This is a genomic window from Lactobacillus sp. ESL0263 (genome assembly GCF_003692845.1).
GTDB lineage: Bacteria > Bacillota > Bacilli > Lactobacillales > Lactobacillaceae > Lactobacillus > Lactobacillus apis.
The window spans coordinates 229,212-286,882 of sequence record NZ_REHL01000004.1; the positions used below are offsets into that span (position 1 = coordinate 229,212).

48 protein-coding genes, 1 other RNA gene and 1 pseudogene (2 of these 50 cut by a window edge) are annotated in these 57,671 nt (G+C 35.6%); 37 read left to right on the forward strand and 13 right to left on the reverse strand.

The window, feature by feature from the left end; genetic code table 11:
- Both F5ESL0263_RS03075 and F5ESL0263_RS03080 read left to right on the forward strand, forming a co-directional pair.
- Window positions 1-146, forward strand: the end of a protein-coding gene (locus F5ESL0263_RS03075) for a DHA2 family efflux MFS transporter permease subunit (RefSeq protein WP_122034778.1). 1,252 nt of this gene lie to the left of the window's left edge; 146 of the gene's 1,398 nt are visible here — the last part of the coding sequence; its start codon lies beyond the left edge, outside the window; its stop codon occupies window positions 144-146.
- Window positions 147-149: 3 nt separating this feature from the next.
- A complete protein-coding gene (locus F5ESL0263_RS03080) occupies window positions 150-575 on the forward strand; it encodes a MarR family winged helix-turn-helix transcriptional regulator (RefSeq protein WP_122034780.1) in 426 nt (141 codons plus the stop codon).
- A gap of 53 nt (window positions 576-628) precedes the next feature.
- Here the strand turns inward: F5ESL0263_RS03080 and F5ESL0263_RS03085 are convergent, their stop codons facing one another.
- Complete coding sequence (locus F5ESL0263_RS03085; RefSeq protein ID WP_122034782.1) at window positions 629-1,774, reverse strand: IMP dehydrogenase; 1,146 nt, start codon at window positions 1,772-1,774, stop codon at window positions 629-631.
- A 681-nt stretch (window positions 1,775-2,455) separates the two neighbouring features.
- On the opposite strand from F5ESL0263_RS03085, the gene F5ESL0263_RS03090 reads away from it, so the two are divergent.
- The gene (locus tag F5ESL0263_RS03090) at window positions 2,456-2,824 is read left to right on the forward strand and encodes a cupredoxin domain-containing protein (RefSeq protein WP_122034784.1); all 369 of its coding nucleotides are present in this window, start codon (window positions 2,456-2,458) and stop codon (window positions 2,822-2,824) included.
- Window positions 2,825-2,844: 20 nt separating this feature from the next.
- Complete coding sequence (locus F5ESL0263_RS03095) at window positions 2,845-4,749, forward strand: copper-translocating P-type ATPase (protein ID WP_122034786.1); 1,905 nt, start codon at window positions 2,845-2,847, stop codon at window positions 4,747-4,749.
- 169 nt (window positions 4,750-4,918) lie between these two features.
- On the opposite strand, the gene F5ESL0263_RS03100 is transcribed toward F5ESL0263_RS03095, so the two are convergent.
- The 4 genes from F5ESL0263_RS03100 to F5ESL0263_RS03115 form a co-directional block, all read right to left on the reverse strand.
- A complete protein-coding gene (locus tag F5ESL0263_RS03100; protein ID WP_122034788.1) occupies window positions 4,919-7,693 on the reverse strand; it encodes an FtsX-like permease family protein in 2,775 nt (924 codons plus the stop codon).
- Between the two features lie 12 nt (window positions 7,694-7,705).
- The gene (locus F5ESL0263_RS03105) at window positions 7,706-8,407 is read right to left on the reverse strand and encodes an ABC transporter ATP-binding protein (RefSeq protein ID WP_046306572.1); all 702 of its coding nucleotides are present in this window, start codon (window positions 8,405-8,407) and stop codon (window positions 7,706-7,708) included.
- 52 nt (window positions 8,408-8,459) lie between these two features.
- Window positions 8,460-9,272 carry a Cof-type HAD-IIB family hydrolase gene (locus F5ESL0263_RS03110; RefSeq protein WP_122034789.1) on the reverse strand — a complete coding sequence of 271 codons (813 nt, stop codon included), beginning with the start codon at window positions 9,270-9,272 and terminating at the stop codon, window positions 8,460-8,462.
- Between the two features lie 119 nt (window positions 9,273-9,391).
- Window positions 9,392-10,999, reverse strand: coding sequence for an APC family permease (locus F5ESL0263_RS03115; protein ID WP_232352304.1), 1,608 nt, complete (start codon window positions 10,997-10,999; stop codon window positions 9,392-9,394).
- Window positions 11,000-11,269: 270 nt separating this feature from the next.
- Here F5ESL0263_RS03115 and F5ESL0263_RS03120 point away from each other — a divergent pair, with 270 nt between their 5' ends.
- The 13 genes from F5ESL0263_RS03120 (at window position 11,270) to ssrA (ending at window position 22,393) form a co-directional block, all read left to right on the forward strand.
- Complete coding sequence (locus F5ESL0263_RS03120; RefSeq protein ID WP_122034791.1) at window positions 11,270-11,995, forward strand: YebC/PmpR family DNA-binding transcriptional regulator; 726 nt, start codon at window positions 11,270-11,272, stop codon at window positions 11,993-11,995.
- A gap of 347 nt (window positions 11,996-12,342) precedes the next feature.
- Window positions 12,343-13,263: a nucleoside hydrolase gene (locus F5ESL0263_RS03125; protein ID WP_122034792.1), complete on the forward strand. Its 921-nt coding sequence runs from the start codon at window positions 12,343-12,345 to the stop codon at window positions 13,261-13,263.
- A gap of 18 nt (window positions 13,264-13,281) precedes the next feature.
- Window positions 13,282-14,688, forward strand: a complete 1,407-nt coding sequence (gene dcuC / locus F5ESL0263_RS03130) for a C4-dicarboxylate transporter DcuC (protein WP_122034794.1) — start codon at window positions 13,282-13,284, stop codon at window positions 14,686-14,688.
- 130 nt (window positions 14,689-14,818) lie between these two features.
- Window positions 14,819-15,793 (forward strand): competence type IV pilus ATPase ComGA, encoded by a 975-nt coding sequence (gene comGA / locus F5ESL0263_RS03135; RefSeq protein ID WP_122034796.1) that lies wholly within the window; start codon window positions 14,819-14,821, stop codon window positions 15,791-15,793.
- Window positions 15,759-16,763: a type II secretion system F family protein gene (locus tag F5ESL0263_RS03140; RefSeq protein ID WP_122034798.1), complete on the forward strand. Its 1,005-nt coding sequence runs from the start codon at window positions 15,759-15,761 to the stop codon at window positions 16,761-16,763. The genes comGA and F5ESL0263_RS03140 overlap by 35 nt, the downstream gene beginning before the upstream one ends.
- A 12-nt stretch (window positions 16,764-16,775) precedes the next feature.
- A complete protein-coding gene (gene comGC, locus F5ESL0263_RS03145; RefSeq protein WP_122034799.1) occupies window positions 16,776-17,126 on the forward strand; it encodes a competence type IV pilus major pilin ComGC in 351 nt (116 codons plus the stop codon).
- On the forward strand, window positions 17,116-17,541 hold the full coding sequence (locus F5ESL0263_RS03150; RefSeq protein WP_122034801.1) for a Tfp pilus assembly protein FimT/FimU: 426 nt from the start codon (window positions 17,116-17,118) through the stop codon (window positions 17,539-17,541). The genes comGC and F5ESL0263_RS03150 overlap by 11 nt, the downstream gene beginning before the upstream one ends.
- Before the next feature lie 16 nt (window positions 17,542-17,557).
- Complete coding sequence (locus tag F5ESL0263_RS03155; protein WP_122034803.1) at window positions 17,558-17,803, forward strand: hypothetical protein; 246 nt, start codon at window positions 17,558-17,560, stop codon at window positions 17,801-17,803.
- Window positions 17,763-18,284, forward strand: coding sequence for a ComGF family competence protein (locus tag F5ESL0263_RS03160; RefSeq protein ID WP_122034805.1), 522 nt, complete (start codon window positions 17,763-17,765; stop codon window positions 18,282-18,284). The genes F5ESL0263_RS03155 and F5ESL0263_RS03160 overlap by 41 nt, the downstream gene beginning before the upstream one ends.
- A gap of 183 nt (window positions 18,285-18,467) precedes the next feature.
- Window positions 18,468-19,469 carry a class I SAM-dependent methyltransferase gene (locus F5ESL0263_RS03165; RefSeq protein ID WP_122034806.1) on the forward strand — a complete coding sequence of 334 codons (1,002 nt, stop codon included), beginning with the start codon at window positions 18,468-18,470 and terminating at the stop codon, window positions 19,467-19,469.
- Between the two features lie 44 nt (window positions 19,470-19,513).
- Window positions 19,514-20,698, forward strand: coding sequence for an acetate/propionate family kinase (locus F5ESL0263_RS03170; RefSeq protein WP_122034808.1), 1,185 nt, complete (start codon window positions 19,514-19,516; stop codon window positions 20,696-20,698).
- A gap of 446 nt (window positions 20,699-21,144) precedes the next feature.
- Window positions 21,145-21,951: a Cof-type HAD-IIB family hydrolase gene (locus tag F5ESL0263_RS03180; protein WP_122034810.1), complete on the forward strand. Its 807-nt coding sequence runs from the start codon at window positions 21,145-21,147 to the stop codon at window positions 21,949-21,951.
- Window positions 21,952-22,025: 74 nt separating this feature from the next.
- Window positions 22,026-22,393: a transfer-messenger RNA gene (ssrA, locus tag F5ESL0263_RS03185) on the forward strand.
- Between the two features lie 104 nt (window positions 22,394-22,497).
- Here the strand turns inward: ssrA and F5ESL0263_RS03190 are convergent.
- Together F5ESL0263_RS03190 and F5ESL0263_RS03195 are read right to left on the reverse strand one after the other, a co-directional pair.
- Complete coding sequence (locus tag F5ESL0263_RS03190; RefSeq protein WP_122034811.1) at window positions 22,498-23,055, reverse strand: site-specific integrase; 558 nt, start codon at window positions 23,053-23,055, stop codon at window positions 22,498-22,500.
- 45 nt (window positions 23,056-23,100) lie between these two features.
- Window positions 23,101-24,120, reverse strand: a complete 1,020-nt coding sequence (locus F5ESL0263_RS03195; RefSeq protein WP_122034813.1) for an SLAP domain-containing protein — start codon at window positions 24,118-24,120, stop codon at window positions 23,101-23,103.
- A 234-nt stretch (window positions 24,121-24,354) separates the two neighbouring features.
- Here F5ESL0263_RS03195 and F5ESL0263_RS03200 point away from each other — a divergent pair, with 234 nt between their 5' ends.
- Complete coding sequence (locus tag F5ESL0263_RS03200; RefSeq protein ID WP_122034815.1) at window positions 24,355-24,567, forward strand: hypothetical protein; 213 nt, start codon at window positions 24,355-24,357, stop codon at window positions 24,565-24,567.
- A 225-nt stretch (window positions 24,568-24,792) separates the two neighbouring features.
- Here F5ESL0263_RS03200 and F5ESL0263_RS03205 read toward each other — a convergent pair whose 3' ends face one another.
- The gene (locus tag F5ESL0263_RS03205) at window positions 24,793-25,671 is read right to left on the reverse strand and encodes a LysR family transcriptional regulator (RefSeq protein WP_122034817.1); all 879 of its coding nucleotides are present in this window, start codon (window positions 25,669-25,671) and stop codon (window positions 24,793-24,795) included.
- Between the two features lie 149 nt (window positions 25,672-25,820).
- On the opposite strand from F5ESL0263_RS03205, the gene glpK reads away from it, so the two are divergent.
- From glpK to F5ESL0263_RS03240, 7 genes are all read left to right on the forward strand, one after another.
- Complete coding sequence (gene glpK, locus F5ESL0263_RS03210; protein ID WP_122034819.1) at window positions 25,821-27,335, forward strand: glycerol kinase GlpK; 1,515 nt, start codon at window positions 25,821-25,823, stop codon at window positions 27,333-27,335.
- 32 nt (window positions 27,336-27,367) lie between these two features.
- Entirely contained in the window at window positions 27,368-29,110 is a 1,743-nt protein-coding gene (locus F5ESL0263_RS03215; protein ID WP_122034821.1) for an FAD-dependent oxidoreductase, read from the forward strand.
- Window positions 29,111-29,434: 324 nt separating this feature from the next.
- Window positions 29,435-30,622, forward strand: a complete 1,188-nt coding sequence (locus F5ESL0263_RS03220; RefSeq protein ID WP_122034823.1) for an MFS transporter — start codon at window positions 29,435-29,437, stop codon at window positions 30,620-30,622.
- Between the two features lie 419 nt (window positions 30,623-31,041).
- Complete coding sequence (manA, locus tag F5ESL0263_RS03225) at window positions 31,042-32,010, forward strand: mannose-6-phosphate isomerase, class I (protein WP_046306596.1); 969 nt, start codon at window positions 31,042-31,044, stop codon at window positions 32,008-32,010.
- 27 nt (window positions 32,011-32,037) lie between these two features.
- Complete coding sequence (locus F5ESL0263_RS03230) at window positions 32,038-32,433, forward strand: SdpI family protein (protein ID WP_122034825.1); 396 nt, start codon at window positions 32,038-32,040, stop codon at window positions 32,431-32,433.
- Window positions 32,430-33,167, forward strand: a complete 738-nt coding sequence (locus tag F5ESL0263_RS03235; protein ID WP_046306599.1) for a response regulator transcription factor — start codon at window positions 32,430-32,432, stop codon at window positions 33,165-33,167. Before F5ESL0263_RS03230 ends, F5ESL0263_RS03235 begins: the two co-directional genes overlap by 4 nt.
- A gap of 6 nt (window positions 33,168-33,173) precedes the next feature.
- Window positions 33,174-34,625, forward strand: coding sequence for a HAMP domain-containing sensor histidine kinase (locus F5ESL0263_RS03240; protein ID WP_122034827.1), 1,452 nt, complete (start codon window positions 33,174-33,176; stop codon window positions 34,623-34,625).
- Window positions 34,626-34,670: 45 nt separating this feature from the next.
- Here F5ESL0263_RS03240 and F5ESL0263_RS03245 read toward each other — a convergent pair.
- Window positions 34,671-35,536 (reverse strand): annotated as a pseudogene (locus F5ESL0263_RS03245) (SPFH domain-containing protein).
- A gap of 39 nt (window positions 35,537-35,575) precedes the next feature.
- Window positions 35,576-37,768 (reverse strand): LTA synthase family protein, encoded by a 2,193-nt coding sequence (locus F5ESL0263_RS03250; RefSeq protein WP_122034828.1) that lies wholly within the window; start codon window positions 37,766-37,768, stop codon window positions 35,576-35,578.
- A 144-nt stretch (window positions 37,769-37,912) separates the two neighbouring features.
- Between F5ESL0263_RS03250 and F5ESL0263_RS03255 the strand changes: the two genes are divergently transcribed.
- The 4 genes from F5ESL0263_RS03255 to F5ESL0263_RS03270 all read left to right on the forward strand — a co-directional run bounded on the left by F5ESL0263_RS03255 (window position 37,913) and on the right by F5ESL0263_RS03270 (window position 42,793).
- Complete coding sequence (locus F5ESL0263_RS03255) at window positions 37,913-38,536, forward strand: VanZ family protein (protein ID WP_122034830.1); 624 nt, start codon at window positions 37,913-37,915, stop codon at window positions 38,534-38,536.
- 81 nt (window positions 38,537-38,617) lie between these two features.
- A complete protein-coding gene (locus tag F5ESL0263_RS03260; protein WP_046306607.1) occupies window positions 38,618-39,964 on the forward strand; it encodes a glucose-6-phosphate isomerase in 1,347 nt (448 codons plus the stop codon).
- 112 nt (window positions 39,965-40,076) lie between these two features.
- Window positions 40,077-41,465 (forward strand): MFS transporter, encoded by a 1,389-nt coding sequence (locus tag F5ESL0263_RS03265; protein ID WP_122034832.1) that lies wholly within the window; start codon window positions 40,077-40,079, stop codon window positions 41,463-41,465.
- 239 nt (window positions 41,466-41,704) lie between these two features.
- A complete protein-coding gene (locus F5ESL0263_RS03270) occupies window positions 41,705-42,793 on the forward strand; it encodes a PTS sugar transporter subunit IIC (RefSeq protein WP_122034834.1) in 1,089 nt (362 codons plus the stop codon).
- A 102-nt stretch (window positions 42,794-42,895) separates the two neighbouring features.
- On the opposite strand, the gene pgmB is transcribed toward F5ESL0263_RS03270, so the two are convergent.
- The 3 genes from pgmB to F5ESL0263_RS03285 are packed head-to-tail and all read right to left on the reverse strand — an operon-like array spanning window position 42,896 to window position 48,071.
- Window positions 42,896-43,555, reverse strand: a complete 660-nt coding sequence (pgmB, locus tag F5ESL0263_RS03275; protein WP_122034836.1) for a beta-phosphoglucomutase — start codon at window positions 43,553-43,555, stop codon at window positions 42,896-42,898.
- A complete protein-coding gene (locus tag F5ESL0263_RS03280) occupies window positions 43,536-46,352 on the reverse strand; it encodes an alpha-L-rhamnosidase (protein WP_122035602.1) in 2,817 nt (938 codons plus the stop codon). Before F5ESL0263_RS03280 ends, pgmB begins: the two co-directional genes overlap by 20 nt.
- Window positions 46,353-46,367: 15 nt before the next feature.
- The gene (locus F5ESL0263_RS03285) at window positions 46,368-48,071 is read right to left on the reverse strand and encodes a glycoside hydrolase family 3 protein (RefSeq protein ID WP_122034838.1); all 1,704 of its coding nucleotides are present in this window, start codon (window positions 48,069-48,071) and stop codon (window positions 46,368-46,370) included.
- 158 nt (window positions 48,072-48,229) lie between these two features.
- On the opposite strand from F5ESL0263_RS03285, the gene F5ESL0263_RS03290 reads away from it, so the two are divergent.
- From F5ESL0263_RS03290 to F5ESL0263_RS08700, 8 genes are all read left to right on the forward strand, one after another.
- Window positions 48,230-49,240 carry an AraC family transcriptional regulator gene (locus F5ESL0263_RS03290; RefSeq protein WP_122034840.1) on the forward strand — a complete coding sequence of 337 codons (1,011 nt, stop codon included), beginning with the start codon at window positions 48,230-48,232 and terminating at the stop codon, window positions 49,238-49,240.
- Between the two features lie 172 nt (window positions 49,241-49,412).
- Window positions 49,413-50,606: an MFS transporter gene (locus tag F5ESL0263_RS03295; protein ID WP_122034842.1), complete on the forward strand. Its 1,194-nt coding sequence runs from the start codon at window positions 49,413-49,415 to the stop codon at window positions 50,604-50,606.
- 232 nt (window positions 50,607-50,838) lie between these two features.
- Window positions 50,839-52,113, forward strand: coding sequence for a PTS sugar transporter subunit IIC (locus tag F5ESL0263_RS03300; protein WP_122034844.1), 1,275 nt, complete (start codon window positions 50,839-50,841; stop codon window positions 52,111-52,113).
- A 2-nt stretch (window positions 52,114-52,115) separates the two neighbouring features.
- Window positions 52,116-53,534: a glycoside hydrolase family 1 protein gene (locus tag F5ESL0263_RS03305; RefSeq protein ID WP_122034846.1), complete on the forward strand. Its 1,419-nt coding sequence runs from the start codon at window positions 52,116-52,118 to the stop codon at window positions 53,532-53,534.
- A gap of 11 nt (window positions 53,535-53,545) precedes the next feature.
- Entirely contained in the window at window positions 53,546-53,866 is a 321-nt protein-coding gene (locus F5ESL0263_RS03310; RefSeq protein ID WP_109715376.1) for a PTS sugar transporter subunit IIB, read from the forward strand.
- A gap of 243 nt (window positions 53,867-54,109) precedes the next feature.
- Window positions 54,110-55,576 carry a beta-xylosidase gene (locus F5ESL0263_RS03315; RefSeq protein ID WP_122034847.1) on the forward strand — a complete coding sequence of 489 codons (1,467 nt, stop codon included), beginning with the start codon at window positions 54,110-54,112 and terminating at the stop codon, window positions 55,574-55,576.
- A 250-nt stretch (window positions 55,577-55,826) separates the two neighbouring features.
- On the forward strand, window positions 55,827-57,293 hold the full coding sequence (locus F5ESL0263_RS03320; RefSeq protein ID WP_122034849.1) for a beta-xylosidase: 1,467 nt from the start codon (window positions 55,827-55,829) through the stop codon (window positions 57,291-57,293).
- Window positions 57,294-57,570: 277 nt separating this feature from the next.
- Window positions 57,571-57,671, forward strand: partial view of a hypothetical protein gene (locus F5ESL0263_RS08700; RefSeq protein ID WP_199724288.1) — the 5' portion only. Its footprint extends 76 nt past the window's final position; the window shows 101 of its 177 coding nt (coding positions 1-101); it begins with the start codon at window positions 57,571-57,573; its stop codon lies beyond the right edge, outside the window.

The following is a 57,671-nucleotide window of genomic DNA, read 5'->3' on the forward strand; positions in this document are numbered from 1 at the left end:
TTGTTCAACAAATGAGTACTAGATCAACTGCAGCTGGCCGACTGGTTGATGCCGCTCAAATTGGCTTAATCTTTTTGCTAATTTTAGTTGCTATTGGTGTATACTTGCTTTATAAAGCTACAAAGGCTGTTAAAGCAGGAGAATAATTAATGGAAAGACTGGGTTTGGCTTTACAACGCGCCCAAAACACTTTTAACCGTAATGTAGATCATTTTGCTAGACAATTAGGTCTGACAGGAATGCAAATGCTAATTATTGAATATTTAGCATCCTTTTCTGGAGAGCACTATATTTATCAAAAGGATATTGAGCATGAGTTCAATATCAGAAAGTCGACTGCAACTAATATTTTGCATCTGATGGAGCAAAAAGATTTAATTACAAAGGAAGTTAATCATAAGGATACGCGTTTAAAGGTAATCCAGTTGACAAATAAAGCCAAAAAGTTGGAACCTGAAATAACTTCATATTTTGTTTCTTCTGAAAAAGAAACTGAGAAAATTTTGGGTTCTGAGGTAAAAAAAGAGCTGATACAAAATTTGCTTAAATTAAATCAAATATTATCTGAGAAATAAAAAGGCTAGTTACGCTTGTGTAACTAGCCTTTTTTGAACTTGATATTTAAAATTTATCTATCGTAATTAGGTGCTTTTTTGGTGATCTGAACATCATGTGGATGTGATTCTCTCAAACCAGCATTAGTAATTTTTACAAATTGAGCATTTTCAATTAATTCAGAAATTGTTGATGCGCCAACGTATCCCATTCCGGAACGTAAACCACCAATGATCTGGAAAATAATGTCCGAAACATCACCTTTATATTCAACGCGTGCTTCTACACCTTCTGGAACAAGTTTATTAGCTTCATTTACGCCACCTTGGAAGTAACGGTCAGAGGAGCCATGTGCTTGTGCCATTGCTCCTACAGAACCCATTCCACGGTAGGTCTTGTATTTTTCGCCATCACTTTCAAAAATTTCTCCAGGAGCTTCAGTTGTACCAGAAAGCATGCTTCCTAGCATTACAGCATTACCACCAGCAGCGAGGGCTTTTACAATATCACCGGAGTATTTCATTCCACCATCGGCAATAATTGGCTTGTGATATTCACGAGCGGCTGTTGCGGCATCGTAAATTGCAGTTATTTGGGGAACTCCAACTCCAGCGACAACTCTCGTTGTACAAATTGATCCGGGTCCAATACCAACTTTTACGACATCGACGCCAGCATCAAAAAGTGCTCTTGCCGCATCACCAGTGGCAATATTACCTGCAATTAAAGTAACATTTGGGAAATGATCACGAATTTCCTTAATTTTACGTAATACACCTGCGGAATGTCCATGTGCAGTATCAATAACGATTGCATCAGCGCCGTTTTCGAGTAGTGCTTCAGCACGTTCAAACGTATCACTAGTTACACCAATTGCAGCTGCAACCAATAAACGATTGTTCTCGTCGACGGCTGCTTTAGAAACGTCACTTGGTACAATAACATTTTTTACGTTTGCGACTTCGCCAGCCTGTGCGTTGATTGACATGTTCTTATGAATAACACCTAATCCACCTTGAAGTGCCATTGCAATTGCCATTGCACCCTCAGTAACCGTATCCATACCAGCACTAATTAGTGGAATTTTAAGTTTAAGATTTGGTGCTAATTCTGTATGTAAATTAACTTCATTGGGTAATACATGACTTTCAGCCGGAATTAATAAGACGTCATCAAAAGTTAATCCTTCTTTTACAAATTTTGTTGACCAATTTGACATTTACTGCACGCTCCTTGTTTAACTATAGATAAATTATAAATTGATTTTACTTTACTAGTGATTGGGGAGCTGGTCAAGGTAGAATTAATGCATTTCTTTAAAAAATATACTAAGTGCTACTAGTTTTTATTATGATTAAATAGCAAATATAAAATATACAAGTAATAAGGAAGGTAAGGATAACGCATGTTTTTTAAAAAGATTTTCTAAAGAACCACTGAAGTAAGCAGGTATTTCTTGAAAGATATTACAGATCCTCATAGACTGATGATCTGCGGTTTTTTGACCAAGTCTAAAAGATGGGATAGAAAATGAAATGAAAGACAAAAGTTTTATTTAAACAAGTTGATCACTGAATAGTTGAGTAGCTTCACGCTAGAAAGCAATGGAGTAAATAAAAGCGTATCAAATGCTAATAATGCTTAACCTGCTGCTTATGCGCAATTTGATAGTCCGGATGCGACATAATTTTTACGCACGAGTCGATTTTATCGATTTTGGAGGATCGATAAGTCAGATAGACAAAGTAAAAATCGCAACAGCCATTAACGAAAGTTAGTGGTTTTTTTAATTCGTTTATGTTTACAAATGTAAATTTAAGTGTTAAATTAATTATAGTTTACAAATGTAGACATTAAAAAGAATAAAACAAATAAAAAATAAGTTGAAGGAGAGTTAATTATGAAGGTTATTACATTAATTATAGGAATTATGGCTATTGCTTTTATTGCTTGGTGGTTCTTAGGTAAACATGATGCAAGTGTTGAGCAAGCAAAAGTGAATTCTACTAATCAAACGGTTAACATTCAAGTAAAGGGTGGCTATTCACCTGAAAAAGTTGTCCTAAAAAAGGGCGTTCCTGCAACTTTGAATTTTAAGCGATTAGATTCTTCTAGCTGCTTAGATCATGTCATTTTCTCTGACTTGGGAATTAATCAAGAATTGCCAAAAGGTCAAGTCGAGCAAGTCAAAATCGACACATCTAAAGCAGGTGAATATGACTGGGAATGCAGTATGAACATGTTTCATGGCAAGGTAATCGTTAAGTAAGTAGGAAAAGGAATCAGTATATGAAGATAACGACACGTTTTTGGACCTCATTGGTACTTTCCCTGCCAATGCTTGTTGAGATGATAATCCATCCCTTTACAGGCTGGATGTTACCAGGTGGTAATTGGACAATGCTGGCGTTTACGACAGTTATTATGTTGATTTCTGCGGGTCCATTCGTTTCTAGCGCCTGGTCAGCATTCTTGAAGCATCATTCCAACATGGATACCCTTGTTGCACTGGGAACAATGATCACGTACCTTTACAGCATTTATGCCATGTTCACGGGAAGGCCAGTCTTTTTTGAGACAGCAGCGTTTGTAATTACGTTTGTTCTCTTAGGGCAAGTCCTGGAAGCAAAAATGCGCAGTAATGCCTCGAGTGCAATTAGTAAGCTGGTTAACCTGGGAGCAAAAGAGGCCTTGGTAAAACGCGGAACTGAGTTTGTGAAGGTTCCGATAAGTCAGGTTGTAAAAGGTGATTTAATACAAGTTTTACCGGGACAAAAAGTACCTGTCGATGGAAAAATAGTTTCTGGAATTTCAAATATTGATGAATCAATGGTTACTGGGGAAAGCATGCCTGTTGCCAAAAAAGCTGGAGATCAAGTAATTGGTTCAACAATTAATCAAAATGGATCTTTTGTCATTGAAGCCGAAAAAGTTGGCAATGACACAATGCTTGCCCAAATTATTGAAATTGTAAAGAAAGCACAGAATAGCCATGCACCGATTCAAAAACTAACCGATAAAGTTGCTAACGTTTTTGTTCCAACTGTTTTAATTATTGCTATTATCACATTTCTAGTTTGGTTTGTCTTTTTAAATAAGAGCGTACCAACAGCTCTTAACTACGCAGTTTCCGTAATGGTAATTGCTTGTCCCTGTGCTTTAGGATTAGCAACGCCAACCGCTTTAATGGTCGGAACAGGTCTGGGCGCTAAAAAAGGAATCTTGATTAAAAATGGTGAAATTCTTGAAGCTGCTAATAATTTAACTGCAATAGTTTTTGATAAAACTGGCACAATTACTAAAGGAAAACCGCAAGTAACAGACGTCATTGGGAATAAATTAGTAGTATTACAACTAGCTGCAAGCCTTGAAAAATTATCAGAGCATCCACTTGCACCAGCAATTCTAACTGCTGCTCAAACAGAAAATGTTGAGATGAAAGATGTAACTGATTTCAAGGCGATTGAAGGACGCGGAATTAAGGGGATAATCGATGGGAAAACTGTTTTTGTCGGTAAACCCGAAATTGACCAATATACTGTTGAAACCAAAATGTCTGATGCGATAACTAAGTTGCAAAAAGAAGCAAAGACCGTTGTTATTGTTGCTATAGATGATAAGGTTATCGGTTTGATTGCAATTCAAGATGCTCCAAAGGAAACAGCTGCTAAGGCGATTTCCGACTTAAAGGCGGAAGGCTTAAAAACAGTTATGCTTACCGGTGATAATAAGCAAGTTGCAGATTCAGTTGCCAAACAAGTAGGAATAGATCAAGTAATTGCAGAAGTTTTACCGATTGATAAAGCTGACGAAATTAAAAAGTTGCAACATAACTATAAGGTTGCCTTTGTTGGTGATGGTATTAATGATGCTCCGGCATTAACGCAAGCAGATGTTGGGATAGCAATGGGTTCTGGAACTGATGTAGCGATTGATGCGGGCGGAATTGTTCTAATCAAAAATGACTTAGAAGATGTTGTTCGTGCACTTAAATTGAGTAAAAAAACTTTTAAACGAATTAAGTTGAATCTGTTTTGGGCATTTATTTACAACATTTTAGGAATTCCAATTGCTACGGGGTTATTTGCAGGGATTGGTTTTACTCTTAGTCCTGAAATAGCTGGTCTTGCAATGGCCTTTAGTTCATTATCAGTTGTAATAAGTTCTGTTTTACTCGGAAGAGCAAAAATTTAACGCAAAAAGGATAGTCGAAATTTAGTCGACTATCCTTTTTTATTCTGTATGAGCATTAGTTATTTGTAACGATGTTTTCACTTAAATAAAGTGGTTTTAATTTGACTACAAAAAACTATTGAAAAAAGCCGAGCATAATAGCTCGACTTTTTTTACTATTCAACGGATATTAATCAACGGATTTCAATGCTTCTAGCATATCTAAATCTCTCAGCTTTTTGTTGACGATAAATCCTAAAATAATTGTAATTAATCCAATTACACCCAATGGCCACAAGAAGCTTGAGGCGGAAAGGGCTGGATTGAACATGACATTATCAGGTGGAACAACATACAGGATGTAGCGATAAAGCAAATCACCGGTCAAATATCCTACTAGAATGCCAATACCCGTTAACAAAATTGTTTCGCGGTAGATGTACATTGTGACTTCATTGTTGTAAAAGCCTAATACCTTGATGGTAGAAAGTTCGCGAATTCGTTCAGCGATGTTGATATTAGTCAAATTGTACAAAATAACAATTGCCAGCAAACCAGCAACAATGATTAAAACAACCATTATCATATTAAGGGATTGCACAACAACGTCTAGTTCTTGACTAATTGCTGTGTTTTGAACGACACCAGCAACACCGTTAAGCTTCATAAACTCTGCAGCCACTTTTTTGGTGTTCTTATTAGAACTGTTCTTTAAGTTAACCAGATGAGCGTTAGTAGAATACTTTTTGGCAAAAATCTTTTCATACTGGTTTGAGTTCATTAGAACAAAGTGCCCCATATACATTTCAGTAATATTAGCAATCTTCATTCTTCGACGGTGATTGTCTTTATCAGTCAAAGTAATATAGTCACCTTTATTAACATTTAGGAGACTGGCTAAGCGTTCGGAAACGACAACACCACCATTAGTTAATGTAATCTTCTTTTTACTGCGACGATCGTTTAAATAAAGATATTGATCAAGTTTGTGGTCTGATTTTGGCGCAATTAAAGTAATGTCTTGCGTGTCACCAGATTTACCAGCAGTTTTTGACATCGACTCATAATAGATAGGTAGTTCAGATTTAATGTTACTTCCTTCCAGCTTATCATCGAGTGTAGCTTGGTCATTAGCTGAAATTGGAGATTTTTGAGCCACTATCATGTTGTAATGAATTAATCCTGAAAACTGACGATTGTTCATATTACTGATAGAGTTTTTTACTGCAAAACCCGTAAAAAGAAGAGTAGCTGCACCACAAACACCAAAGATTGTCATTAACATTCGTTTTTTATAACGGAAGATGTTACGGGCAGTTACCTTGTGGGTGAAGCTAAGATGATTCCAAATAAACGGAATTCTTTCAAGAAGTATTTTTGAACCAGCTGCAGGTGGCTTAGGTAGAAGTAATGCAGCTGGTTTTTCACGGAATTCAGCTTTTGCAGTTAAATAAGCGGGTAGAACGGAACTGATCCACGATAAAACAAGGGAAATTAGACTAATCTGCCAGTAAAAGTGTTCTTCAATTGGTGGTATCGTCAGAGACTTGTAGTAAGCATGGTAAACAATCTGTGGCATTAAAGTATGGCCAAGATAAACACCAATAATTGTTCCGATGGTTCCTGAAAGAAAACCGTAAAAGACAAACTTGCTGATAACAACATTGTCGCTATAGCCCAATGCTTTCAGTGTTCCAGAATTAATTCTTTCCTCATCGATAAAACGATTCATAGTGGTAAATGTGACTAAAGCAGCTACAAAGTACAAAAAGATAGGAAAGACTTTCGCCAAGTCTTCGACAACTCTTGCGACCGTGGTATAGACAAGATTTCCTTCACCACCAGGCACTTCTCGGCGATTGTAAACACTATAACTTGGTGCTGATAACTTTTTGGCCTGCTTTTTTGCCTTAGCTAATTTAAGCTCATTCTTTGCAATTGTTTTTTCAGCACTTGCTGAAGCAGTCAATGCTTTTTGCTTTTTTGCTTGTAAAATTTTTGCTTTGGCAGATAATTCTGCTTGAGCCTGTTGAAGCTGCATTTTTGCTTCTGGTGTAGTAGCACTCGAAGCTTGAGCAGCTAAGGCATTTTTCTGCTCATCTAATTCTTGCTGGGCAAGTAACAGTTGCTTTTTAGTATCGGCTATTTTATTTTTGGCGTTAGTAAGTTGCTGTTCCTTTGGCTTTATTACTTGATTAAAGCTAGCATAAATTCGTTTTTGGCGTTGCTCGGCATCTTTCTTGAGCGTTTTTTGCAATGCCTTTTTGTGATCACTAACTCGGGCAGTATAAACTTTGCCATATGAATCAAGGTTACGTAAATTGTGATATCTAAGGTTGGCAACAGTGTAAACTTGTTGGTTAAAAGCACTTGGCATAACAACAGCATATCCTTTAAGTTCGCCAGTACCACTATTACTTTGACCTAAGTTAACATTAGATAGAATTTGACTTGAGCGGACAAATCCAACAACTTTAAATGTCTTTCTTTTTAGAAGGGTACTACCAAGCAGATTCTTCTTTTCGGTAAAACTGACTTCTTGACCAATCTTGTAGCGATTATGATAGTGCTCAGCAAGTGCAACTTCGTTTTTACTTTTAGGTAAGCGACCTTGGCGCACTTCGTACTTGCCGACAGATTTAGGCTTTGAAAAAACGCGAAAACTTTCATCGGTATTTTTTAAAACGGTGTCAGTCATATAGCCGAATTCAACTTCTTCAAGCCCCTTTGTTTGCTTGATTTTTTCGGTATCTTTTTTGTCAAAACCATAATTACACATTACAGATAAATCAGCAGTGTTAAGTTCTTGCGCATAGTGATTACCAGTATCACGCATATCAGGCCCAGTAACAAAAAGTCCGACCAGTGCGAATGCTCCGATCATCATTAAGCCCATAATTGACAAGAATTGTCCTTTGGTATGCTTAATTGACTGCCAAAAATCTTTCCAAATTATTTTTTTCATGATCTGCCTTTTCTACCACTTAATATTTGTAATATCTTCTGGTTGAGCGTTTTGCTCAATTTTGGTTACTTGGCCGTCATGAAAATGAATCACGCGATCTGCAATTGGTGCCAGTGCACTGTTATGCGTAACAATAACTACTGTTGCACCGTTTTCGCGACTCATTTTGGCAATGGTCTGTAAGACGCTTTTTCCTGTTTGGTAATCAAGTGCTCCAGTTGGCTCATCACACAAGAGTATCTTGGGATTTTTAGCAATTGCACGCGCAATAGCAACTCTTTGCTGCTCACCACCTGATAGTTCAGCAGGGAAGTTGTTAATTCGATTTTTCAAGCCAACGTCAATTAAGGTTTGAACTGGATCAAGTGAATCGGCAACAATTTCTGATGCTAGTTCGACATTTTCTTTTGCAGTTAAGTTTTGAATTAAGTTGTAGAATTGGAAAACAAAACCAATATCATTACGCCGATACGTGGTCAATTGGCGTTTATTATAATTTGCAATATTTTTACCATCGATAATGATGTCACCGGAGGTATTGGTGTCCATTCCGCCTAAGATATTAAGGATGGTTGACTTACCAGCACCGGAAGCTCCTAAAATAATTGCCAATTCGCCTTTTTCAATGGAAAAATTGACGTCATTATTAGCTAAAATTTCCGTGTCACCGGTTTGGTAACGTTTAAAATTGTGTTTGACTTCAATATAACTCATAAATAATTTTTCCTTATTAAATCTGTTTTTTTGTTTTTAGTTTAACTTGATTTTAGCCTAAATACTCTTCTAACACTTGCAAAACACCCATTTCATTGTTGCTAGGGGCTTCATACTTGGCAATTTTCTTTAAGCGTTCATCACCATTTTCCATTGCATAGCTATAGCCAGCAAGTTCGATCATTTCTTTATCATTCATTCCATCGCCAAAAGCAATCAGCTCTTCAGGCTCAACTCCAAAGTAGCGTAAAAAGAATTTGATTCCCTGTCCCTTGTTAACGTTGACTGGCATGATGTCGATATTATCAAAACCGCTTGTTGTGCAGTGAATTCGTTCAGTATTATCTGCGTTGAATTTCTTTTCAATCTCATTAGCTAGTTCAGAAGAGCAGTTAAGAGTTAGTTTGGTTATGCTGTCACTAGTTGGAAGTTTAAGTAAGTTTGCAATTTCATTGACGTTGGGATAGAAAAAGTGCATTGATTTTTTAAAATTGTTAGATGCACGTTTATTTAAGTATGCATTCTCCAAACCACTTGCAACAATTTCTATTTGGGGGTAATTAGTCTGAATAAAATTAATTAGCTTGATGCCAGTTTTATAAGTAAAAACATGTCTAGCGATGACCTGATTATCCTTGGTAAGAATTGAGCCATTATCAGCTATAATGTCGATTCTATCTAGAAAATCAAAAAAGTCTTGTTGCAAACGCGAAAGAGGGCGCCCACTAGAAACAATGAAATGAACTTTTTGCTCACGTAATTTGGTTAAAACTTGTTCAAACCGGTGATGATCAAATTGCTTATTATCATCTTCAAAAGTGCCGTCCATATCTACGGCAACTGCTTTAAATGGAATTGGTGTCATCAGTGTTCTCCTTCGTCTAAAATCCTCTATATTATTATATATTAGATAGGTTAGTTTTTTCTTCATTTAGCAAAAAAACAGATTCATTTAACGATGAATCTGTTTTTAAATTTTGACAACTATTTTTTAGCTGAAGTAGGCTTTTTTCTGCCAACTAACCAGCAAATCAGAATTGCAAACACTGTTTCAATCAGAATTAATACAATGTTCATGCCCAGTTTAGCCTGTCCAAGACTAAGTGTGGCGCCATTAAACAAGTGATTCCTTTCACCTAAGTACAAATCAAAAATAATTGAACCAATTACTAGAACACCCATAGTTGTCCATTGACCACGATTGAAAGCAATTCCGTATTCTTCTTCACGTTTCCTGATACTTGGTAGAATTGCACCCAAACCAATCAATACTACAATTGCGACAATGTTAATAATTAGTTCATACCACCAATAGCCACTGAACTGCTTAATGTCTTGTGGCGCAATGCCGAGTACTGTTGCCACTGCAGTAACAATCAATAAAAACAGTCCAGCCAGATAGCCAAGCTTGTCGTTTTTTATAAAGACATAATCGGACTTGAATTTCTGTGAATTCTTTCTGATTTGCATGAATGAGAAGAAAATCCAGCAGGTAACACCAGGTGAAATAATACCGTTAAGGTTTAAGAGCCAGTTGAAAATATCATTCATATCAGGCAAGAAAATTCCTAAAAGCATGATGAAAGCTGAAAGACCTACCGTTAGAACGTAACCATTAATTGGTAATCCATTTTTATCTTTTTTCTGCAAAAAGTGTGGCATGTATTTGTCACCAGTATCGGAAATTAACATTCTTGTCATTGCATCTAGTAAAACAGCTAGAAGCGCAGCGTTGTAAAAGACTGATGTCCAAGCCCAAATGTAAAGTAATGTTTTGCCCATACCATATTGGTGACCGACCATATCGAATGCGTAGTAGGCACCGTTCATCTTTAAATCTTTTGGAATATGGTACCCATCAAAGTAAATGCCAAGTGCGAATGAACCAAAAACAGTTAAGAAAATGGTCATGATTGCTAAAGCAACCATTGCTTTAGGAAAATCAGCCTTCGGTTTTTTCATTTTAGTAACGTATGGTGCTACTAACTCGCAGCCATTTAAAGCGTAAATTAACATGGCAATAGTAGTCCAATAATGCATGTCAAACTTAGGAATAAGTGTCTTCCAAGTAAATGGATGAGTTGCCATGTGGCCACCTGATTTAGCTAAACCTAAGAAAGCTAAGAAAACAAACATTAGTGTCATGATTAACATCAAGCCACCGCCGATAGTCGACAGGATTTCCATTGAACGAGAGAAATAGTGTTCAATGATGATGAAAATAATAAACATGGCAAAAGTCATGAGAGCAAATTTGGTGTTAGATATTTGACTCTGAAACTTTTCTGAACCAGTTAATGCCCAACCAATATCGACAATAATCTCATTGGCTGAATCGACGGCATAAGGGATAGATGCAGCCCAATATGTCCATGCAGTAAAGTAACCAAGGAATTCCCCGTTGGTTCCACGTACCCAAGAGGAAAGTCCACCACCTTCCTGATTAAAGACTGAGCCTAGTTGCCCGACCATTAATGAATATGGAATAACATAAAAAAGACACATTATGATCCACGAGGTAACAACTGGCATTCCCTGATTTTGGAAATTGTACATAATATCATCGAGGCCAATAACCGTGCAGAAAGCCATTAGGGTTAAAACAGGCCACGAGATATATTTTTTATTAGAATCTAGTTCCTCCACAAAAGTTCTCTCCTTTTTTAAACAATTATTTACATTTTACGCATTAAAAATGAAAAAGACTAGGGAATAATTAATAAATTCGTCTGCATTATTATGGTAAGTAATTATATTAGACTGGAAGAAAATTACTCCGCTTGACTTGATAGTATTGAATTTTCTTAAACCGTGCGTTAAGATTATATCGTTAATATTTTAAGAAGAGAAAGAAGGATTCTTATGTCAGGACATTCAAAATGGCACAATATTCAAGGCCGCAAGAATGCGCAAGACGCAAAGAGAGGTAAAATTTTCCAAAAGTTATCTCGTGAAATATATATGGCTGCAAAGAATGGTGGTCCTGATCCCTCTGGGAATCCTAACCTACGTATGGTGATGGATAAGGCACGTGCCAATAATATGCCTAAAACCAATATTGATCGTGCGCTTAAGAAGGCTGAAGGTAATTCAGATGAGCACTACGATGAAATTACATATGAAGGTTATGCACCAGGTGGTGTAGCAGTATTTGTCGAAGCTTTGACTGATAACAAGAATCGGACAGCTTCTGCAGTTCGTGTTGCATTCACTCGTAACGGTGGTTCTCTTGGTGCTAGTGGTTCAGTTGCTTACATGTTTAACCGTAAAGGTTACATCGTAATTGATCGTACTACTACTGATGCAGATGAAGATCAGATGCTTCTTGACGTAATGGATGCTGGCGGTGATGATTTACAAACCAGTGATGATGCGTTTGAAATCTACACTGATCCAAAACAATTTGCTCAAGTTCGTGATGCCTTAGAAAAAGCAGGCTACAAATTGGCAAATGCGGAATTAACAATGATTCCAGAAAACACAACACCTGTTCCTGAAGATAAGAAAGAACAATTTGATAACTTAGTTGATGCACTTGAAGACGATGACGATGTTCAAAACGTTTACACTGCAGCTGAGGAAGACTAATTAATAAAAGACAAAACCTTCCAGATTTATTCTGGAAGGTTTTTTATTTGCCATAACTAGCTATTTTTGCTTTTTTAACTATGTAATAACTATTTGTGCAAAGATCAAACTAAAAGCATCGGATTTAATTTAAATATAGTTGACTGTTTCACAAAAAGCAACTAGTTTCTTACCATGATAGTACTAGAAATCATGACGCTATTTAAAAAAGATGGTAAAAGATATTTATAAATTTGAGTAATAAATCACAAATTTATTGGGAATATTAGGTACACAAGTAGTATACTGTTTTACTGGAATTAATTAGATTCTTAATACAAGACATTTTAATGAGTAGGAGAATTAAGATGACAAAACCCGTTATTTTAAGTACGGATCCTGGAATTGATGATGCAGTTGCAATCTCAATTCTATTATTTGATCCGCAAGTAGATGTGAAGCTGATTGCGGCAGCTGCTGGTAATGTGGGAATTGAACAGACACTAAACAATGTGTTAAAGCTTGAAAAATTTTTAGGTAAAAAAGTTCCTGTTGTAGAGGGCTGTAAACGCGCTTTAATTAAGGCACCAGTAGATGCGGCTAGTGTTCACGGTAAAAGTGGCATGGATGGCTATGACTTTCCTGAGCCTGATCTAGATTTACTATTAAAAGATACAACAGCACCCGAAGCTATTCACGAGGTAGTGGCTAGTTCAAGTGAAAAAGTTACTTTGGTGGGAATCGCACCATTAACAGATTTTGCACTCTACATTCGGTTATATCCTGAAGATTTAGCTAATATTGAAGAATTAGTACTGATGGGTGGCTGCATTGGTCGCGGAAATTACGGTATCTATTCCGAATTTAATATTGCTGGTGATCCGGAAGCAGCAAAAATTGTTTTCGAAAGTGGACTAAAAATTCGCGTTGCACCATTGGAACTTGGCTTCCAAGCACTTGTTAAGCCAGAAATAAGTGAGCAAATCAAGTCACTTGGCAGCGTTGGTGATATGTTCTATAGCCTGTTTAAACGCTACCGTGGCGGTAGTTTCAATACTGGATTGAAAATTTACGATGCGCTTGCAGCAGGAATTTTACTAAATCCAACTATGTTTGATTTTGAAGAGGCCTATGTGGATATCATAACCGATCAAGGTCCTACAAACGGTGCTTCTTTAATGGACTTCAATAATAAATTGAATAAACCAGCAAATGCCTTAATTGGTAAGTCGGTTAATGTTGATGAATTTATTGCTTGGTTCATCGAAGCAATCAAAAAAGCTTGTTAGATTAGAAGGGAATTTTTAATGAATCAGTTAATCGCAATCGTATTAACTTTGTTGTCAGTAGTCATCTTGGTATACATGTTATCCAAGAAAATGGATATTAAAATTGTGCTATTTGCTTTAGGACTTGTACTTTTGTATTGTGCAGTTCTAATGGGGAATAAGATAACCGTTTTAGCACCAGTGTCGAATCCATTTTTAAAACCTATACAGGTTATAATAGATCAATTTACTTCGACGCTGTCACAAGCAGGATTTGTAATTCTGCTTTTAGCTGGGTATAGTGCTTACATGAGTCACATTGGCGCAAACGATGTGACAGTGAGTGCTTTGACTTCCTCAATGAAGGGAATTAAATCGGTTTACCTATTAGTTCCGATTGTTTTCTTAATGTCAAACATCCTTTCTCTTGTAGTTCCAAGTGCTTCAAACTTAGCAATTATTTTATTAGCAACATTGTATCCTGTTTTAAGAGCAACAGGAATGAGTAGATTAACTTCTGCTGCTTTGATTGCTACTTCAGCTACAATCATTCCAACACCATTAGGTTCAGATAATGTAGCATTGGCTTCAGCCCTACATTTGTCAACTACACAATATGTTTTTGGCTATCACGCTTTAATTTCAATTCCGACCTTACTTTTAATTGCTGTAATTCAATATTTCTGGCAAAAACATGAAGATAAGAAAGATGGACAGGAAATTAGCTATGAAGAAGAATTAAAGAAATATGGGTTAAAAGAAGAGAGTACCCAGAAACTTAAGGTTAAAGGTGGAAAATTCGTTCGTTTTGTATACGGCCTCTTGCCTTTAGCACCAATTATCATCTTGATAGTTGACTTCATCTATAATCTTGTTAGAGGCGTAACTACAACCATGAGTGTGCAGGAAGTGACGCTTATCAGTTGGATTATTGCCATTATAGTTGAACTAATTAATACCAAAGATGCTAAACAAGTTTTGCAGGACAGCAATGTGTTCATTAAAGGGATGGGCAATGCAATGAGTATTGTCGTACTTTTAGTTGCTGCTCAAACTTATGTCCAAGGATTAAACGCAGTTGGTATCATGACAATGCTACAAAATTCAATGACAGATATTAAAAGTGCCGGAATCCTCTTGCCAATAATTATGGTAATCTTTACTGCTGTAATTGTTATCTTGAGTGGTAGTGGTATTGCATTGATTTTTGCATTAATTCCATTGATTGTACCGTTAGCAAAATCTGCCGGAATTGCTCCGCAGCAACTTTCTGTTCCAATTCAATTAGCGGCTAATTTGTTAAGAGCAGTTTCGCCTGTTGCGGCAGTTGTCCTAATCGTTTCCGAGGCAACTCACTTGGATACAGCTCAAATTATCAAGCGGACTTCTGTGCCAATGCTTGGTGGTGTAGTCATTATGCTAATCTTGTCATTCTGTCTACTATAAAAACTGAATAGAAGAATAAAAAGCAGTACTTAAAGTGCTGCTTTTTTGTTTATTCAAAATAATATTTAGTTTTAACAAAAAAATTCCAGCTTTTTGCGTAATTATTATTGGCGGCAAAAAGGAGGTATTTATGCGAATTAAAGAAGCGGTTAGTTCATTAATTCAAGAAGCAATTGACTGTCATGCCAGTGACTTGTTCTTTTTAACCCAAAAAGGAAAATTAGTGGTTAATTTTCGAACAATTAATGGAATTGCAAATCAAGCGAATTTTTCGATTAACGAAGGAAAGGAGTTGATTAATTATTTAAAGTTTGCGGCTCAAATGGATATTGCTGAACACCGACGACCACAAGTTGGGGCATTTGATTTTGAGTACAAAAAGCAAGTATATTATCTGCGCTTATCCAGTCTTGGTGATTATACTGACTGCGAGTCACTAGTTATCAGAATTATTTACCGTGTAAGTGAAGGAAAGTATTTCTTTAACCAGCAACTTGAATTACTGAAAAGCTTAGCGCAAAAACGTGGTCTTGTTATTACTAGTGGTCCAACGGGCTCGGGAAAAACGACCACCATGTACAAACTTGCTAAGTATGTTGGTCAAGACAGGATGGTGATGACAATTGAGGATCCGGTGGAAATCCATGAAGCTAGTTTTTTACAGACACAAGTTAATTTAGAGGCAGCCATTACATATCCGATATTACTTGAAGCAGCTTTACGACATCGTCCAGATATTCTAATTATTGGCGAAATCAGAAATGCAGTAACTGCACGTTTGGCAATTGATGCGGCCTTAAGTGGTCACTTAGTTTTTGCAACGGTTCACGCAAAAAGCACACTGCAAACAATTTCAAGACTAGAAAGTTTGAGCATTACTAAAAGTGAATTGGTAAACTGTCTTACTGCCGTTTGTTATCAACGTTTATTGCCAACAAAAGATGGTTTTTCTTGTCTAATGGACATTGCAAGTGGGAATTTTTTACACAAAAGTGTCTTGAAATCTCAACGTGGTGATTATGTTGACTGGCAAGATAATCTATTGAAGTTAAAGCAGGAGGAGAGAATTAGTGCGGCAATATTTGAGCAATTCAAGCAGGGGTAAGCTAAATAGTAAAGAACGATTTCTCTTTTTGGATTACTTACAAAATAGTTTACTTAACGGTTTTTCTCTTGGTACAAGTTTGGAATTAATGCCAATTGTTTGGCCAAAGCAGAAAAAGATTCTTGGAAAGTTAAACAAACGCCTTCAATCTGGAACAAAATTGAGCAAAGAAATGGAACGACTAGGCTTTTCAAAAACTGTTGTTACCCAGATCGACTTAGCAATGAATCAAGGCAACTTAGTTGAATGCCTTGGCCAACTTGCGTCATTGAGTAGATTGAAAAATGAACAAATAAAGAAATTAAAAGCCGAAATGTCCTACCCACTTGTTTTAGCTGTAATGATGGTTTTGTTGCTCGTATTCATGCAAACTTTCGTTTCTAGTCAGTTTGCAAATACTGGAGAGCATACTGGAGACATTATGCTATTTGTTTTACTTGTTATGGGTCTACTTTTTATCTATTTTTTAGTTAAAGTTACCACCTTATTGAAGAAACAGGACTATCGTTCTCTAGTTAAGTTAGGACACTATCCAATCATTGGTTCGACTATTAAATTATATGTTAATTACTTACTTGTTTATGATGCTGGTTTATTGCTTGCAAGTGGGTTTTCACTACAAAAGATGTGTGAGTATGCTGCTAAACAAGAAACAGGGTCACTACAACAAGTGATTGGTGCAAAAGTTGGTAACCAGCTTAGGGATGGTAAAAGCCTGGAGAAAATTATCAAGAAAGAGTCTTTTTTACCAAATGAACTGTTATTGCTAGTTCAAACAGGTGCGAAAAAGAGTGATTTAAGCAAGCGTTGTTTGCTTTTAGGGAAGACACTGTTTACTAATTTGTCCAACAAAATTGAAAAGTTAATTGTTAATGTTCAACCGTTTTGCTTTATCTTAATTGGATTATGCATTATCGGGATGTACTTAAAGTTATTACTACCAATGTACGCAATGATGCAAAGTATTTAGGAGGATATAAAAATGAAAAAAGCAATAAAAAAATATCTATTGGGTTTATTAGCCAAAAATAGAAAAGCACAAGGATTTACTTTGATTGAGATGGTAGTAGTCGTTGCTATTATCGTTATGTTGTTACTAATCATTGCACCTAATTTGACTAAACAAAAGCAAAGTGCAAATGACAAAGCTGATGATGCATTTAAAACGACTCTCCAAACTCAGGCAGATTTATATCAAGAAGACAAAGAGCGCGACGGTAAGGAAATTTCCTTTAAAAATATGTTTGACGACGGCTATTTAACTAAAAAGCAATTCGATAAGACACAAGATTATACGGTAACTAACGGTGTTGTTCAAAAGAATGCAAACTAAAGCAAGCCAATGTGGCTTTACAGCTATTGAAATGGTAATTACTTTAGCAATTTCAATTGGAGTAATTATGCTGGGTACAGTTTGTCTTGACGGTTATAGTGAAAAAATGGTGTTAAATAATACTACCAAAGAAGTTAAAAGTACAATCGAGCAGGCTGCTAGAATTTCTACCATTAAACATGTTGCAAGCTACATCAGGTATTATCCTAATTCGAATATGTTGACGGTTACCAGAGCAGGCCATAGAAAAGTTGTTAAAGTTGCACCACAAATAAAGATTTATAAATTGTCAGATTTATGGATTTCGTCAAGCGGCTTAATGTCACCGAGAACAATTGTGATTGCAAATCGTCAAGAAAAAAGAACAATCAGGCTGCAAATGATGTGGGGACGAGTGATTGACAATGCAGCATAAAATAGGTGGGTTTTTAATGGCTGAAAGTTGTGTCGCACTCTTTATTACATTTTTAGGAATTGTCAGTATTTCATTGATTGTAGGCGAAAGTAGATCATTCGAACGAGAAAATGAGCAAAAAGTTGATCGTACTTATGCTATTCGAGTAATGAAGGAAAATGAAATTAAGCAAATTATTGTCCATGATCATGTTTATCAAATGATAGGTGATTCAAAAATTTATGATGCAACTAAAAAACAAATGTACAAGGTTAAAAAGTAATGGCTTCTTATTGGCTGATGCTGTATTTGCTGTTTTTGTAACCTTGCTAGCAGTTGTAACTTTACAGAATATGTTAAAGAGTATGGCAACGGCTGATAAAGCACATCATCGAACCGATGACATAGTATTTGCTTATGTTCAATTTGATCATTTTTTGAAAGAAGATGCTAAAACCGTTTATCTTTTTCCAGCTGGAACAAATAGTCGTCAAGCTGCTATCAAAAAAGTCAATCAAAGCGGTAAAACGCAGGTTTATATTTTAGCTTCATATAAAGACATGATTAGAATGAGGACGCCTGAAGGAGGGCATATGCCACTACTGTTAAACGTTAAAAAAGCCTCATTTATTAGTAAAGACCAGCAAATAAAAATTAATGTCGTCGAAAAAGATGGGCGATCATCTGAAATATATTTCAAATTGGATGCAAAACCTAAAACAACAAAAAATGAAAAGAGAAAAAATGATGAAATTAAAGGCTAGTGCTTTATTAAGTAGCGTTTTAGTTTTGACTACCTGTTTGCTTTTTTTACAGTTTTATCAAGAAACCTATTGTAGCAGTATGCAAAACAATACGCTATTAATCGAATATTTATGTCGGTATTGATTTACTTGCGCTTGTTACCTGATTTCTATTAAAATGTTTAGAAGAAACGGGGTATCAAAGTGGATAAAATTGAAAACTTATTTAATAAATTTATAGACTGCGTTGAGGTATTACAGAATGCTCTAAACGTATCATTTAGTGAAGCACTAACAGAGACTTTTGATAATTTGGAAAATGAGCAGATAAAGGTTGAATTAGGTGCACCTGATAAAGAAACAGTGGCCCAACTAAGTGAAAAATACCAACAGCTGCATTATGAAGATCTTTCACAAAAGGCAAAAGTGCAAATATTTACTTTTTTAACACTTAAGGCTATTAATGAGGACGATTTAGATCCTAATCAGATGCCAACACCGCCAGTGATATCAACTATTATTGCGATGTTTATGCAGAAATTATTACCGGATCAAGGACTAACTATAATTGATCCTGCAATTGGTTCAGGCAATTTATTATTCTCGGTGGTGAATCAGCTCAAAAATGCGAATCATTCAAAAGCAGATTTTAACTTATTTGGCATTGATAACGATGAAGATATGTTGAACTTTGCCGATATTAACGCGCATTTAAATGGTCTTGAAATAGAGCTATTCAACCAAGATGCGTTAACACCATGGTTTTGTTCTGAGCCAGACGTTGTTGTGAGTGATCTACCAATTGGTTATTATCCAATTGATGAAAATGCAGAAAATTTTGCAACCAAGGCTGAAAAAGGTCATTCATTTGCTCATCTTTTGTTTATTGAACAGATAATTAAGAATTTGGCGCAGGGTGGTTATGCTTTCCTTGTTGTTCCTAAGGACATTTTGTCTGGAAAAACTGGAAGTGACTTTATGCCATGGTTATCAGAAAAAGTTTATTTAAGAGCAATAATTGAGCTACCAGATAATGCGTTCCAAAATAAATTTAATCAAAAGTCCGTTTTAGTTTTCCAAAATCATGGTAAAAATGCTAAAAGTAGTGAGGTTTTTCTCACAAAGTTGGATACACTTAAAAAAGAAGAGGACCTAATCAAGCTTAATGTTAAACTGAATGAGTGGTATACTAAAAATATTCATTAACTTGTGAAAAAAGTCAAATTAAAGTGTATGGAGGAATCTCATTTATGAAAAAAGTTTTAGCAATAAACTCAGGAAGTTCTTCATTTAAGTATAAGCTATTTGCTATACCTGAAGAAAAAGTATTGGCAGAGGGGATTGCTGATCGAGTTGGTATTGATGGCTCATCTTTTGAAATTAAGTTAGCCAACGGTGAAAAGCACGAAGAAAAGGTTGCAATTCCCGATCAAGAAACAGCTGTCAATTTGTTATTAAAGGCTTTAAAAGAATATAAAGTTGTTGAAGACTTGAGTGAAATTGCTGGAGTAGGTCACCGTATTGTTGCCGGTGGTGAAGATTTTACTGATTCAGCTATTATTGATCAGGAAAAACTGCAAAAAGTTTACGATTTAAAAGAATATGCCCCATTACATAATCCGGCTGAGGGAAAGGGTATTGAAGCTTTTATGAAGTTACTACCTGATGTTCCTGAAGTAGGGGTTTTTGATACTTCATTCCATCAAACATTGGATCCAGAGCACTACATGTATTCAATCCCTTATAAATATTATGAAAAATATGGTGTGCGTAAGTATGGTGCACATGGTACTTCTGTGCGTTACATTACTGGTAGAGCAGCAGAAATGCTTGATCGTGATGCCAAAGATTTGAAATTAATCGTATGTCACTTAGGTTCTGGTGCATCTGTTACTGCAGTAAAGAATGGCAAATCATATGATACATCAATGGGCTTCACACCACTTGCTGGTGTTACTATGGGTACTCGCTCTGGTGATGTTGATCCATCCGTTTTGCAATATATTATGAATAAGGAAAACCTTGATATTAATCAAATGATTGATATTTTGAATGATCAATCTGGTTTATTAGGTATTTCCGGCATTTCTTCTGATATGCGTGACTTGGAAAATAATTCAGATGAAAAAGCTGCATTAGCACGTAAGATTTTTGTCAACCATATAAGACAATATATCGGTTCATACATTGTTGAATTAAAGGGTGTTGATGCAATTATTTTCACTGCTGGAATCGGTGAGCATGATGCAGGAGTTCGTGAAGAAATCATGAAGTCATTTGAATTTATGGGACTAAAGCCAGATTATGAAGCTAATAAATCTAATGGTGAGAAGTTCATTTCTAAGCCTGATTCAGCAATCAAGGCAATGATTATTCCAACTGATGAAGAATTGATGATTGAACGTGATGTTGTTCGTCTAGCTCACTTGAGTTAACGATAAAATCTGTAATTAAATAAAGAAGCCGCTAAGAAAAACTTAGCGACTTTTTTTGTTTATTTTTGATATTATAGTATTTGGAAATAATGCTGTAACATAGGGAAAAATATGTGTTATTGCCTAAAAGAAATGTGTCGTCATTAAACGATTTAGAAGAGAGAATAGCTTTTTTGACTGTTATAGCACTATTAGGCAATTCAATTTTACAAGTCTATCAGCCATAGAGAATTAATTATGACATTTTGGGCAATATGAATAATTTATTGTATGCACATGTCTTTTCCGGATTTCAAACTGAGAAACTGGAAAGTCTAGCCAAACCAGTTTGGTTATATGATTCGCATTATTAGATTGATTTTGACTATCAATATAATTCACAAAAGCATGGTCGGATTCAACGGTAAATAACTTAAAACTTGAACAAAATAGTAAAGGAAAAATAAATGATTAAATTAGTTGCAATTGATGTTGATGACACATTATTAAATAGTCAGGGAAGTTTACTTCAATCTACTATTGAAGTAATTAAAAAAGCAGTAAAGCGTGATATTAAGGTTGTGCTATGCTCTGGACGACCATTAGCTGGTGTGAAGCACTTTTTGAATGAGCTAGGAATAGTTCAGGATAATCAATATGTTGTTACTTTTAATGGTGCTGTTATTGAGACGGTGACAGGTAAGACTTTACAAAAATCTGGAATTGATCAAGCAACTTATGAAAAGATTGACCAATATTCGAAAGAACATGGCGTGGATTACAATATTGTTGATGAAAATAGTGCAATCATTACAAGTAATTTAAATGTTAATCGAATTACTGTTGTTCAGGCGTGGGAAAACAGTGCAGGTGTCTTAATCAGAAAGCCTGATGAATTACCTGAAGGTGATCAAGTAATTAAGGCTGTTTTTGGTGATGAAAAAGATAAGCTTGATCAAGTTGAAGCTGATGTTGTAAAAACATTTGGAAAAGAAAATTACGTGGTGCGAGCAGCAGCTAACTTTTTAGAAATAATGCATCCAGATGTTAACAAGGGAGTAGCACTAGAATTTTTGAAAAAAGAACTAGGATTCGAAACTGCTGAAGTAATGGCTATCGGGGATGAACGTAATGATATTCCAATGTTTAAAGTAGCTGGAACTTCAGTAGTAATGGAAAACGGTTCTGCTGCAGCAAAGGAACATGCAGATTATGTAACTGCTTCAAATGATGAAAATGGAATTGAACAGGCATTTAATAAATTTGTTTTGTAAAGTTTTCCGTTATAACTCAGAAGCTACCGGATGTAAGTTAGTGTAATTTATGCTATACTATTTCTATCCTATTTGGGGATGTTTTGGGATTCGACAGGCGTAGATTCGCATTGACTGCGATCCGTAGATCACGTCTGCGTTAACAACGTCAACAGTTTTATAACTGCAAATAAAGAAAATTCTTACGCATTAGCTGCTTAATTTAAGCGCATGTGTTGCTTTTTATCGGATTACTCACGTCTGGTAAAAAGTATCAACTTAGTGAGTTACGTTTAACTACCTCATCTGAATAGTTAAAAAGAGTCATTTCAGGTTAGCTAGTCCATTCTAGCCCTGTTATATGGCGTTTTGGATTAGTGAAATTCAAGTAATATAACTATGATTGTAGATGTCAGTGACGGAATGCGTTTGGACAGGGGTTCAATTCCCCTCATCTCCATAGAATCTATGCTATAAATGCTGATATTACAGCATTTTGATACATGGGTGGACTAAAAATGGACTAAACGGTACTTATCTTGAGTATTGTTTAGTCCATTTTTTTATTTATAAGGTATCTAGTATTTCTTCAATACGGTTATCAGACCTAGCTTTTAATTCGTCAATCATATGAGCATAAACTTTTGCGGTAATTGACATGTTAGAGTGACCTAGTCGCTGACTTATCGCGTATAGGTCGACGCCTTTGTATAGCAATATAGAAGTATGAGTATGACGCAGACTGTGAAAGTGGAATCCAGGAATATTTATATTGCATTGCTTTAGAAGCTTTTTTAATACTTTATTACATGCCGATGGGGTTGGAACAGTTTCAAATGAAGTTCCAAAAACATATTCATGATTGTATTTTTTTAGTTGTTGTAATACGTTCAGTAGTTTTTGATTGACCCTAATGGTTCTTATAGATGACGGAGTTTTAGGTTCTTTAATTTTTTGAGAAGCGTAGGAATAGCTTTTTGTAATATCGATAGTCTTAGACTTAAAATTGATGTCCGACCATTTAAGAGCCATGATTTCACCAATTCTCATACCAGTATAAATGGCCGTAATAATCATATATCGACTATTATATCGAGGATTAAGGTCGGATTCTGTTTGTTCAATTAACTTTTTATTATCTTGGTTATAAAAACAGTGGGGATTTGACTTTTAGTTGTTAGTTACAACGACAAAGCTGACCCCGTTTTCGTAGAAACCGTTTTTGTGAGTGGAAGCTAGCCCAAGTCCGAATGAGGTACATGATCTACGTTTTAGGTGATCTCTATGAGCAAAGTTGGCACTTCCATCATAAAAAACAAAATTATTGAATGCTTCTTGAGCCATTTGTTGAGGTGTTCCTTCTTTAACCAAGGCCTCAAGTTCTCCATAAAAATTGGAAGAGCCTTGATGCCTGTCTGAATCATGATATGCATCAAAATGTTGAGCATCATGTATTGAACGAGAAACATCATAGTCAAAATGTTTATCTGTATATGACATCTTAGTGTCCACTCCCTGAGAAGCGCGCCAGTCATTAACCAATTTTTCAAAGCATTTTGCAGTTTCTACAATAGTCGACCTATCAAAAGCAGTTCCAGTAGGAATGCTGCTTAATTCATCTTTCACTTCTTCGATACTAGTATTATCATTTGGATCATCCCAATTATCAGAAGTTGGAATATCTTTATCTTCTTTTGGTTTTGACTTTTGTGTGTCACTTGCCTTTACCCAATTTTGGTACTTAATTCGATACCATGTATTGCCTTTATCATCTGTATATGTTTCATAGACAGGTTGTTTTCCAAGCAGTGTATAAAGCGAATTTTTACCGTTAGGCTTTGTATAAAACTCAGCGTCATATTTCAAATAAACCGTAAATAAAACTGGGTCCTTGTCTTCCTTAGGGGGAATGACTGTATTAATTTTCTTTACATATCGTCCATTACCAATGTTGTAATATACTTTTCCTTTTATTGATTTTTTTCCATAAGTTTTAAGATATGTTCCTCGTTTTAATGAAACTTTACTTTTTCTACTACCCTTTGAAGAATATACATAGGAATTCTGTCTTAACTGAACTCTAGGTGAAGAGGCAGCCAAAACAGGGCTTGAGCTTTGCTGTATAGTTATAAGTCCTAAGCCAATTAAAAGTCCCGAAGAAATTTTAGTAAAGGCTTTTGTATTTATCATGTTGTTCTCCTTTTTATCTAACAATAAATTATTTATATTCTTTATTGTAGACAAGAAAAAAGAAAATTTCAGGAAAAATTAGGAAGGAGCAAAAGCAGTGAGCAAAGTATATAATTTAAAAAAGCAAAAAGGTAATTGGACAATCAAGACAAAAATAGATTTAAGACCTAGAACCATCCTTAAAACAGTTATAATTGTAGTAGCAATCATTGCGATAATTTGGAGCGTGACAAAATGGCTAAGCTAACTGAAGCAAAAAAAGAAGCAAATAAAAAATGGAATCAAAAAAATAAAGAGCGAATGAATTATCTTGCGGCTAGGTCTCAAGCTAAAAGATTCGTTAATAAATTTGCGACTCTTGAAGATTTAGACAACTTGGAAAAGATTATTGCCGAAAAAAGAAATGAATTAGAAAACAATAGTGACGTAGAGAACCACATGGACTAACTTTTATAAACAACTATTATTAGTCGTTTTTAAAATGCTATTATATCAAGGTTTATATTTGATATTTATTGATGATTTCAATTATAAATTCCCCTCATCTCCCTAAATAAAAGCCTATAACCTTCGTGGTTATAGGCTTTTTTATTATTATTGGTCGCCAAATGGTCGCCGACTTGTTAAATTTTGTCTAGGATTGATCATAAAATTTTGGAAAAAGTACATCACTTAGTCTTTTGATAAAGAACGCTCTAATATATTAGAGATTGCTGGGTTCTTATATATTGCAACAACATCATATTTTAATTTCGGTAGCTCAGGTAAAAAAGTAACACGGCTATCATAAATCTTGGGTAGTGATAGTTCCTCTGGATAGATTGCCATACCATGATTTAACACAACATTTGATAATGCAGAGTCAAAACTATCTAAATAATCAGTTTCTTCATAACTAATATGCATTTTTTCCAGAGTATTTTTGATTTTGGTTTGTACATCATTATTATCAGTAGCACCCCATCTTTGTAAAAAAAGGGGGTGCCTTTTTAGTACGTTTTTCTTAAGCTTCCCCTTTGAATCGAAAGAATTTTGATTCAATAAAATGCCAAAACTGGCGGTACCAACTTTTCTAACATGGATATTTTTAATTTTACTGACAGCAGTAGAAAAGCCAATCAGTACGTCATAGTCGCCAGCATCAAGCTTAGGTATACTTGTTGAAAAATTTTCAGTATCCAGTTGTACTTTTAGACTAGGGTTATTTTTGGTCAAAGATTCAGCTAATTTAACAGTCCAATAATCAAAGCCATGTAAGTAGTGTATTCTCAAAGTCTGAAATGAATTATTTAATTGACTGATTTTTTCATTGAATTCGTAGTAATTTTTTAAAACAGGTACTGCACAGTTGTATAGATTTTTTCCTGCCACGGTTACCTTAAAATGTGAAGTTGAGCGGTCAATTAGTTGGACACCTAACTCATCTTCTAAATTTTTAATCGCATTGCTGATTGCTGTTTGAGAGACAAAATTTCTTTTTGCAGCAGGAGTAAATCCTTGAGTTTCAACTACATCAATAAAGTACTTATATGCTAATAAACTGTATTTCATCACGTTTTATCCTTTTGCTTATAACTTTACCTAATAAGTTATTATCATTATATGTTAGCGCTTTCTAAAAAGCGAGGGTAAAATTAAATCTGTAAAAACGGTTACCATTACTAAATCAGTTTTGTGACTAAAAAGGAGAAAAAGTATAAATGGCTGAAAAATATATTTTAGCGATTGACGAAGGTACTACAAGTACTCGATCAATTATCTTTGACCACGATGGTAAAAAAGTAATTGACTCACGCAAAGAATTTAATCAATATTTCCCTAAACCTGGCTGGGTAGAACATGATGCCAATGAAATTTGGAATTCTGTCTTATCTACAATTGCCAATTCGTTTATTAACTCGGGAATCAAACCTAATCAAATTGCTGGTATTGGTATTACCAATCAGCGTGAAACGACAGTAATTTGGGATAAAAAAACCGGATTACCGATTTATCATGCAATAGTTTGGCAATCACGGCAAACTTCAGATATAGCTGACAAGTTAATTGCCGATGGCTATTCAGACATGATTCATGAAAAAACTGGCTTAATACCTGATGCTTACTTTTCAGCAACTAAAATACGCTGGATTCTTGATCATGTTCCTGGCGCTCAAGAGCGGGCTGAAAAGGGCGAATTATTATTTGGCACCATTGACACCTGGCTGGTTTGGAAATTAACAGGTGGTAAAGTGCATGTGACAGATTATACGAATGCCAGCCGGACAATGCTCTTTAACATTACCCAACTTGATTGGGACGATGAAATTCTTAAGCTATTGAACATTCCAAGACAATTACTACCTGAAATTCGGTCTAATTCTGAAGTCTATGGTACTACAGCGGAATACCATTTTTATGGTAGTGAAGTGCCAATAGCTGGAATGGCCGGTGACCAGCAAGCAGCTTTGTTTGGCCAACTAGCTTTTGAACCAGGCATGGTTAAAAATACTTATGGTACCGGTGCTTTCACAGTTATGAACACTGGTGAAAAGCCAAAGTTTTCTTCTAATAACTTGTTAACTACTGTAGCTTACGGAATAAATGGCAAAGTAAATTACGCTTTAGAAGGTAGTATTTATGTAGCAGGTTCTGCAATTCAATGGCTACGTGATCAAATGGAAATTATTGATGACGCTTCTCAATCAGAAGAGGCAGCTCAAAACTCAAAGGATAATAACGAAGTTTTCGTTGTTCCAGCATTTACTGGATTAGGTGCTCCATACTGGGATTCTAATGTGCGCGGGGCTGTCTTTGGCTTAACTCGCGGTACTACCAAGAATGATTTTACTAAAGCCACTTTGCAGTCATTAGCGTATGAAAGTCGCGATGTAATTGATACGATGCATGAAGATACAAAGATTGATATTCCCAAGTTGAAGGTTGACGGTGGAGCAGCAAACAATGACTATTTGATGCAATTCCAAGCAGATATTTTAGGAACCGAGATAGAGCGTGAAGCTAACCTTGAAACCACAGCACTTGGCGCAGCTTTTCTGGCAGGTTTAGCAATCAACTTCTGGAGTGGTTTTGATGAAATTAAGAAAATTCAAAAAGTAGGTAAGACCTTTGAACCCCAAATGAGTGATGATGAAAGAGAACACCTTTACGAGGGCTGGAAATCAGCGGTTAAGGCAGCTCAAAGCTTCTCATACAAACCATACCTAAAGAAGTAAGTAGTGTTTTTTACAAAGAAAGAGAATAAATCATGGCATTTTCAATTAAAACAAGAGAAGAAGAAATTGAACGTTTAAAAAACGAGAAACTAGATTTGCTAGTAATCGGTGGTGGTATTACAGGAGCAGGTGTGGCTTTGCAAGCTAGTGCAGCTAAAATGAAAACTGGCTTGATTGATATGCAAGACTTTGGTAGTGGTACCTCATCACGCTCGACTAGATTAGTTCATGGGGGTATTCGCTATCTTAAAACTTTTGACGTTCAGGTAGTTTCTGACACAGTTAAGGAACGTGCAGTTATTCAACATATCGCTCCACATATGACTCAGCCAGATCCAATGATTTTACCTATTTATGATGAACCTGGTGCGGCCTTTACTATGTTTTCTGTCAAGGTTGCAATGGATCTTTATGATCATCTAGCTGGCATTGAAGGAGATTCTCCTTTGACCAAATACGCTAATTATACGATGAATAAGGAAGAAACCTTAAAACGTGAGCCACAGTTAAATAGTAAAAATCTTCTAGGAGCAGGAGTTTATTTAGATTATCAAAATAATGATTCACGTCTGGTACTAGAAAACGTTAAAAAGGCACACGAATTAGGTTGTTTGGCTGTTAGTCGACTAAAATGTGTTGAAATTTTGCATGATGACCAAAAGCAAGCAAACGGCGTGCGTGTTCATGACAATTTAACTGGTGAAGATTTTGAAATTCATGCGGACGTAATTATTAATACTTCTGGACCATGGTCTGATTTGGTAAGACAATCAGATAAAGAAGTTTACAAGAAACCACGTTTACGTCCTACTAAAGGTGTGCACCTTGTTGTTGACCAATCACGTCTGACAGTACCACAACCAACTTATTTCGGTTCGGGTACTGATGACGGTCGTATGATTTTTACTATTCCTCGGGAAGGCAAGACCTACTTTGGGACTACAGACACCGACTTTAGAGGTGACTATGCTCATCCAACAGTTGAGCAAGGCGATGTTGACTACTTATTAGGTATTATAAATAAGAAATATCCTTCTGCTCATTTAACTATAGATGATGTAGAAGCTAGTTGGGCTGGTGTTCGTCCATTAATTGAAGTAGAAGTTGAAGGAAACGAAGCAGCTGATGCCGCAACAGGTGCCAGTGTTTCTGATAGTACTTCGGCACCATCAGCTGTGTCACGTGGTAGTTCATTAACTGAAGCAGAAGATGGATTAATCACTTTAGCTGGTGGTAAGTTGACCGATTACCGTATTATGGCAAATGGAGCAATGGATAAGATTCTGGAAAAACTACACGATAAGTTTTCAAAGAACTTTACCTTACAAGATTCAGCCGAAATTAAAGTTGCAGGTGGCGACTTTGACTCTGACAATGCTGAAGAAGAACTTGCCCGTATTGCTAAAGAGGGCGAAGAAGCTGGTCTGTCAAAAGCAGATGCGACAGAAATTGCCAATTTATTTGGTTCTGAAGCTGAACAAATATTTGATTATGCTCGTACAATTAAACCAGCAGATGGGCTAAGTCTGGGCGAAACTGCCACACTTGACTATTCGTTAGCTGAAGAAATGACACTGACACCTGTCGATTATCTTTTACGTCGCACTTACCACATTTTATTCAAGAGTGACACGTTGAATGAAGTTAAAACTGGTGTTGTCAACCATATGGCTGATTACTACGGCTGGGATAAAGTGCAAAGAGAAGAGTATGAAACTGAATTAAGGAATGAAATAGAAGAATCACGATTGGAAGATTTAAAAAGTAAAAACTAATATAATAAAGTAATAAAGAAACTAGTTGTGAATTATTCCTCAAAAAACCTGTCAGAACAATCTGGCGGGTTTTTTTCATTAATGCAGTTAATAGTAACGGTCTAATTAGTGCTATAGTTAAAATAGTAGAAAAAATCTAAAGACATCATTAATAGCTAAGTACCTATAAAATAAGTAATTTTACTTTTAAAGTGTTAAACGTGTGACTATTTTTCAAAAAGGAAAATAATAGGATATTTGTATTTAAATCAAAGCTTTTAGCTATTTTTATGGTTAAGAGCTTTTTATTTACTTTAATTTTTAGCTAGAAAGAGCATTGTAGGGATGAAAAAACTTAAAGAAGAATCCAAGCTTTTATTGGGATATGCAATTTCAGGAATGGGTGATCAATTTTACATTTTTGCAATCCCATTGCTAATGCTGTCTAAAACACATTCTTCAATTATCATGGGACTACTAACAGCAGTTGAATATCTCCCTACTGCCTTGTTCGGCTTGATTATAGGACCCATTTACGATATTTATCCAAGAAAAAGAATTATGCTTATTTCACTAGTGATGCAAATGTTGCTAATACTTTGTGTTCCAATTTTGACTGCCAATAAGATCTCAATTTATTTAATACTTCTTATTGTCTTTTTGCTTGGCAGCTTTGATCTGATCTCATGGACAGGTTATCAGATATTTATTGCCGAATCTGTCGATACAGAAGAATTATCAAGCGTTTCAGGTAAAGTTGGATTAATTTCATCTATTCAAAAAACGTTTGGTCCAGGGATTTCTGCAATTATTATTAATTTGCTTAACTATATGGGTGGATTCTTACTTGATTCACTTAGCTTCGGCTACCTTGCTTTAGTAATCAGAAACTACCAACCACTGCATGAAGAGAAAAATGCAACTGCTCAGAGCTCTTTCAAAAAAGGTACAAAAGATGGTATAAAATTCCTGTTCTCACAACATACAATAAAGTGGTTAATAATCAGCTTTTTAGTTGCTAATATCGGTTTTCAAGCAGTTATACCAATGTTAACTTTTGTTTTAAAGCAAGCTATGAACTTAAGCGTAAATATGGTCAGTATTTTCTTTACGGTCTCAGCGGTTGCAAGCATCATTGGAAATTTTGCTTATTTACATTTAAATAAAAAGTTCAAAATAGGATTTCAACTAGTTATGATCGGTCTGTTAATTGCATTAGGCTTTTCAATTATGCTCAATACCAAGTCTTTTATAATGGTAACTAGTGGTTACGCACTTGTTTCGTTTGGCAGTGTATGGTCTCAAGCAAATTTCTTTACGATTATTCAAGCAAAAACGCCAATTCAATATAAAGGAACAATTACAGCAGTTTCTACATCTTTAACTAGAATAATAGGACCAATCATGTCTTTAGTAAGTGGAGTCTTAGTTAATTGTGAAGTACATTTGATTTTTATTGTAGCTGTTATTTGCTTGATCGGTTCCGTTTTGCTCAATTTTGTAAGTGGCTTAAACAATCTAAAAGAACTATAGTCTGCAACTTTTTATAAACAAATGTTAATTTGTTATTGAAAAAACAAGACTTACTTTATAACATATAGGTGATGCAATCCATGATTAGTAATTAACCACATCTAGTAAAAATTACTTATGGATTGCTTTAAAATTATAGTATGATAGGTTTTTATACTGGTTATTTCAAATAGCACACAAATTTGTTTAATAAAAACATATAAAGAAAAACAATATAAAGTGACTGCAAAATATTACTTATCAATTATCTAGCTTGTTGCCATGGGATTTCTTTTTTATTTTTTAAAATTGGGCTGTATTTTTGAATTAACGATTTATAAAAAAATATTATTATTGTAACAACAACTTGTTTTCATATTTGAAAATTTGTTTTAATTTTAATGTGTAAAAGTTTAAACTTATATATGAGGTGATAGGGAATGGAACCGATCTTTTTAACTCCGTATTTTAGATCAAAAATATGGGGTGGCCGTAAGCTAGAAACAATCTTTAACTACGATATTCCTGATGGAAAAGTCGGAGAAGCATGGGTTATTTCAGGTTATAAGGACGATGCCTCAACGGCAACAAACGGCGAATTAAAAGGTAAGAGCTTGCGTTCGATTTATCAAGAAAACCCTGAGCTTTTTGGTAATCCGAAAAGTAAGGAATTTCCACTATTAGTGAAATTTCTTGATGCTAATGATGATTTGTCTGTCCAAGTTCATCCAGATGATGATTATGCTGAAAAAGTAGAAAATGATCGTGGAAAAACTGAAAGTTGGTACGTATTACAAGCTGATCCTGGTTCTTATTTAATCTATGGTCATACTGCAAAAACACGTGCAGAATTGGCTGATATGATTAACAAAGGCCAATGGGATAAGCTTTTGCGGAAAGTTCCAGTTAAAGCAGGTGACTTCTTCTACGTTCCGGCAGGTACAATTCATGCCCTAACTAAGGGAATCATGGTAATTGAAACCCAGCAGTCAAGTGATGTTACGTATCGCTTATATGACTATGATCGAATCGATGACAAGACTGGACAAAAGAGAGATTTACATACTGAGAAATCTATCGATGTTACTACCGTTCCTCACGTTGATCCTAAGCTTAACGGCAAGATTGAACAAGATCAAGATGCACAAATTACGACCTTGGTTGCTCCACCTGTATCACCACATTTTTATCTATGGCAAATTGATTTAAATGGTGAGTGGAGAACGGGCTTAAATGAACACCCGTATCTGCTAGTAACTGTAATTGATGGATCTGGTCAGCTAGAAACTGAATCTGATTCATACCAATTAAAAAAGGGCACAAATCTGATCATTCCTAATCAGATGAAAAAATTCACTTTCACTGGTAAAATGAAAATGGTTATTTCTGCTCCAGGAAATGACGAATAAATTTTCAAAATTAAAAGAGGGAAAAGTATGATATATATCGCTTGTGGATTAGTTATTATGGTTGTGGGAATTATCTGGCTAATTAATCCTCCCCGAAAACCGCATCCACTTTACGGATATTATTCATACCTTGCTCAGACTAATTCGACTAGTTTTAAGTTTGCTCAAAAAAAGGCTAGTCTTTACTTTATCCTTTTTGGCGGAATACAGTTACTAATTGGGATCGGTGTCCATTTGCTGAATTGGGATCGATATTTCCTAATTTGGTTACTCACATTTTATCTTTTTCTTGTATTTCCAATTATGGCAACAGAGAAAAGCTTAAAGAAGTTTTTGATTGATCGCCATGAATTGCCACATGATTACGTTAATCCTGATGACGTAAAGCATGAGAGAACTAAGGGATTTAGGGACCGAAAATGAAATTAAATATCTTAATGGTTGAGGATGACCAGTCCGTTGCAGAGATGATGGAAATGTTCATCAAAAAAGAGGGTTGGACAATGGAGGTTGCTACTGATGGGGAGCAAGCGGTTGAAAAATTTTCTGCTAATCCGGACCAGTATAATTTAGTTACACTGGATTTGAATTTACCAAAAAAAGACGGAATCCAGGTTGCTAGAGAAATTAGAGAGAAATCGCCAACTATTCCAATTATTATGCTGACGGCGAGAAATAGTGAAGCAGAGCAGATTTTGGGCCTAGGCGTAGGCGCAGATGATTATGTTTCAAAGCCATTTAGTCCATTAGCTTTAATTGCAAGAATCAAGGCTCTTCAGCGAAGAATTGATATAGAAGAAAGCCAAAGTAGAGCTAAAGCTAAAGCCGAAGCTGATAAAGTAAAAGAAAAGTTTGATGTTGAAACAGAACATATTAAAATTTCTAAAGACAGACGTGAAATCTTGTTTGATAACAAAAAAGTACCAGATATTACCCCAAAGGAATTTGATTTGTTGGCTATAATGGCAGAAAAACCTAAGCAGGTTTTTTCACGGAGCCAATTAATTGACTATGTTTGGGGCTATAATTTTTTTGGCGAAGAACGAACAGTCGACGCACACATCAAGAAATTACGACATAAACTAGAAAAAGTTGGAGCAAACGTCATTCAAACGGTCTGGGGAATTGGTTACAAATTTGACGATTCACAGGTTTAATAAATTATGAAATTGATTTATCAGCACATGCTTAGCTTTTTGCTGATTATTTTAACAACTGTTGCAATTATTGGCTATTCCGAAATTGCTTATGTAACAAACCAATCATATTCGCAAAACTATCAGCGAATGGAAGACTATGCGTCTTCTTTAGGCTCTTTGGCAGCGACGGATAAAAAGAATGGCACATTAATGTTAAATGCAAATTTTCTAAAGCAAATGGAATTTGTCTTACGTGGTGATGATCTTCATCTCCGTATTTTTGATTCAGATGGTCGCCAAATTTATCCGAAGACTGCTAAAGACTTGCACCTTGCATCTGATATATATGGTATTTTGAAACAAGGGCAAGAAATTCGTATTAAAAATAATAACGACTCTCATTCTTATATGGGCCACACTAATGATCCATGTACTGGTGTTCTTGTTCCTTGGATGAGTGAGCACAAGATGATTGGTGCAATTTGGCTTGGCGCTAGGGTAAAAAACGTTGAAAGACCAATAGCTATGGCGAAGCAAAATTTGGTAAATGCTTTTATTGTTGCGTTAACTGTCGGGGCTGCCTTAAGTTTAGCTTTGTCATATTACACTACTAGCAAAATTAAGCGTCTTTCGATTGCAACTAAGAAGGTTACTTCAGGTAATTTTGATGTACAGCTCAACTATAAAGGAAACGATGAAATCGATCAGCTAGCCGATAACTTTAACCAAATGGTACGGTCGCTGAAACAGTCTGATGAAGAAATCAAGAATCAGGAGAAACGGCGGGATCAGTTCCTGGCTGACGCTGCTCATGAAATGAGAACGCCGCTAACAACCATTAACGGAATTTTGGAAGGATTACAATATGATGCGATTCCTGAAGACGCTAAGCCTAAATCAATTTCACTAATGAAAAAAGAAACTAAAAGGCTAATCAGATTAGTCAATGAAAATCTTGACTTTGAAAAAATTCGCAATAATCAAATTTTGTTGGTTAAAACATCATTTAATGCAACTAAGATATTAGAAGATGTGAAAATGCAGCTTTCACAAAATGCTGAAAAGGAACATGATGAGATTAGAATTGCTGCACCTGGCGATTTGTCAGTTTATGCGGACAAGGATCGCTTTACCCAAATAATTTTCAATTTGGTTCAAAATGCAATTCAATTTACCAAAAATGGTCAAATAGTAATTAGTGGCCGAAGGAAAGACCATGCTACAGAAATTGTGGTTATGGATAACGGAATTGGAATGAGCGATGAACAAATGAAGTATATCTTTGACCGTTTTTTCAAAGCTGATCCGTCAAGGGCTCGTCAAGGAACTGGTGAATCTGGTCTTGGCCTTTCAATTGTCTCTTCGCTTATTAAGCAGCATGGTGGCAAAATTAGCGTAGATTCGAGTCCTAACGAAGGAGCTATCTTCACAATCACTTTCTTTGATGAAGGATATGAACAGTATCTATCTGAATAAACAAAAAGCACTTCAACTGAAGTGCTTTTTGTTTACTCTTAGGTATTATTCTTTTTTGTCAGTCGATTTTTGCCAAATTTTTGCTGTAGCAGGTACTGCACCTAAGTTAGTCATATCATCTTTATCGACTACAATTAGGTTAGAAGGACCAGAAGCAAGTTTGTTAAAACTATCTAGGCTTTGGTTTCTAAAATAACCATCTGAAGCTTTATCCAAGCTTGCCTGTAGCTGATTAATTCGGTATGCCTCAGCATCGGCTTCAGTTTTGACAGCTTCAGCTTTAGCCTTTGCAGTGGCAATAATGCCTCATTTTTGGCCTTAGTGGTTAATTCAATGTTTTTAGCTTCACCTTCGGCTTTTTCAATTGCTGCAATTTTTTCTCTATCAGCAGTTAGTTGTTTATCCATTGCCTTTTGAATTTCAACACTAGGAAGTAATTCATCAATATTGACACGAACTACACGAATACCATATAAATCTGTCAAATCGCCAATTGCATCAGCAAGTTGTGAATTAATTTTACTAGTTGAACCAAGGGCATCGTTTAAGTCCATCCGACCAATGATATCGCGTAAGTGTCCTCTAATTAATTCAACCATCGACTTAACTGAATCGGTATTGTTGTAAAAGTACTTATATGAATCAGTTACTAAATAGTTTAACGTCAAACTAGTGGTGATTTCAGCATTGTCCTTAGTAATAATTGAATACTTAGAAATTTCTGCTGGAAACATTGCTAATGAAACGCGTCGCAATCTTTGAATTACAGGTATGACAAAAACAAGGCCTGTTTTAACTGTTCTTGAGTATTTACCTAAAGTTTCGATTAGTCCTTCGTTATTTTGAGGAACAACTCGGCAGCATGATAGAAATAAAAGAATAACGACAATAACCAATATTAAATAAACCATAGTCAAAACACCTCAAATTATAAAAAGATTAAGTATGTCTTAATTATATTCTCTTTTTTTCTTTTGGCTATCGTTATCCCTTTTTTTATCTAAATGATTTTCTGCTACTGATTCAGGAATTTCTGTTATTTCGTAGTGGCGGCCATTTAATTCAGGGGCATCAGTACGATAAAAACGAGTAGTAGAGCGCTTATGTGTGGAGATTAGTGCTGTTGATTTGGTCTTTAATTTTGCTCTTAAGGCTTCCATTTGCTGGAAGTTACTCAAGTAATCGAATTGACCTGGATCAACTGGTTTGAATCCCTTCGGAGTGTAAAAACGTAAAAGGTTATGATTATTGAGTAGGTCAGAGTATTTAAGAGCCATCTTTCCTTTTTTGGCTAGCTCAGCAATTTCTTTGTTTTCTTTTTCAGTATAATTGATAATTTCTTTGCCACTGATTCGATCGTAAACGGTGCCTTTTTTACCTTTTCCACCGATAATAATGTATTTTTGACTGACAATTGTGCCATTTCTAAAAACAATCCACGGTTTGTACTTCGGTGATAGCAGGTCATTACCGAACTGAATATAATTCTTGTTGGAAATGCCAAGTAAGTGAAGTAGTGTAGGCAGAACATCAATTTCTCCTGCAACTTCGTTCATAATTTTGCCCTTTAAGCTAGGCGAGTAAAGCATAAATGGTACACGTTGCATTTGGACATTATTATAACTATTCCAGGTATCCGAGCTTTCGCCAATAATAGGGGCCAAGGTTTCATTTTCGGAATTACTTAAGCCGTAGTGGTCACCATAAATCATTACCACTGTGTTTTTCATTAAACCAGATTTATTCAAATAGTCGAAAAATTCTCTGATTGCTTGATCAAGATAGTGGGCCGTTTCAAAGTAGTTGTTGATAGCTTTGTCAGATGTATCCGCAGTTTTAAAGTTTGGATCGCGATCTTCTTCGTCCATATCAAACGGGGTATGGTTAGTAACTGTGATAAATTTGCTATAAAAAGGTTGTTGCATGCGCTCAAGATATTTAACACTTTCAGCGAACATGACTTTGTCTTTAATTCCGTAACCAATACTATCGCTTTGATCATGACTGTAATAATTTTGGTCAAAGAAGTAGTTATAGCCCATATTTTTGTATACATCGTCACGATTCCAAAATGAACCAACATTACCGTGAAAAACGGCTGAAGTGTAGTTGCCATTTTCGCGTAAAATTTGTGGAGCTGCTTGGAAGGTATTTGAACTACCTAGCGCAGTAAAAAGTGAACCGTCTGAGATACCAAATGTGCTTGTTTCAAGCATGTTTTCTGCATCACTAGTACGTCCAATTCCAACTTGATGATAGAAATTAGAAAAACTAAGTGAATGACGACTATGATAGATAGAATTAAGAAAAGGTGTGACTTCCTTGCCGTTAATTTTGAGATCAATTACGAATTGCTGGAAACTCTCTAGGTGAATTACAACGACATTTTTGCCTTTGGCAGCACCATAATACTGAGGGCTAACTGGTAACTTGTTTTTACGTGTATAAGCCAATATTTTGTTTAAGTCAGCGGTGTTAGCATTACGATTTACTTGTTCAGTTTGTTCATTTTTCACGCCGTCGTACACGGTAAAAGTGTCAATTCCTAGGTACTTTACAATGTAAGAACGGTCAAAAGTTGTTCCTAAAAGACGTGGGCGTGACGATTCTGCTAAAAAAACATTAAGACTTAAAATTAGTGCTCCACACGTTGTAATCGTAAATGGAGTCAGTAATCCATATGATTTTTGGTCAATTTTGATTTTATGAGCAAGTAAAAGTCCTATCACAATAATTAAGTCAAGCCATAAAATTAGGTCAGAGGGCTTTAATAGGGCAACCGCACTTTTTCCAAGACCTGGTGCTACTTTAGCTGCATTAGTCATTGTTTTGACAGTAATGAAGTCTGCAAATTGTCGATAATTTAAGATGTTGGCAAAAAGCAAACCAGTATTGGCGAAATCCATTATCAACATGATGACATAGGATACAACTGGTTTAGAAAAGTAAAATCCAATGCTTAGTAATAAAACTGCCGATCCGATAGGACTGATCCACATGATAATGTGTTGGTAAGGATCACTAATGCCCAGGTTAAAATCATGATAGGCAGCAAAAATATATTTTAATGTAAACAAAATAACCAACAGACAAAAAAAGCCTGTACGGGTCTGGATAAAATTAATCAGCTTCTTTTTTTTCAAGTTGAACTCTCCTTATTTAATTATTTTAGAATTTTCGCGCACTTTAGACAATCATTTCTGAATTGTTAGTCCTTTTTTAAGAAAAATTTGGCAAAGATTGGGTATAATCTAGATGAACACTAAATTTATAGGACTTGAACTAAAATGATATTTCTAGGACCGCTATATAACTTAATTGCTCAAAGTTATGCAACTAAAGTTAATCATTTTGCCTTAATTAAGTTAATTATGTTGGCATTTGATAAGACAATTTTTTATTTTTTGGTTTTCATGATTTTGCGTTTGTTTTGGTTAATGGTGGTAAGACGAAGGCGAACACTTAAATCAGAAGCGACGGTATGGCTGTTTGCTTTTTATTTGATTTTAATTTTAATGTTAACCACTTTTCGCCGAACATATTTCCCATGGCAACTTTCTTTCAATTTCCATCGACCGCTAAGTGATATTAATCTCGTATTTATGAAAGAAACTTGGAAGATGTACTATGCTCAGAGTCGGTTGGATTTTATTTACAACTCACTAGGTAATGTGGCTTGCTTTTTACCTTTCGGTTTTTTAGCACCATTTGTTTTTTCAAAAAAGCAAACTTTTATCAGGGTGTTAGTAGCAGGCGTCTTATTTTCAGTTTTTATTGAAACAATGCAGTTTTTACTCGCAACCGGTGTGAGTGACATTGATGATGTCTTTTTTAATAGTTGCGGGGCGGCCTTTGGTTATTTACTATACTGGCTTTTTCAACAATTACGAGTAAAGCTGAAAACAATTTAAAAAGCGCTGGTATTTATAAAATAAGATTGCTAAAATGGTTTTGTGAAATAGATATTTAATTCAATAAAGGGAGCGTATTTTATGAGTTTAATTAAATTCGATAGCAGTAAATTAACACCATTTGTTCACGAAAATGAACTAGGCGAAATGCAAGCAATGGTTGATGCTGCGTCTAAGGAATTAAAGGAAGGTACCGGTGCAGGTAGCGACTTTTTAGGTTGGGTTGACTTACCAGTTGATTACGATAAAGAAGAATTTGCTCGTATTAAAAAAGCAGCTGCAAAAATTCAAGCCGATTCAGAAGTTCTGATTTGTATTGGTATTGGTGGCTCATATCTTGGAGCCCAAGCTGCCATTGAATTCTTAAATAGCGCTTTTTATGGTAAAGGCAAAGATAAGTACCCAACTGTTGTCTTCTGTGGTAACTCACTTTCTGGTTCATATCTTCATGATTTGATTGAATGGTTAGGAGATAAGGACTTTAGCATTAACGTTATTTCTAAATCTGGTACAACCACAGAACCTGCTGTTGCATTCAGAATATTTAAAGATAAGTTAATTAAGAAATACGGTAAAGAAGAAGCTCAAAAACGTATCTTTGCTACAACTGACCGTGCTAAAGGCGCTCTTAAGACTGAAGCAGATGCTGAAGGTTATGAAGAATTTGTTGTTCCAGATGACATTGGTGGTCGTTTCAGTGTCCTTTCTGCTGTTGGTTTATTACCAATCGCTGTTTCTGGTGCTGACATTGATCAACTTATGCAAGGTGCTGCTGATGCGCGTAGTGAATATACTGATACTGACTTATCAAAGGCAACACCATACCAATACGCTGCTTTACGTAACATCTTGTACCGTAAAGGATACACTACTGAAATTGTAGAAAACTACGAACCAACTCTGAGAATGTTTAGTGAATGGTGCAAGCAATTAATGGGTGAATCAGAAGGTAAGGACAACAAGGGTATTTGGCCAGCAAGTGCGAACTTTACAACTGATCTTCACTCATTAGGTCAATACATTCAAGAAGGTTTACGTAACTTGTTTGAAACAGTTATTAGAGTTGAAAATCCTGCAAACGACGTCGAGATTCCTTCAGATGATCGCAATTTAGATCAACTAAACTTCTTAGAAGGAAAGAGCTTAAACTTTGTTAACGATCGCGCATACGAAGGTGTTGTTTTGGCTCATACTGATGGTGGTGTACCTGTTATGACTGTTAATATTCCAGATCAAACTGAGCACACATTAGGTTACCTCATTTACTTCTTCGAGTTGGCCATTTCAATTTCTGGTTACCTCAATGGCATTAACCCATTTAACCAACCAGGTGTTGAAGAATACAAACGTAACATGTTTGGTCTATTAAACAAACCAGGTTACGAAGCTTTACATGATAACTTAGTATCACGTTTTGAGCAAGAATAAGGATAATTTGTCCTGTACATTGTTATCTGATCGGTGAAAACCGATTAAGGATTGGAAAGGGTAAAAGCTAATTAGCTTTTTACTCTTTTTTATTACTGGGAGGTTTAAGAGAATGGAAAGAAAAGCAGAGACACCAAAACATATTTTGGCAATAGTTAGCTGCGCTCTGATGGCATTTGTATCAATTTTAACGGAAACAAGTTTGAACGTTACTTTTCCTACGTTAATGAAACAATTTCATATTGGTCTGGGGCTTGTTCAATGGACCACCACAGGATACCTTTTGACAATTGCAGTTATTATGGTTGCAAGCTCATATTTAAATGAGCGCTTTTCGGCTAAACAGCTATTTTTAACTGCAGCTATTTCATTTATCGGCGGCTCAGTAGTTGCTGGACTTGCACCTAATTTTTGGGTTTTGCTTGCAGGAAGACTCATTTCATCCGTGGGAGCTGGTCTGTCAATTCCACTGATGTTTAATTTGGTTGTTGAACTAATGCCGCAAGAAAAATGGGGCTTTTATATGGGATTAACTGGTCTAGTAGTTATTCTTGCCCCATCTTTAGGACCAACATTTGGTGGGACAGTTGTTTATTATTTTGGCTGGCCATTAATTTTTCATATTGTTGCTTTAATTGCTGTAGTCGTACTAATCATCGGTGCTCTTTCAATTGAGCAATACCACGAAAAAAAGCATCCAAGCTTTGATTGGACGAGTTACTTTGTGATTGCCGCGGCTATGATTATCTTTAACTTGGGCTTTAATCGAATTAGTAATGGCTTGGGTGATCCATATTTTTGGTTAAGTATGGTTGTTGTTGCAGCGCTGGTATTCCTTTTTATCAAACTCTCGAAGAAGAGCAAAAAGAAGCTAATCAACTTGGATATTTTCAAAAATAAACCATTTGTTTTTGCGATGATTTCTTATTTATTGCTGCAATTTATTAATATTGGAACTAGTTTCGTGTTGCCAAACTATGTTCAGATTGTTAATCATGAAAGTTCACTCATTGGCGGGTTAGTTTTACTTCCAGGATGCATTTTAAGTGGCTTTTTGAATCCATGGTTTGGGCATATCTATGATCAAAAAGGGCCAAAACTTCCATTTTTAACTGGTACAATCTTTTGTTTTACGGCAAGTATACTATTTACAATTTTCGGTTTGAAAATCTCAACAGTTATGGTGGGAGTTTTCTACGGTATTATGATTATTGGGCGACAAATGGCGTTCAACAATACAATGGCTGAAGCATCTAAATTGCAACCGGACAATTTACATACTGATGCTACAGCTGTCTTTCAGACTGGTCAGCAGTATGCTGGCTCAATGGGAACAACGGTTATGGCCACAATTATTTCGGCTTGGCAAAAGAAACCAGGCAATTATTCTGTTTTGACTGCCCAGGGAAGTCAGGTTGCTTTCTTAGTTATGTCAATCATTAGTGTCATTATTTTCTTAAGTTATCTAAATTTATTTAGGTTAGAATCAAAAAATAAATAAAGGTGCGTTGTTATAGAAATGAAAAGGAAAGCTTAATATGGTGGCTTTTCTTTTTTTAATGAATCAAACTCATTTTTATTTAATTTTTCCTTTATTTTTAAATTTATCATGTTAAACTATTGATAATATCTTTGAATGGGAGGAAAAAAGAATGCAGCTGAATTCAAGCCGTTTTTACTTGCAACGAATTATTTTTAAATGCAATCAACATTAAAAATTAATTCGAAGGAGTATTTCTTATGGCTGACACAACCACAACAAACAAATTAACAATCAAAACATTTTTTAACAATATTCTGGCAGGAACTGCAACCGGGATCATCGTTGGTTTGATTCCTAATGCAGTAGTAAGCGCAATTTTAAAGTTATTTGGGCAGAATGCAATTACCGCCAGTATTGGTCAAGCATTACTGATTTTCCAATGTGCGACACCGTTGTTGATTGGAGCATTAATTGCAATCCAATTTAAAATGGTTCCGTTGGATGTAGCTATTGTAGCTGCAGCAGCATATGTCGGATCAGGCGTAACTAAATTTGTTCCGCAAATTGTCAATCCAGCAACTAAAGCACAAGGTGTGTTTGTTTCTGCTGGAACTGGTGATTTGATTAATACTATGATTACTGCCGGTCTAACTGTTTTCCTACTATTACTGGTGGGGGAACGTTTTGGATCAGTAAAAATTGTAGCTGCTCCGATTATTATTGGAGTTGGCGCAGGCTGGATTGGGTTATTAATTTTACCTTATGTAAGTAAAATTACCACTTGGTTAGGAAACGTCATCAATTCATTTACTGATTTACAGCCAATTTTAATGTGTGTATTGATTTCCTGCATGTTTAGTATTTTGATTGTTTCACCAATTTCGACGGTTGCGATTGGCATGGCAATTCAATTAAACGGGCTTTCAGCTGGTGCTGCAGCTATGGGTGTAGCAGCAACGACAATTGTGCTAGTTGTTCATTCTTGGCGCACAAATAAATCAGGGGTAACAATTGCAATCGCGTTAGGCGCAATGAAAATGATGATGCCAAATCTATTTAGACATCCAATTATTCTTCTGCCCTCACTAATCACAGCAATTGTGTCTGCAATACCTGTCGCATTATTCCATGTATCTGGAACTCCTGCATCAGCAGGGTTTGGTCTTGTAGGTATTGTTGGACCACTGGCTTCAATGGATGCAGGTAAGTACAGTTTGAATTTCATAATGGCATTGCTTATTTGGATTGTTATTCCAGCAATTGTTGCAGTAATTTGTCGCTTTTTATTTGAAAAAGTGCTTCACATCTATGACGAAAAAGTAGTTTTTGCTTATTTAGGTGAATAAAAAATAAAGAAAATAGCCAATTTCGATAAGGAAATTGGCTATTTTTGTTTGATTTGACTTTTAGTTAGTTTTTTTTAATTCAAAGGATAGATATAAGTTATTTTAATTATGCTTTTTCCATGCTGCATCTATTTGCTCATAGCTTAATTTGGAGGTATCAGGATAGAGCAAGTAGGCTTCGTTAAGTTCATTTTCATTACCAACACCTACTGAAAAGGCACCTGAAGAATTTATTGCTTTAATTCCAGCGATTGAATCTTCGATGCCAACGCATTCTTTAGGAGATAAGTTAATGGCATCAGCTGCGGCGGTGAAAATATCAGGCGCTGGTTTTCCAGCTGCAACCTTGCTAGGGTCTGCAATTGCATCGAAAGTATTAATAAGCTCTAATTTTTCTAGAATGTAAGGACCGTTCAAGCTTGCAGAAGCTAGTGAGAGCTTAACATTATGTGCCTTAAGCTCAGAAATTAGTTCAGATATTCCAGGTAGGATATTGGCAGGGGTTAAGCTGGCCAATAATTCACGGAAAACATCGTTCTTTTCTTCAGTCATTTTGTTAAATTCAGAATCAGTTACTTTAATATCTAAGTAGTTCAGAATCGCAGTAAGTGAATCAGCACGACTTACGCCTTTAGTTTGGACTTCTAATTCATCAGGTAATTCGCGATTAAAGTGATCTTTGATGAGCTTTCGCCAGGCTTGAAAGTGGTAAACCGAAGTATCGGCAATTACACCATCAAGATCAAATAGTACGCCCTTCATTTAAAAACTTCCTTTCACTAGCCAATGGAGTTTCTGCTAAAACAGCTTTAATGTTAGCGAAATCTTCATCGGAGATATTAACAAATGGTAGCATTGTATTCATTTCAATTAATGAACTTCCACCAAATGTGTCAAGGTTGTTTTGATCTTGTAAGAAACCAAAGACACCATTCAGTGGGGCTAATTTTTCTACTAATTCAGAATCTGCCATAAGGTCTTTGGCTGGCATATCAATGTTGTAGTATTCGATATAGCTAGAACTTGGAACATAACTGATAGAATATTGTCCACCAGTTAGCTTAAGTGGCAGACTAGTGGCTTCACCATTAAGTTGAACTTTACCAGTAGCACGTGGTAATTTTACTGTTACTTGTTGACCAAATGGAATATTCAAGTTGAGCTTGATTGTGTGTTGTTCATCAGCTTCAAGTTGGTATTCAATTTGAAGATCACCGTATGAACTTTCATAATGACCTTGAACATGCTTGAGACGGTAATCAAATTGTGGTGCCAAAGTGACTTCTTGATAGCCATTTGTTTGAGAACTAATTCCAAGTACTTGCTGGTAAACCCACTGCATAATCGCACCAATAGAGTAGTGGTTAAGTGAGTTCATTCCTTCAGGATTCATTGAGCCATCAGGCATAACTGAATTCCAACGTTCCCAAATTGTTGTTGCACCTAAATTAACTGCATAAAGCCAACTTGGGAAGTCTTCATTTAAGAAGATTTGTGTTGCAAGCTTGTGTTCGCCGTTTTCAGAAAGAACACGACAAACAATTGGTGTACCAACAAAACCAGTCTTTAGATGGTTATTATCTTTACCAAGGCGAGTAACTAGGTCTTTAACGACACGTTGCTTTTGCTCATTAGGTACTAAATCAAAGGCTAGAGCCAACGCATAAGCTGTTTGTGTATCAATTGATAAACGTCCAGTTGCAGTAATATATTCGTTAGAAATAGCTTTTTTAATTGCTTTAGCTTGTTCTGCGTACTTAGCAGCATCATCGCTAAAACCAAGTACTTGTGCTGTTTCAGCGACAATAGAAGTAGAGTAGTAATAGTAAACAGAAGCAATGAAGTCTTCATCAGTTTTACCAGTTGGCATTGCTGGATTTTCACCATCAAGTGAAAGCCAGTCACCGAATTGGAAGCAGCCTGTCCAAAGGTTCTTAGTTGAAGTGTTTTTACCAATCCATTCAACCCAAGCTTTCATGCTTGAGTAATTTTGGCGCAAAATAGCAGGATCATTATATGCTTGGTAAACAGTCCATGGAATAATTGTTGCAGCATCACCCCAAATAGCAGCACCACCGCTACCATTACCCATTGCTGGAGCATACATTGTGAGCATGCCATCATGAGCATTCTGTTCGATTTGCATATCACGTGCATATTTCTTAAAGAAAGCATAAGTATCCATGTTCAAAACGGCTGTTGCTGAAAATACATCTGCATCACCAGTCCAACCAAGACGTTCATCACGTTGAGGACAGTCGGTAGGGACATCAAAGAAATTACTCTTTTGGCCCCAAATTACGTTTTGCAAAAGGCGATTGACTTTTGCATTATCTGTTGTAATTCCGCCAGTAGTTTTCATATCGGAGTAAATGACTGCTGAGCGAAAATCTTCTTTCTTAAGTGGCTTGGTATTACCTGTAACTTTTGCATAGCGGTAACCATAGTAAGTAAAGTGGGGACGAACCCATTTTTCTTTACCACCAGAAGTATACTTGAAGGCGGCGCGAGCTTCACGAAGGTTGTCCCGATAAAAATTACCGTTTTGTAAAATCTCACCAACTTGAAGTTCAATTGTTTGTCCTGCAGGTTCATGATTGAAAAGCTCAGGCCAACCTGCATGATTTTGCCCAAAATCTAAGACAGTTTCACCAGCAGGAGTTTGAATGATTTCTTTAACTGGTAAGTATTCTTCAACTTTAAGTGGCAAGCTTAAACGATCATGCAGAATTTCTTTAGAGTGATCAATGATTACTGCTGGTTCCCAACCAGTAATTTCTATCGTGTCATCTAAGTCCTCACCGTAGTAAATTGCTGACTTAGTAACTTTTCCAGAAGTTGTTTGCCATGAATCATCTGTGTTAATTACTTCTTCAGTACCATCAGCAAAGGTTAAATGCAGTTCTGCAATGGCCATTTGACGATCACCATAAATATTTTCTTGACCGCCGTCAAAGCCGAAGTTTCCTTTATACCAACCGTCGCCTAGAGAAATCAATAATTCATGCTTTTGTGTTTTTTGTAAAAAACTAGTGACATCATATGTCTGAACTTGGGTTACTTGATCATAGGCAGTTACACCAGGCGCAAGTAATTCATCACCAATTTTTTCGTTGTTGAAGTAAACTTCGTAAACACCTAAACCAGTCATGTAAAGACGTGCACTAATAATTTCTTTATCTAATGCAAATTCTTTTCTTAACAAAGTATTTTGCAAATCCTTGTTACTGTTTCCAATCCAGTTAGCTGAAAATGATTCAGTTATCTTTCCAGTTTCGAAAAAACTATCCTTAGTTATTTCATCACCGGCATTTTGAACGGAAACTGACACTGTATAGTGGGTACGAGGTTCTAACTCGATTGCAAAATCAAAAAAGTTATTGTCATAGTTTTGCCAATCAGAGTCGTAAACAACTTCATCGGTTTTTATAATGACTCTTTTTTTGGTTTCCGTCATAGGTTTAGAGCTATTTACACTAAATTCAATATGTAAATGGTTATCTAAGTCAAAACCAAGTGGAGTGGTCATATGGTTAATTGAAATTTGACTAATTTCGATCATTTTTAGCTCCCTTTACAAGCGTGTGTCAAAACGACCACAGAATGGATCAACTGGGTTAGTACCAATGAATTTTTCTTCGCCGGTCATCTTTCTTAGCAATGCATCAATGGTAACGTCATTACCTGTATATGCGTTGACATAAGTTGAAACCATCGGAATATCGAAGAGGTGATATGGGTTGCAAGTTGAAACAAAAACAGTTGGAATGTCTTTCATGAACCATGGAGCATCAGCAGCCATTAAGTGAATCCAGTCAAGACGGGTAGTAGTTTGATTAGAAGCAGTTTCAACGTTAGCAACGTAAAAAGCTAAGTCAAATTGGTCTTTTTCGTATTGAACACCACCTTCAAATACTTCTTGGAAGTTTAAGTGTTGGCGATCAAAGACAGTGACTTCAAAGCCTTTTTCTTCAAGTTTTTCCTTAAATTTAGCAGTAACCTTGCCACCTTCTTTAAAGCCACCGTCATCGTTGTCACCTAAAACTACTAGTCGAACACGAGGGTATTTTTTAGGTGTAATTGGCAATAAGTTGTCGCGATCTTTAACAAGGGTAACTGATTCAGTTGCAACTTTGGCAGCTAACTTTTCATGTTCAGCAAGCTTTAAGTCAATGTTACTTGAAGTAGGTTCACAAAGTTTACAATCAGTGTTCATAACACCTTGTGCTACCTTAGTTCCAATAATTCTGGTAACAGCTTCATCCACTCTGTCCATTGAAATTGTACCGTCAGCTACTGCATCAGTAATAAACTTGTAATCTTCGTCAATGTCTTTGTTGAATAAGATCATGTCGATTCCTGCGTTAATTGTAGCTGGTAAAGCTTCAGAACGTGGCATGATTGCATTGTAACCAATCATTGGCGTAGCGTCTGTAATTGTCAAACCGTTGAAGTTTAAAACGTCACGAAGTAGGCCATCAATTAACAATTTAGAAGTTGAGGCAGGGCGCAAGTCCTTATCTTCAATTCCTGGTTGTAATTTTTGTTCCCAAGCAGGTTGCATAATATGAGCAATCATAATACTTGGCAAGCCATTTTCGATTAAGTGGTGGTATATTTCACCGTATGATTCCATCCATTCATCAGCAGAAAGTGAATTGATTGAACTTAAAAGGTGTTGGTCGCGTTCATCAACGCCGTCACCAGGAAAGTGCTTAGCAACAGGAATAACGTGATTAGCATTAAGTCCTTCGATTTCTGCATCGGACATTTTAATTACGCGGTCCTTATCACTACCAAAAGTACGTGAGTTCATAATTGGATTGCGGAAGTTTAAGTCAAGGTCAACAATTGGTGCAAAAGACATGTTGCCACCAACTTGTTTTGCCTCATAACCTGAAACATCACCGAGGTTATATGCGTTTTCTGGATTATCAGTTGCTGCCACTTGAAGAGGACGACCAAGCCAAGTACCTTCATTAACCAAACCGTTACCACCAGCTTCAAGGTTTGCGGCAATTAATAGTGGAATATCACTTGCTTCTTGTGAAGTGGCAATTTCATGTTGCAGCTTTTTAGCAGCGTCAGGACGGTACATGATTCCGCCTGGTTGATACTTTTTAACGAATTCTTTTAAATCTGTATTTTCTTCGTCTTCACCAATAACGAAAAATAATTGTCCAATTTTAGCTTCTGTTGACATGCTTGCTACTTTTTGCTTTACAAAGTCGATTTGTGAAGCAGACAAGTTATAAGGCTTTTTCGATAAGTCTGTCATATTTTTCCTCCGTGTGCTATAAATATAAATTGATTTCGAGTTTATTTTAATCTAGTGTTTGTTTTTGTGCTATTGCCAAAAGTCATAAAAGTTGTGTTGATATCACAGTTTTGTTTTTAAATGCTTTGAGGTGGAAATTATCATAAAAGGAGGTAAAAATGAAAGATCAAGTATTGAGTTTACTTAGAAAAAACAATGCGCCGAGAGATTGGGAAGATGTGCTTGCTACTGTCAAAAAAAACGGCAATTTAACCAAAAGAGTAGGTAAGGTTAATGATGAACCAATTTATCGCTTTTTTGATACATATTCAGATGATTTAGTTTTAAACAGTAGTTCAATTTCAATTGCGGTACAGCCAACTGAATCATTCGTACCGTATCATCTTCATAATTATATTGAGATTATGATCCCCTTAGTGGAAGATTGTACAGTGGTACTAGAGCATTCAGAAGTAAAGGTTAATCAGGATGATTTGATTTTTATGGGCAATCGAACTGTTCATAAGGTGAAGCCGATTAGTAAAAATGGCATAGTAGTTAATATTGCTTTGCGCAGTTCAGCTTTTTCACTAAATGAACTAGATTATTTAAAAAACAAAAAGAATAGTTCAAATATCTCGAATATTCTTTTCTCACTTTTATCTGATGAAGAATATGGTGAAGGAAGATATAGTCTATTCAAAACAAATCATGATCGAAAAATAACTGAGCTTATCTATGATGTAATCGATGAATATTACCACCCTGATATTCAATCTGACCAGTTGATTAGGCTAGAAATGCTCACACTTTTTTCGCGTTTGATTCGTCAAACTGCAAACTCGGAAATAAAAGTAAAAGACTATCGCAAAAAAAATAATAATCTGTTGTCACTTCTTTTATATATCGAAAAACACTATAGCCACATAACCCTACAAGAAATGGCTAAACATTTTGGCTTTAATCCTAATTACTTGTCTGATTATCTTAAGAAGCAAACCGGTAAAACCTTTATTCAGTTGGTTCACTTGCAAAGAATAAATGTTGCTGCTGAATATTTAACTTATACAACTGCTCCAATTGAACGAATTGCAAATCGGGTTGGTTATGAAAATCCATCATATTTTTATAAAATCTTCAAGAAATATTTTGGGATTTCACCAGCCGAATACCGTAATAAAAATAGTTAAGAACATAGCTGATATAGTATCTTGTCAGCTTTTTTTGTACATGTTATTTTAAGTGAAAACTGGGAAATGGATATAAATTTCCTGTTTTTTGGATATGGTCAAATTCTTGCTTTGGCTAATATACTTTTTAAGTGAAATCTGAAAGCGAATTCTAGCTAAGGAGAAGAATTTAATGAATAAAAAACAGATATCCAAAGCGATAGGTATTTTAAGTATGAACCTATTGTTAATGCTTTCAACAGCTGTAACTTCAGCTATAGCTGCGATTGCAAAGTCATTCCCATCTGAACCAATTTCTAAAGTTCAGTTAATTGGTTCGATTCCTCAATTAGGTCAAATTATTGCAACTGCTTTATTTGCATATTTGACATTTAAAATGACTAGAAAGAATCTAGGACTTTTAGCAGTTGCTGTTGTTGGAATTGCCGGAGTTATTCCAGCTATCTACAGCAGTAGCTTAAATATTATTTTAGCCTGCATGGTTTTAGTAGGTTTTGGTACAGGAACAATTACTAACGTTGTGCCAGTGCTATTACAAGAGAACTTTGAAGGCGAAGCTCGTGCTACAACAATGGGTTGGGCAACAGGTGTTACTAACGTCGGAATGATGATCTTTACCGCTCTTGGTGGAGTTCTCGGAAGTGCAAATTGGCGTAATCTTTTCTGGGTGTACGCATTAGCTTTAATTGTCTTCATTTTGGCACTTCTATTGATCCCACAAGATAGTAAGCTTGCTAGTTCAGACAAAGATAAGAAGTCTGGCGAAAAGACAAGTTTTTGGAAACTATTGAAGAACTTTAATGGTCTTGTTTATGTACTTTACCTTGTAAACTTCATGCTGTCATTAGCAATGATGACTTTCCTTGCAAACCAATCTATCGTTTTGGCTGCTCAAGGAAAAGGAACTGCTTATGTGGCAATGGTAACCGCACTTGGTAACGTTGGTGGTATTATTACTGCTACTTTCTTAACTTATATTAGAAAATTCACAAAGAACGATACAATTGCTTGGGGATTTGTTGCATTTGCGCTATCATTCATCTGTATTGTATTCTCATCAAATGTTGTGCTTCATATTATCGGTAATGCTTTCTCAGGAATGGGTATTGTTCTAGTTAATGCAACAGCTCCATTTGAAATGTCACTTTTGACAGATCAAAAACAATTCCCATTGGCTATTTCAATTAACACATTGCTAGGCTCAATTGCGGGAATGATTGTTCCAATGTTACTTGCAGCAGTAAAAATTGCACCAGGACATGATTCTTATATTGCAGGAATTGTAATCTCAGCTGTAACTGCTGCTGCACTGTTCATTACTCGCTTTGGTTCAAGAGTAGAAAAGAACAAGCAAAAAGAAGCTTAATTACCAAATCTAGATATGCCAGTGCTGATAATGGCTCAGCACCTCCAAAGAAAAATACATCTAAGTAAAAGAAGACCAGTTTTTAATTTGAAACTGGTCTTTTTATATTTACAACTACTAAAACTGGGAATAGGACACATGTTTTCTGTTTTTTGAATATGGTTATGCCTCTTTTTTACTTATATACTTTGTTTTGCTGAAAGCGATTTATGTTATTTAAGGAGTTTAAGAAATGAAAAAATTTCAAGAGTGGCTAGAAAAGTATCTAGTTCCATTTTCAAATAAGCTAGGACAAAATAAAGTCCTGCAAAGTATTTCATCTGGAATGGTTATGACACTACCAGTGACAATTGGTGCGTCTATTTTCTCTATTTTTGCCAGTTTTCCAATTAAACCAGTAGCAGATTGGTTTGCTAAAGTTGGTATTACACCATCCATGACTGCTATCGTTAATGGGACAATGAACATTTTAGCTGTTTTCATTGCCTTTACAATTGCTTATGACTACGCTCAAAAGTCTAAGGCAAACGGTGTTGTATCGGGTCTATTAAGTTTGGCCAGCTTTTTCATTTTGATGCCGCAAGTTATTCCAGGCAAAACACCAATTAATGCATTTAAGATTAACTATCTTGGTAGTGAAGGTATAATTGTTGCTATTTTGCTATCAATTTTAGTTGGTGTTTTCTATGTTAAGTTAAGTAGAAACAAGAAGTTAACAATCAAATTACCTGATTCGGTTCCTAGCATGGTTAGTTCATCTATTGAACCTTTAATTATTGGAATTATTATTTTTGTTGGCGTATTTATTGTAAGAGCTATTTTTGACTTTTCACCATTTGGAAATGTTTTTGACTTTGTTAATAAGCTAATTACAACTCCATTATTACATGTAGGTGGTTCACCAATTACATTAATTTTAATTATGGTATTATCCAACCTATTATTTACCTTTGGTATACATCCAGCTGCTATTCAGTCAGTAATTATTCCAATTGTAATTTCAATGATGGTAGGTAGTACGCCAGCATACCAAGCTGGGAAAACTATTCCATATTTAAGTAATCTAGTTGTATTTTCATTTGCAAATAATGATGCTGCTGGTGCTACATTGAGTTTAGTTCTAGTTGCGTTAGTTTTCGGTAAATCTAAGCGTTACAAGGAATTTTTCAAAGTTTCAGCTTTACCAAACATTTTTAACATCAACGAGCCAATCATTTTTGGTATGCCGATTGTATTAAACCCAATTATGTTTATTCCATTTATTTTATCTAGTTTTGTATCGAGTGGTGTAGCTTTATTAGCCGTTAAAATTGGTTTCATTACTAATTACAATCCAAGTTTAGGAATGGGTATGCCTTGGACAATGCCTAAATTAGTTGCTGATGCAATGATTATGGGTTGGCAAGGTGCAGTTATTTGGATTATCAATTTTGCTTTAATGTGTGCAATCTATCTTCCATTCTTTAAGGTTGCAGACAAGCAAGCATTAGAGGAGGAAAGTAAATAAAAATGAGCATTCAAAAGCAGCTCAAGGACGATTTTCCAGCTGACTTTTTGTGGGGAGCTAGTACTTCAGCTTTTCAGGTTGAAGGTGCAGCTAATGAAGACGGTAAAGGCGTTACAGTTGCTGATTTACGTTCACAGAAAAGTAAGTATATAGATACTTCAGTTGCAGCTGATCATTATCATCATGTTGAAGAAGATGTAGCCTTAATGGCTGAGCTTGGCCTAAAAAGTTACCGTTTTTCAATTTCTTGGGCACGTATTTATCCTCATGGTAATGATGAGGAACCAAACCAAAAGGGCATTGATTTTTATAATAAGCTAATCAACTTATTGGTTAAAAATAAAATTGAGCCGATAGTTACATTGTTCCATTTTGATTGTCCAGAAGATTTGGTTAAACAATATGGTGGATGGGCTAATAGAAAAGCCATTCATGATTACTATCGCTATGCTAAAACTGTTTTTGAACAATTTGGCGACCGTGTAAAATACTGGTTAACTATCAATGAACAGTCTCTAATTGCCAATGTACCAGCTATGAATGGAATTAACGACACTGATATGCATCGCTTAAGGGAAAAAGGCGAGAATTCAAACTACAATATGTTTTTAGCTCAAGCTAAGGTTTACTCACTGTGTCATAAAATGTTTCCTAATTCCAAAATAGGTCCAGCTGTATCATATATGACCAATTTTCCTTACGATCATACTTCTGCTAATGCGTTAAAGAGTAAGTCAATGGAAGATATGATTTCCTTTATTGATATGGACGTTGCTCTTCGAGGAGAATTACCTAGCTATTATTTACGCTACCTTAAGGACAGCAATATAACACTTGATGTACATGAAGGTGATGCTGAAATATTGCAAAATGGAAGAGCTAATTTCTTAGGCCTAAACTGGTACTCAACTTCAGTTTTCAAATTAAGCAATGAAGAAAGCCCTAAAATGCTCGATGGTGTTATTTCTAATGTCGAGAAGGTTAGAGACGACCGTTTAATGAATTCTGAATGGGACTTTTCATACGATCCTGTTGGCTTACGCTTTGCCTTGCAAAAGGTTAATGATCGCTATCCAAATATTCCAATTATTATTACAGAATGTGGTTGGCCAGAACGTGAAGAGCTTGAAAATGGAAAAGTTCATGATTCAAAGAGGGTTAAGTACCTTAACGGACATATCTATGAATTACGTGAAGCAATTAAGGATGGCGTAAATGTGATTTCATTTAATCCTTGGTCATTTTTGGACTTATTAAGTGTTAACGATGGCATGGATAAACGATATGGCTTAGTCTTTGTTAATCGTGACAATAATTCTGAACGTGATATGAAGCGTTATCCAAAAGATAGTTTCTACTTTTATCAAAAAGTAATTGCCACAAACGCTAAAAATGTTACTAAACTAGAGATAGATGAATAAGGAGTTTTAATATGGCTGAAAAAACAATCATGCTATGCTGTTCTGCAGGAATGAGCACAAGTTTACTTGTTACTAAAATGCAAAAAGCAGCTGAAGATCAAGGAAAAGATGTGGAAATTTTCGCTTGTCCTGCAGCGGAAGCAGATGACAATCTTGCGCAAAACAAAATTGACTGCATTTTACTTGGACCTCAGGTTCGTTATATGGAAAACGAATTTAAGCAAAAAGTTGATGGTAAAAACATTGGACTAGCAGTAATTGATATGCAAGCATATGGTATGATGGATGGAGCCAAAGTATTAGATCAAGCATACCAGTTAATGAGTGAATAAATATACTAGAAATTAATAAAAGGTTTGAACTAGGTTCAAACCTTTTTGTTTAGCTTAAAAGTTGGAATTAAAAAATGACCACTTTAGTTTTTACTCATTATTTCGAAAGATGGGAAAAGAACAGCTATTTCCTGTTTTTTGGATATGGTCTGCTTTTAAATTCATACTTTATAATAAACTTATGATTGAAAACGATTACATTGATTAATTTGAGTATATTAGCTCAATAAGAGGAGACAAAATATGTTAAATTTCAAAGTAGAGCAGAATGAAAAAACTAATTTTCCACATTACTGGGAAGTATGCATAGGGAGTTGTCATGCATATACCGCTTTGCGAGAAGACTATCGCGAGCAGCTAATTAAAGCGCATAAAGAACTAGGTTTTAAATATGTTCGTTTCCATGGTTTATTTGATGACGAAATGAGTGTATGCATCGAGAATTTTGATTTTGAAGGCAATTCTCAGGGAATCACGTATAATTTTATTAATATTGACAAAATTATTGATTTTCTTCTTCAAATAGGTATGAAACCATTTTTGGAATTGGGATTTATGCCCTCATGTCTTGCGTCTAGCAATGGTAGACTATTTCCTTATGGCGGAAATAATTCAATGCCTAAATCTGATAAAGCATGGGAAGAGTTGATTAGCCGTTTTATCAAGCATATCATTGATCGTTATGGTGAGTCAGAAGTAGAAACATGGTTCTTTGAAGTTTGGAATGAACCAAACTTACCACTATTCTTTGCTGGTTCACAGGAAGATTATTTCCATCTATATGAGATGACAGCAAGAACAGCTAAAAAGATTGATAGTAAACTTAAATTTGGAGGACCAGCAACTTCATACAATTCATGGATTCCTGAAATGATTGAGTTTTGTGAAAAAAATAATGTTCCACTTGACTTTGTTTCTACTCATCACTATCCAACAGATGATCCATTATGGAAGAGTGGAATGGACATTGAAGAGTTTTTTAAGCAAACAGGTGGAAAAGAAACAGACTATCATCGTGGCATTTTAAAAGAAATGACTGCTAGAACAAAGAAAGAGTCGAAAAATTATCCTTTATATTATACTGAGTGGAATGTCTCAGCAATGCTTGGCGATACAATTCATGATGAACCATATGCTGCTGCAATGGTCGCAAAAACTTTAGCAGATAATGATGGTTTAGTTGATGGTTATTCATTTTGGACTTTTAGTGATATTTTCGAAGAGCAGTCTCAAAAGCCAGGTGTTTTTCATGGTGGATTTGGTTTACAAACAGTTGATGGAGTTGAAAAGCCGGTCTATCGCATATTTGAAATTTTCCATGAGTTAGGAACAAAGAGAATTAAAGTGGAAAGTAGTCAAAGTAGTACTATCGAGGTACTAGCCGCACAAAAGAGTAACGACTTACAAATCTTAGTATATAATCATAATGTTCCAAGTGAGCCAATTGAAACTGAAGAAGTTAAAATTGATTTAGGAACGGATAATGCATATGATGCATGGATCAAACGAATCGATTCCGATCATGCCAACCCAATGAAAAAGTGGGAAGAAATTGGAAAGCCAGAATATCTTAAGCAACCAGAAATTGATCAGTTAAGAGAAAGCTCTAAATTGCAGAAAGAAAACATTGAAGTTAAAGATGGACATATGACACTCGAAATGCCACCACACTCATGCGCATTTGTTACAATTCCAGGATTCTTCAAATAAGGAGTTAAAAAGGTTTGAACTAGGTTCAAACCTTTTTTGTTGGAAAAATTAATAAATTTAGGGCTCTAAATTTAACAATCACAAAAAAATTATTGAACTCGATTTCAAGCAACTGGAAAATAGCTATAACTCTTCTGTTTTTTGAATATGGTCAAGGGATGTTAAGTACTTGTATACTCTAATTAATACTTGTAAGCGCATTCTTATATTGCTTTGGAGAGCTTGCAATGTTCTAAATAAGGAGACAAAAATGAATAATTTTAAAATTAATGGAAAAATAGAAACTAAGTTTCCACACTACTGGGAAGAATGTGTCGGGAGCTGTCATGCGTATACCGCTTTACGAGAAGATTATCGCGAGCAGCTGATTAAAGCGCATAATGAACTGGGATTTAAATATGTTCGTTTTCATGGTATTTTTGATGATGAAATGAGTGTTTGCATCGAAAATTTTGATTTTGAAGGCAATTCTCAAGGAATTACGTACAACTTTATCAATGTCGATAAGGTATTTGACTTTCTTGTGGGTATTGGTATGAAACCTTTTGTTGAACTTAGCTTTATGCCATCATGCTTAGCTTCTGGTGAAGGCAGAGTCTTTGTATATGGTGGGAATAATACTATGCCGAAATCAGATGAACTTTGGGAAGATTTGGTTGAGCGATTTTTAAATCATATTATTGATCGCTATGGTAAAAAAGAAGTCGAATCTTGGTTCTTTGAAGTATGGAATGAACCAAACTTACCATTATTCTTTGCTGGCACACAAGAGGACTATTTCCATTTGTATGAAATTACAGCTAAAACAGTTAAAAGGGTAGATGAAAATCTACGTGTTGGTGGACCTGCAACTTCATTTAATTCATGGATTCCTGATATGATTAATTTCTGTGAAGGAAATGATGTTCCACTTGATTTTATTACAACTCATCACTATCCAACGGATGATCCGCTGTGGAAGAGTGGCTTAGGTATTGAAGAATTTTTCAAGAATTCTGAACAACAACAAATGGATTATCACCGTGGAGTTTTGAAGAAAATGACGACTCAATCTCACGAGCAGGCGAAAGGATATCCACTGTATTATACCGAGTGGAACGTCTCAGCAATGGTAGGAGATATGATTCATGATGAACCATATGCTGCTGCAATGGTTGCAAAAACTTTAGCAGATAATGACGGCCTAGTGGATGGTTACTCATTCTTTACTTTTACTGATATTTTTGAAGAACAATCTCAAAAGCCAGGGGTCTTCCATGGTGGATATGGTTTACAGACAGTTCAAGGTATTGAAAAGCCAGTTTACCGTATATTTGAAATTTTCCATGAGCTAGGAACAAAGCGAATCAAAGTGGAAAATGATACTGAAAGTACTGCTGAAGTTTTAGCTGTTCAAAAAGGTAATGATCTACAAATCTTAGCATATAACCATAATGTTCCAAGTGAGCCAATTGAAACTGAAGAAGTTAAAATTGATTTAGGAACAGATAATGCATATGATGCATGGATCGAACGAATCGATTCCGATCATGCCAACCCAATGAAAAAGTGGGAAGAAATTGGAAAGCCAGAATATCTTAAGCAACCAGAAATTGATCAGTTAAGAGAAAGCTCTAAATTGCAGAAAGAAAACATTGAAGTTAAAGATGGACATTTGATACTCGAGATGCCACCACATTCATGTGCATTTGTTACAATTCCAGGATTTTTTAATTAATGATTTAAAAAGGCTTGAACCTAGTTCAAGCCTTTTTGCTGTTTAAATACTAATTAAATTACATAACTAGAAAAATAAATGATGTCTTGTAATGGCAAAATATATTTTTGAAAAAAGTTTGCTTATTGCCTACGAATGTAAACATTTTGAAATGATAACACTAATTAGAAGAAATTTTCATTTTTTAAAGTTAAGCCTATTAAATAACCTAAAAAAGCCCCATTTTTACTATGAAAAAAGGTATAATTTGGATAATAAATGAAAGGGGTTTTTACCTATGATGTGTGATAATTTGTTTTTTAAGATTGTTTGGGTAATTGTTTATGGCATCACTGCTTACTTAACTTTTAAGGGTGGAGATATGATGATGGCTATGTA

Bases quoted from the DNA above. Each gene is read 5' to 3' on its own strand.
- glpK (WP_122034819.1), top strand. From the start codon at position 25,821: ATGGCTGAAAAATATATTTTAGCGATTGACGAAGGTACTACAAGTACT.
- manA (WP_046306596.1), top strand. From the start codon at position 31,042: ATGGAACCGATCTTTTTAACTCCGTATTTTAGATCAAAAATATGGGGT.
- F5ESL0263_RS03170 (WP_122034808.1), top strand. From the start codon at position 19,514: ATGAAAAAAGTTTTAGCAATAAACTCAGGAAGTTCTTCATTTAAGTAT.
- F5ESL0263_RS03115 (WP_232352304.1), bottom strand. From the start codon at position 10,999: ATGGCTTTCTGCACGGTTATTGGCCTCGATGATATTATGTACAATTTC.
- F5ESL0263_RS03320 (WP_122034849.1), top strand. From the start codon at position 55,827: ATGAATAATTTTAAAATTAATGGAAAAATAGAAACTAAGTTTCCACAC.
- pgmB (WP_122034836.1), bottom strand. From the start codon at position 43,555: ATGAAGGGCGTACTATTTGATCTTGATGGTGTAATTGCCGATACTTCG.
- F5ESL0263_RS03160 (WP_122034805.1), top strand. From the start codon at position 17,763: ATGATGCAACTAAAAAACAAATGTACAAGGTTAAAAAGTAATGGCTTC.
- F5ESL0263_RS03125 (WP_122034792.1), top strand. From the start codon at position 12,343: ATGACAAAACCCGTTATTTTAAGTACGGATCCTGGAATTGATGATGCA.
- F5ESL0263_RS03260 (WP_046306607.1), top strand. From the start codon at position 38,618: ATGAGTTTAATTAAATTCGATAGCAGTAAATTAACACCATTTGTTCAC.
- F5ESL0263_RS03305 (WP_122034846.1), top strand. From the start codon at position 52,116: ATGAGCATTCAAAAGCAGCTCAAGGACGATTTTCCAGCTGACTTTTTG.
- F5ESL0263_RS03220 (WP_122034823.1), top strand. From the start codon at position 29,435: ATGAAAAAACTTAAAGAAGAATCCAAGCTTTTATTGGGATATGCAATT.
- F5ESL0263_RS03200 (WP_122034815.1), top strand. From the start codon at position 24,355: ATGGCTAAGCTAACTGAAGCAAAAAAAGAAGCAAATAAAAAATGGAAT.
- F5ESL0263_RS03295 (WP_122034842.1), top strand. From the start codon at position 49,413: ATGAATAAAAAACAGATATCCAAAGCGATAGGTATTTTAAGTATGAAC.
- F5ESL0263_RS03215 (WP_122034821.1), top strand. From the start codon at position 27,368: ATGGCATTTTCAATTAAAACAAGAGAAGAAGAAATTGAACGTTTAAAA.
- F5ESL0263_RS03080 (WP_122034780.1), top strand. From the start codon at position 150: ATGGAAAGACTGGGTTTGGCTTTACAACGCGCCCAAAACACTTTTAAC.
- F5ESL0263_RS03300 (WP_122034844.1), top strand. From the start codon at position 50,839: ATGAAAAAATTTCAAGAGTGGCTAGAAAAGTATCTAGTTCCATTTTCA.
- F5ESL0263_RS03105 (WP_046306572.1), bottom strand. From the start codon at position 8,407: ATGAGTTATATTGAAGTCAAACACAATTTTAAACGTTACCAAACCGGT.
- F5ESL0263_RS03255 (WP_122034830.1), top strand. From the start codon at position 37,913: ATGATATTTCTAGGACCGCTATATAACTTAATTGCTCAAAGTTATGCA.
- F5ESL0263_RS03120 (WP_122034791.1), top strand. From the start codon at position 11,270: ATGTCAGGACATTCAAAATGGCACAATATTCAAGGCCGCAAGAATGCG.
- F5ESL0263_RS03270 (WP_122034834.1), top strand. From the start codon at position 41,705: ATGGCTGACACAACCACAACAAACAAATTAACAATCAAAACATTTTTT.
- comGA (WP_122034796.1), top strand. From the start codon at position 14,819: ATGCGAATTAAAGAAGCGGTTAGTTCATTAATTCAAGAAGCAATTGAC.
- F5ESL0263_RS03150 (WP_122034801.1), top strand. From the start codon at position 17,116: ATGCAAACTAAAGCAAGCCAATGTGGCTTTACAGCTATTGAAATGGTA.
- F5ESL0263_RS03085 (WP_122034782.1), bottom strand. From the start codon at position 1,774: ATGTCAAATTGGTCAACAAAATTTGTAAAAGAAGGATTAACTTTTGAT.
- F5ESL0263_RS03110 (WP_122034789.1), bottom strand. From the start codon at position 9,272: ATGACACCAATTCCATTTAAAGCAGTTGCCGTAGATATGGACGGCACT.
- F5ESL0263_RS03155 (WP_122034803.1), top strand. From the start codon at position 17,558: ATGGCTGAAAGTTGTGTCGCACTCTTTATTACATTTTTAGGAATTGTC.
- comGC (WP_122034799.1), top strand. From the start codon at position 16,776: ATGAAAAAAGCAATAAAAAAATATCTATTGGGTTTATTAGCCAAAAAT.
- F5ESL0263_RS03315 (WP_122034847.1), top strand. From the start codon at position 54,110: ATGTTAAATTTCAAAGTAGAGCAGAATGAAAAAACTAATTTTCCACAT.
- F5ESL0263_RS03235 (WP_046306599.1), top strand. From the start codon at position 32,430: ATGAAATTAAATATCTTAATGGTTGAGGATGACCAGTCCGTTGCAGAG.
- F5ESL0263_RS03310 (WP_109715376.1), top strand. From the start codon at position 53,546: ATGGCTGAAAAAACAATCATGCTATGCTGTTCTGCAGGAATGAGCACA.
- F5ESL0263_RS03205 (WP_122034817.1), bottom strand. From the start codon at position 25,671: ATGAAATACAGTTTATTAGCATATAAGTACTTTATTGATGTAGTTGAA.
- F5ESL0263_RS03090 (WP_122034784.1), top strand. From the start codon at position 2,456: ATGAAGGTTATTACATTAATTATAGGAATTATGGCTATTGCTTTTATT.
- F5ESL0263_RS03095 (WP_122034786.1), top strand. From the start codon at position 2,845: ATGAAGATAACGACACGTTTTTGGACCTCATTGGTACTTTCCCTGCCA.
- F5ESL0263_RS03230 (WP_122034825.1), top strand. From the start codon at position 32,038: ATGATATATATCGCTTGTGGATTAGTTATTATGGTTGTGGGAATTATC.
- F5ESL0263_RS03180 (WP_122034810.1), top strand. From the start codon at position 21,145: ATGATTAAATTAGTTGCAATTGATGTTGATGACACATTATTAAATAGT.
- F5ESL0263_RS03285 (WP_122034838.1), bottom strand. From the start codon at position 48,071: ATGACAGACTTATCGAAAAAGCCTTATAACTTGTCTGCTTCACAAATC.
- F5ESL0263_RS03290 (WP_122034840.1), top strand. From the start codon at position 48,230: ATGAAAGATCAAGTATTGAGTTTACTTAGAAAAAACAATGCGCCGAGA.
- F5ESL0263_RS03195 (WP_122034813.1), bottom strand. From the start codon at position 24,120: ATGATAAATACAAAAGCCTTTACTAAAATTTCTTCGGGACTTTTAATT.
- dcuC (WP_122034794.1), top strand. From the start codon at position 13,282: ATGAATCAGTTAATCGCAATCGTATTAACTTTGTTGTCAGTAGTCATC.
- F5ESL0263_RS03265 (WP_122034832.1), top strand. From the start codon at position 40,077: ATGGAAAGAAAAGCAGAGACACCAAAACATATTTTGGCAATAGTTAGC.
- F5ESL0263_RS03240 (WP_122034827.1), top strand. From the start codon at position 33,174: ATGAAATTGATTTATCAGCACATGCTTAGCTTTTTGCTGATTATTTTA.
- F5ESL0263_RS03100 (WP_122034788.1), bottom strand. From the start codon at position 7,693: ATGAAAAAAATAATTTGGAAAGATTTTTGGCAGTCAATTAAGCATACC.